Annotated in this window: 55 protein-coding genes (2 of these 55 cut by a window edge); 31 read left to right on the forward strand and 24 right to left on the reverse strand. The window is 70.1% G+C overall.

Features of this window, described 5'->3' with window-relative positions; all coding sequences use genetic code 11:
* Positions 1-490: the 3' portion of an ABC transporter permease gene (locus tag ACIHFB_RS24065; protein ID WP_365273164.1), read on the forward strand. 272 nt of this gene lie to the left of the window's left edge; the window shows 490 of its 762 coding nt (coding positions 273-762); its start codon lies off the left edge, out of view; the stop codon is at positions 488-490.
* Between the two features lie 60 nt (positions 491-550).
* On the opposite strand, the gene ACIHFB_RS24070 is transcribed toward ACIHFB_RS24065, so the two are convergent.
* Entirely contained in the window at positions 551-1,945 is a 1,395-nt protein-coding gene (locus tag ACIHFB_RS24070; RefSeq protein WP_365273167.1) for a glutamate decarboxylase, read from the reverse strand.
* 19 nt (positions 1,946-1,964) lie between these two features.
* On the reverse strand, positions 1,965-3,248 hold the full coding sequence (locus ACIHFB_RS24075) for an ion channel protein (protein ID WP_365273170.1): 1,284 nt from the start codon (positions 3,246-3,248) through the stop codon (positions 1,965-1,967).
* A gap of 121 nt (positions 3,249-3,369) precedes the next feature.
* On the opposite strand from ACIHFB_RS24075, the gene ACIHFB_RS24080 reads away from it, so the two are divergent.
* Positions 3,370-4,131, forward strand: a complete 762-nt coding sequence (locus ACIHFB_RS24080; RefSeq protein ID WP_400127853.1) for a MerR family transcriptional regulator — start codon at positions 3,370-3,372, stop codon at positions 4,129-4,131.
* 21 nt (positions 4,132-4,152) lie between these two features.
* On the opposite strand, the gene ACIHFB_RS24085 is transcribed toward ACIHFB_RS24080, so the two are convergent.
* Positions 4,153-4,518: a YbjQ family protein gene (locus ACIHFB_RS24085; RefSeq protein WP_365273176.1), complete on the reverse strand. Its 366-nt coding sequence runs from the start codon at positions 4,516-4,518 to the stop codon at positions 4,153-4,155.
* A 136-nt stretch (positions 4,519-4,654) separates the two neighbouring features.
* Here ACIHFB_RS24085 and ACIHFB_RS24090 point away from each other — a divergent pair, with 136 nt between their 5' ends.
* On the forward strand, positions 4,655-5,512 hold the full coding sequence (locus ACIHFB_RS24090; protein ID WP_400127854.1) for a DedA family protein: 858 nt from the start codon (positions 4,655-4,657) through the stop codon (positions 5,510-5,512).
* 108 nt (positions 5,513-5,620) lie between these two features.
* Here the strand turns inward: ACIHFB_RS24090 and ACIHFB_RS24095 are convergent, their stop codons facing one another.
* Both ACIHFB_RS24095 and ACIHFB_RS24100 read right to left on the reverse strand, forming a co-directional pair.
* A complete protein-coding gene (locus ACIHFB_RS24095; protein WP_365273181.1) occupies positions 5,621-7,291 on the reverse strand; it encodes a threonine/serine exporter family protein in 1,671 nt (556 codons plus the stop codon).
* 103 nt (positions 7,292-7,394) lie between these two features.
* On the reverse strand, positions 7,395-7,886 hold the full coding sequence (locus ACIHFB_RS24100) for an inorganic diphosphatase (protein WP_210593324.1): 492 nt from the start codon (positions 7,884-7,886) through the stop codon (positions 7,395-7,397).
* A gap of 79 nt (positions 7,887-7,965) precedes the next feature.
* Here ACIHFB_RS24100 and dacB point away from each other — a divergent pair, with 79 nt between their 5' ends.
* The 6 genes from dacB (at position 7,966) to folE (ending at position 15,593) form a co-directional block, all read left to right on the forward strand.
* Complete coding sequence (gene dacB, locus ACIHFB_RS24105) at positions 7,966-9,585, forward strand: D-alanyl-D-alanine carboxypeptidase/D-alanyl-D-alanine-endopeptidase (protein WP_400127855.1); 1,620 nt, start codon at positions 7,966-7,968, stop codon at positions 9,583-9,585.
* Between the two features lie 89 nt (positions 9,586-9,674).
* Positions 9,675-10,799, forward strand: a complete 1,125-nt coding sequence (locus tag ACIHFB_RS24110; RefSeq protein ID WP_365273188.1) for a zinc-dependent metalloprotease — start codon at positions 9,675-9,677, stop codon at positions 10,797-10,799.
* A 212-nt stretch (positions 10,800-11,011) separates the two neighbouring features.
* Entirely contained in the window at positions 11,012-12,037 is a 1,026-nt protein-coding gene (gene tilS / locus ACIHFB_RS24115) for a tRNA lysidine(34) synthetase TilS (protein ID WP_365273191.1), read from the forward strand.
* 51 nt (positions 12,038-12,088) lie between these two features.
* Entirely contained in the window at positions 12,089-12,649 is a 561-nt protein-coding gene (gene hpt, locus ACIHFB_RS24120; RefSeq protein ID WP_365273444.1) for a hypoxanthine phosphoribosyltransferase, read from the forward strand.
* Positions 12,650-12,833: 184 nt separating this feature from the next.
* Positions 12,834-14,867, forward strand: a complete 2,034-nt coding sequence (ftsH, locus tag ACIHFB_RS24125; RefSeq protein ID WP_365273194.1) for an ATP-dependent zinc metalloprotease FtsH — start codon at positions 12,834-12,836, stop codon at positions 14,865-14,867.
* Positions 14,868-14,987: 120 nt separating this feature from the next.
* Positions 14,988-15,593: a GTP cyclohydrolase I FolE gene (folE, locus tag ACIHFB_RS24130; protein WP_365273197.1), complete on the forward strand. Its 606-nt coding sequence runs from the start codon at positions 14,988-14,990 to the stop codon at positions 15,591-15,593.
* Positions 15,594-15,605: 12 nt separating this feature from the next.
* On the opposite strand, the gene ACIHFB_RS24135 is transcribed toward folE, so the two are convergent.
* The 6 genes from ACIHFB_RS24135 to ACIHFB_RS24160 all read right to left on the reverse strand — a co-directional run bounded on the left by ACIHFB_RS24135 (position 15,606) and on the right by ACIHFB_RS24160 (position 20,784).
* Positions 15,606-16,094, reverse strand: coding sequence for a DUF3180 domain-containing protein (locus ACIHFB_RS24135; RefSeq protein ID WP_400127856.1), 489 nt, complete (start codon positions 16,092-16,094; stop codon positions 15,606-15,608).
* An 88-nt stretch (positions 16,095-16,182) separates the two neighbouring features.
* Positions 16,183-16,794, reverse strand: coding sequence for a 2-amino-4-hydroxy-6-hydroxymethyldihydropteridine diphosphokinase (gene folK, locus ACIHFB_RS24140; protein ID WP_365273203.1), 612 nt, complete (start codon positions 16,792-16,794; stop codon positions 16,183-16,185).
* A complete protein-coding gene (folB, locus tag ACIHFB_RS24145) occupies positions 16,791-17,150 on the reverse strand; it encodes a dihydroneopterin aldolase (RefSeq protein WP_365273206.1) in 360 nt (119 codons plus the stop codon). The genes folK and folB overlap by 4 nt, the downstream gene beginning before the upstream one ends.
* A gap of 258 nt (positions 17,151-17,408) precedes the next feature.
* Positions 17,409-17,912, reverse strand: coding sequence for a nuclear transport factor 2 family protein (locus ACIHFB_RS24150; protein ID WP_365273209.1), 504 nt, complete (start codon positions 17,910-17,912; stop codon positions 17,409-17,411).
* Positions 17,909-18,811 (reverse strand): dihydropteroate synthase, encoded by a 903-nt coding sequence (gene folP, locus ACIHFB_RS24155; protein WP_365273212.1) that lies wholly within the window; start codon positions 18,809-18,811, stop codon positions 17,909-17,911. The genes ACIHFB_RS24150 and folP overlap by 4 nt, the downstream gene beginning before the upstream one ends.
* A gap of 161 nt (positions 18,812-18,972) precedes the next feature.
* Complete coding sequence (locus ACIHFB_RS24160; protein ID WP_365273447.1) at positions 18,973-20,784, reverse strand: phosphatidylglycerol lysyltransferase domain-containing protein; 1,812 nt, start codon at positions 20,782-20,784, stop codon at positions 18,973-18,975.
* Between the two features lie 224 nt (positions 20,785-21,008).
* Between ACIHFB_RS24160 and ACIHFB_RS24165 the strand changes: the two genes are divergently transcribed.
* A complete protein-coding gene (locus tag ACIHFB_RS24165; protein WP_365273215.1) occupies positions 21,009-22,133 on the forward strand; it encodes an alpha/beta hydrolase-fold protein in 1,125 nt (374 codons plus the stop codon).
* A 98-nt stretch (positions 22,134-22,231) separates the two neighbouring features.
* Positions 22,232-23,566, forward strand: a complete 1,335-nt coding sequence (locus ACIHFB_RS24170) for a hypothetical protein (RefSeq protein WP_365273218.1) — start codon at positions 22,232-22,234, stop codon at positions 23,564-23,566.
* 1 nt (position 23,567) lies between these two features.
* Here the strand turns inward: ACIHFB_RS24170 and ACIHFB_RS24175 are convergent, their stop codons facing one another.
* Complete coding sequence (locus tag ACIHFB_RS24175; protein WP_400127857.1) at positions 23,568-24,902, reverse strand: PH domain-containing protein; 1,335 nt, start codon at positions 24,900-24,902, stop codon at positions 23,568-23,570.
* Positions 24,899-25,402 (reverse strand): PH domain-containing protein, encoded by a 504-nt coding sequence (locus ACIHFB_RS24180; protein WP_365273224.1) that lies wholly within the window; start codon positions 25,400-25,402, stop codon positions 24,899-24,901. Before ACIHFB_RS24180 ends, ACIHFB_RS24175 begins: the two co-directional genes overlap by 4 nt.
* 31 nt (positions 25,403-25,433) lie before the next feature.
* Between ACIHFB_RS24180 and ACIHFB_RS24185 the strand changes: the two genes are divergently transcribed.
* A complete protein-coding gene (locus ACIHFB_RS24185) occupies positions 25,434-26,585 on the forward strand; it encodes an NADH-quinone oxidoreductase subunit D (protein WP_365273227.1) in 1,152 nt (383 codons plus the stop codon).
* 46 nt (positions 26,586-26,631) lie between these two features.
* Here ACIHFB_RS24185 and ACIHFB_RS24190 read toward each other — a convergent pair whose 3' ends face one another.
* Positions 26,632-27,657 carry an SAM-dependent methyltransferase gene (locus ACIHFB_RS24190; RefSeq protein ID WP_365273230.1) on the reverse strand — a complete coding sequence of 342 codons (1,026 nt, stop codon included), beginning with the start codon at positions 27,655-27,657 and terminating at the stop codon, positions 26,632-26,634.
* A gap of 118 nt (positions 27,658-27,775) precedes the next feature.
* On the opposite strand from ACIHFB_RS24190, the gene ACIHFB_RS24195 reads away from it, so the two are divergent.
* From ACIHFB_RS24195 to ACIHFB_RS24205, 3 genes are all read left to right on the forward strand, one after another.
* Positions 27,776-28,981, forward strand: a complete 1,206-nt coding sequence (locus ACIHFB_RS24195) for a sensor histidine kinase (protein WP_365273233.1) — start codon at positions 27,776-27,778, stop codon at positions 28,979-28,981.
* Between the two features lie 96 nt (positions 28,982-29,077).
* Positions 29,078-29,749, forward strand: a complete 672-nt coding sequence (locus ACIHFB_RS24200; protein WP_365273450.1) for a response regulator transcription factor — start codon at positions 29,078-29,080, stop codon at positions 29,747-29,749.
* A gap of 54 nt (positions 29,750-29,803) precedes the next feature.
* Complete coding sequence (locus ACIHFB_RS24205; protein WP_365273235.1) at positions 29,804-30,436, forward strand: AAA family ATPase; 633 nt, start codon at positions 29,804-29,806, stop codon at positions 30,434-30,436.
* A 36-nt stretch (positions 30,437-30,472) separates the two neighbouring features.
* Here the strand turns inward: ACIHFB_RS24205 and ACIHFB_RS24210 are convergent, their stop codons facing one another.
* A complete protein-coding gene (locus ACIHFB_RS24210) occupies positions 30,473-31,564 on the reverse strand; it encodes a DUF5937 family protein (RefSeq protein WP_365273238.1) in 1,092 nt (363 codons plus the stop codon).
* 184 nt (positions 31,565-31,748) lie between these two features.
* On the opposite strand from ACIHFB_RS24210, the gene ACIHFB_RS24215 reads away from it, so the two are divergent.
* Positions 31,749-31,964 (forward strand): hypothetical protein, encoded by a 216-nt coding sequence (locus ACIHFB_RS24215; protein WP_365273241.1) that lies wholly within the window; start codon positions 31,749-31,751, stop codon positions 31,962-31,964.
* Here the strand turns inward: ACIHFB_RS24215 and ACIHFB_RS24220 are convergent.
* The gene (locus tag ACIHFB_RS24220) at positions 31,954-33,150 is read right to left on the reverse strand and encodes a beta-eliminating lyase-related protein (protein ID WP_365273243.1); all 1,197 of its coding nucleotides are present in this window, start codon (positions 33,148-33,150) and stop codon (positions 31,954-31,956) included. The genes ACIHFB_RS24215 and ACIHFB_RS24220 overlap by 11 nt on opposite strands.
* 179 nt (positions 33,151-33,329) lie before the next feature.
* On the opposite strand from ACIHFB_RS24220, the gene ACIHFB_RS24225 reads away from it, so the two are divergent.
* The 10 genes from ACIHFB_RS24225 (at position 33,330) to ACIHFB_RS24270 (ending at position 41,552) form a co-directional block, all read left to right on the forward strand.
* Complete coding sequence (locus tag ACIHFB_RS24225; protein ID WP_365273246.1) at positions 33,330-34,259, forward strand: DUF2520 domain-containing protein; 930 nt, start codon at positions 33,330-33,332, stop codon at positions 34,257-34,259.
* On the forward strand, positions 34,256-35,257 hold the full coding sequence (panC, locus tag ACIHFB_RS24230) for a pantoate--beta-alanine ligase (RefSeq protein ID WP_365273249.1): 1,002 nt from the start codon (positions 34,256-34,258) through the stop codon (positions 35,255-35,257). The genes ACIHFB_RS24225 and panC overlap by 4 nt, the downstream gene beginning before the upstream one ends.
* Positions 35,254-36,984 carry an L-aspartate oxidase gene (locus ACIHFB_RS24235; protein WP_365273252.1) on the forward strand — a complete coding sequence of 577 codons (1,731 nt, stop codon included), beginning with the start codon at positions 35,254-35,256 and terminating at the stop codon, positions 36,982-36,984. Before panC ends, ACIHFB_RS24235 begins: the two co-directional genes overlap by 4 nt.
* A gap of 5 nt (positions 36,985-36,989) precedes the next feature.
* Complete coding sequence (gene nadC / locus ACIHFB_RS24240) at positions 36,990-37,967, forward strand: carboxylating nicotinate-nucleotide diphosphorylase (protein WP_365273453.1); 978 nt, start codon at positions 36,990-36,992, stop codon at positions 37,965-37,967.
* A 2-nt stretch (positions 37,968-37,969) separates the two neighbouring features.
* On the forward strand, positions 37,970-38,767 hold the full coding sequence (locus ACIHFB_RS24245) for a type III pantothenate kinase (protein WP_210593349.1): 798 nt from the start codon (positions 37,970-37,972) through the stop codon (positions 38,765-38,767).
* Positions 38,768-38,954: 187 nt separating this feature from the next.
* Entirely contained in the window at positions 38,955-39,584 is a 630-nt protein-coding gene (locus ACIHFB_RS24250; RefSeq protein WP_365273456.1) for a hypothetical protein, read from the forward strand.
* A gap of 79 nt (positions 39,585-39,663) precedes the next feature.
* Positions 39,664-39,843, forward strand: coding sequence for a hypothetical protein (locus ACIHFB_RS24255; protein ID WP_365273258.1), 180 nt, complete (start codon positions 39,664-39,666; stop codon positions 39,841-39,843).
* A 134-nt stretch (positions 39,844-39,977) separates the two neighbouring features.
* Complete coding sequence (locus ACIHFB_RS24260) at positions 39,978-40,442, forward strand: BlaI/MecI/CopY family transcriptional regulator (protein ID WP_400127858.1); 465 nt, start codon at positions 39,978-39,980, stop codon at positions 40,440-40,442.
* A gap of 9 nt (positions 40,443-40,451) precedes the next feature.
* Positions 40,452-40,991, forward strand: coding sequence for an amino-acid N-acetyltransferase (locus ACIHFB_RS24265; protein ID WP_365273261.1), 540 nt, complete (start codon positions 40,452-40,454; stop codon positions 40,989-40,991).
* A gap of 225 nt (positions 40,992-41,216) precedes the next feature.
* A complete protein-coding gene (locus tag ACIHFB_RS24270) occupies positions 41,217-41,552 on the forward strand; it encodes an Lsr2 family protein (protein ID WP_365273264.1) in 336 nt (111 codons plus the stop codon).
* A gap of 18 nt (positions 41,553-41,570) precedes the next feature.
* On the opposite strand, the gene ACIHFB_RS24275 is transcribed toward ACIHFB_RS24270, so the two are convergent.
* A complete protein-coding gene (locus ACIHFB_RS24275; RefSeq protein ID WP_365273267.1) occupies positions 41,571-42,191 on the reverse strand; it encodes an SCO3374 family protein in 621 nt (206 codons plus the stop codon).
* A 431-nt stretch (positions 42,192-42,622) separates the two neighbouring features.
* Between ACIHFB_RS24275 and ACIHFB_RS24280 the strand changes: the two genes are divergently transcribed.
* Positions 42,623-45,148 carry an ATP-dependent Clp protease ATP-binding subunit gene (locus ACIHFB_RS24280; RefSeq protein ID WP_365273270.1) on the forward strand — a complete coding sequence of 842 codons (2,526 nt, stop codon included), beginning with the start codon at positions 42,623-42,625 and terminating at the stop codon, positions 45,146-45,148.
* Between the two features lie 240 nt (positions 45,149-45,388).
* Here the strand turns inward: ACIHFB_RS24280 and ACIHFB_RS24285 are convergent, their stop codons facing one another.
* Positions 45,389-46,024, reverse strand: a complete 636-nt coding sequence (locus tag ACIHFB_RS24285; RefSeq protein ID WP_400127859.1) for an HAD family acid phosphatase — start codon at positions 46,022-46,024, stop codon at positions 45,389-45,391.
* A gap of 443 nt (positions 46,025-46,467) precedes the next feature.
* On the opposite strand from ACIHFB_RS24285, the gene ACIHFB_RS24290 reads away from it, so the two are divergent.
* Entirely contained in the window at positions 46,468-47,058 is a 591-nt protein-coding gene (locus tag ACIHFB_RS24290; RefSeq protein ID WP_400127860.1) for a M23 family metallopeptidase, read from the forward strand.
* A 7-nt stretch (positions 47,059-47,065) separates the two neighbouring features.
* On the opposite strand, the gene ACIHFB_RS24295 is transcribed toward ACIHFB_RS24290, so the two are convergent.
* Positions 47,066-47,662 (reverse strand): TetR/AcrR family transcriptional regulator, encoded by a 597-nt coding sequence (locus ACIHFB_RS24295; protein ID WP_365273279.1) that lies wholly within the window; start codon positions 47,660-47,662, stop codon positions 47,066-47,068.
* Positions 47,663-47,783: 121 nt separating this feature from the next.
* On the opposite strand from ACIHFB_RS24295, the gene ACIHFB_RS24300 reads away from it, so the two are divergent.
* The 3 genes from ACIHFB_RS24300 (at position 47,784) to ACIHFB_RS24310 (ending at position 50,390) form a co-directional block, all read left to right on the forward strand.
* Positions 47,784-49,352, forward strand: a complete 1,569-nt coding sequence (locus ACIHFB_RS24300) for an MDR family MFS transporter (RefSeq protein WP_400127861.1) — start codon at positions 47,784-47,786, stop codon at positions 49,350-49,352.
* Positions 49,353-49,453: 101 nt separating this feature from the next.
* Positions 49,454-49,885 carry a helix-turn-helix transcriptional regulator gene (locus ACIHFB_RS24305; RefSeq protein WP_400127862.1) on the forward strand — a complete coding sequence of 144 codons (432 nt, stop codon included), beginning with the start codon at positions 49,454-49,456 and terminating at the stop codon, positions 49,883-49,885.
* 58 nt (positions 49,886-49,943) lie between these two features.
* Positions 49,944-50,390, forward strand: coding sequence for a VOC family protein (locus tag ACIHFB_RS24310; RefSeq protein ID WP_400127881.1), 447 nt, complete (start codon positions 49,944-49,946; stop codon positions 50,388-50,390).
* 25 nt (positions 50,391-50,415) lie between these two features.
* Here the strand turns inward: ACIHFB_RS24310 and cseC are convergent, their stop codons facing one another.
* From cseC to ACIHFB_RS24335, 5 genes are all read right to left on the reverse strand, one after another.
* Positions 50,416-51,759, reverse strand: a complete 1,344-nt coding sequence (gene cseC, locus ACIHFB_RS24315; RefSeq protein ID WP_400127863.1) for a two-component system sensor histidine kinase CseC — start codon at positions 51,757-51,759, stop codon at positions 50,416-50,418.
* Between the two features lie 8 nt (positions 51,760-51,767).
* Entirely contained in the window at positions 51,768-52,472 is a 705-nt protein-coding gene (cseB, locus tag ACIHFB_RS24320) for a two-component system response regulator CseB (RefSeq protein ID WP_365273288.1), read from the reverse strand.
* Positions 52,473-52,600: 128 nt separating this feature from the next.
* Positions 52,601-53,278 (reverse strand): hypothetical protein, encoded by a 678-nt coding sequence (locus tag ACIHFB_RS24325; RefSeq protein WP_365273291.1) that lies wholly within the window; start codon positions 53,276-53,278, stop codon positions 52,601-52,603.
* Entirely contained in the window at positions 53,266-53,823 is a 558-nt protein-coding gene (locus tag ACIHFB_RS24330) for a SigE family RNA polymerase sigma factor (protein WP_365273294.1), read from the reverse strand. Before ACIHFB_RS24330 ends, ACIHFB_RS24325 begins: the two co-directional genes overlap by 13 nt.
* Positions 53,824-54,088: 265 nt before the next feature.
* Positions 54,089-54,898: the 3' portion of an A/G-specific adenine glycosylase gene (locus tag ACIHFB_RS24335; protein WP_400127864.1), read on the reverse strand. The gene runs 126 nt beyond the window's last position; the window shows 810 of its 936 coding nt (coding positions 127-936); its start codon lies beyond the right edge, outside the window — the gene reads right to left on this strand; its stop codon occupies positions 54,089-54,091.

Here is a 54,898-nt window from a genome sequence, read left to right on the forward strand (position 1 = left end):
CCGCTCGATGCCGATGACCAACGGGGCGGTCCTGGTGGGCCGTTCGACCGCCGACATGCTCCAGTCGGCGGTCAGCCTGGTCGTGATGATCGGCGTCGGGTACGCGATCGGCTGGCGGGCGAGCGGCTCGGTGGGCGGGTTCCTGGGCGCGCTCGGCCTGTTGCTGCTGTTCCGGTTCGCGATGCTGTGGATCGGCATCCACCTGGCGATGGTCGCGGGGAAGCCGGAGATGGTGCAGGCCGTCCAGATCCTGGTCTGGCCGGTCGGTTTCCTCTCCAACGCCTTCGCCACCCCCGACTCCATGCCCGCCTGGCTGGGCACGGTCGTCGAGTGGAACCCGATGTCCCAGACGGCGACCGCCGTCCGGGACCTGTTCGGAACCCCGGGCGGCGAACCGGGCCACATCTGGGCGGCCGTGGTCTGGCCGGTGATCCTGCTCGCGGTGTTCTTCCCGCTGGCGGTACGGCGGTTCGGGCGGCTCAGCCGCTGAGCGGTCCGCCGGAGGGGCGGTGGGGGCTGGTCGGACAGTCCCCACCGCCCTTCGGCGCGCTCAGTGGTGGAAGCCGGTGGCCGCCTCCTTGTCCCTGGTCTGCGGATGCGCCTGCCGGCGAAGTTCCGGCAGCAGGCTGGAAAGGTCGTCGATGAACAGTTCGGCGAGGTCGGCCGAGAACCCGTTGCGGCAGACGACCCGCACCACGGACAGGTCCTCACGGTTCGGCGGGAAGGTGTACGCCGGCACCAGCCAGCCCCGCTCCCGCAGCCGCCGGGAGACGTCGAAGACGTCGTACGCCGTCACGTCCGGGCCGGTCGTGAAGGCGAAGACGGGCAGCTGGTCGCCGTGGGTCAGCAGCCGGAAGTCACCGAGCGCCGCCACGCGGTCGGCGAGGCTCCGCGCCACGTCCCGGGTGGACTGCTGCACCGCACGGTAGCCCTCGCGGCCCAGCCGCAGGAACGTGTAGTACTGCGCGACCACTTGGGCGCCGGGGCGGGAGAAGTTCAAGGCGAAGGTGGGCATGTCGCCGCCCAGGTAGTTCACGCGGAAGACGAGCTCCTCGGGCAGTTCGGCGGGGGAGCGCCACAGGGCCCAGCCGACGCCCGGGTAGACCAGCCCGTACTTGTGCCCGGAGGTGTTGATCGACGCCACGCGCGGGAGGCGGAAGTCCCACACCAGGTCCTCGTCGAGGAAGGGCGCGACCATCGCACCGGACGCGCCGTCGACATGCACCGGGATGTCGAGGCCGGTGCGTGCCTGGAGGTCGTCCAGGGCCGCGCACAGGTCCGCGATCGGCTCGTACGACCCGTCGAAGGTGGAGCCGAGGATGCCGACGACCCCGATGGTGTTCTCGTCGCACAGCTCGGCGGCCGCCTGTGGATCGAGGTGGAACCGGTCGCCCTCCATGGGGACCAGCCGGGGCTCCACCTCCCAGAAGTTGCAGAACTTGTCCCAGCAGACCTGGACGTTGACGCCCATGACCAGATTCGGGCGGCCGCCGGTGTTCCGTTTGCTCCACCGGCGCTTCAGGGCCATCCCCGCGAGCATGCACGCCTCGCTCGACCCGGTGGTGGAACAGCCCACGGCCGCCGACGGATCCGGCGCGTTCCACAGGTCGGCGAGCATCGCCACACAGCGCCGCTCCAGCTCGGCGGTGCGCGGGTACTCGTCCTTGTCGATCATGTTCTTGTCCCGGCACTCCGCCATCAGGATCCCGGCCTGCGGTTCCATCCAGGTGGTGACGAAGGTGGCGAGGTTGAGGCGGGAGTTGCCGTCCAGCATCAGCTCGTCGTGCACGATCTGGTACGCCGTCGTGGGCGGCAGCGGGCTGTCCGGCAGCCGGTGCTTGGGCGGGGCCTCGGTCATGCCGCCGACCGGATTGGTCTCGCCGTAGAACGGGTTGACGGACATCGGGCGCTCGTCGGGCTTCTGCGGACCTTTGTGAAGCGGCATGAATGTCTCCCAGGGAGGTTCAGCGGACCGGGGTTCCGTCCTTGCGCAGCTGCATCTGCGGTCGGCCCGTCACCAGCAGCCAAGCGGGCAACGAGGCGATGCACAACAGGGCGAGGATCGCGGGCGAGGCCACCAGCACGGCGGCCGTGAACAGGCTCAGCCAGCCCTGCCGGGTGATCGCGAGGAGCACGCCCAGTACGCCGGCGGCGACTCCTAGCGCGGGATGCACCTCGGGCACGAGGGCGTGTGCGCACAGACCGAGGGCGGTGCCGACGAACACGGCGGGGAAGATCCGCCCACCGCGGAAGCCGCAGCAGGTGGCGACGAGCAGCGCGGCCAGCTTCACGACCGCCATGGTCGCGAACTCACCCGCCGACCAGCCGTCCGGATCGGCGGCCAGCTCCCCCATCTCCTCCAGCCCCTTGAAGAGCGTCAGATGCCCGCCCAGGGCCGCCAGCAGGCCCAGTACGAGCCCGCCCACCGGCAGCGCCAGCATGGGGTGCCGGAGCCGGGCGAAGGCGGCATGGACGTACGGGAGGAGGCGGACCGCGCACATGCCGAGCAGGGCGGCCACGGACGCGACCACCAGGGCGGCCAGCAGATCGTCCCAGCCGGGGTCGCCGAAAGGGGGCAGATCCAGGTCGAAGGTCGGCTCGTCCACGAGGGCGGTGGTCAGGGATCCGGCCGCGGCGGCGACGAGCGGCCCGAAGACGCTGTCCCACAGTGCGCCCTTCAGTTGCCGTCCGGCCAGCGCCTCGGAGATCAGCAGTGCCGCCGCCACCGGTGTGCCGAACAGCGCACCGATCGTCGCCGCCTCCGCGAGCATCACCCACAGCGCGCCCGGCGTCCGGGGCAGCAGCCGGTTGCCCAGCCACAGGGCGAGCGCGACGTTCACGGCGATGATCGGGTTCTCGGGCCCGAGGCTCGGCCCGCCGGCCAGCATCAGCATGGTCGCCAGCAGCAGGCCCGGCAGCACGACGGGCGGCAGCGGCACCGCCTCCAGACCGGTGGTCGCCGGGTCCGGACCGGCGTGCCCGGGCATCTTCCACACCACCAGCCCGACCAGCAGGCCGGTCGCGGTGAGCATGACGATCATCCACAGCACGGAGTAGCGGCCCACGCCGAGTGCGTCCGGCAGGTCCTGCCAGAGCGCGTCCTCGAGCTGCCCGGCCAGCGCCTCCACCCCGAGCAGGAGCAGGCTCGCGCCCACGCCGACGACCAGAGCGGGGAGGATCAGGGGCAGCAGTGCGCGTGCCGGGGTCGCCGGGGCGACGGAAGGCTGCTGCACGGTGTCCTGGGCCACGGGCTCACGATAAGGGGACAAATGGGACACGACATCCCGGAGTGCACGCCTTGGGACGGGGACTTGCACCTCACGTGGCGTGAGGGCCCAGCCTGAAGTGCGTACCCAGAAGGGAGCGGAAGTGAGCTACTCGGTGGGCCAGGTGGCCGGATTCGCCGGCGTGACCGTGCGCACGCTGCACCACTACGACGACATCGGCCTGCTCGTCCCGAGCGAGCGCAGCCATGCGGGCCATCGGCGGTACGGCGACGCCGACCTCGACCGGTTGCAGCAGATCCTGTTCTACCGCGAGCTCGGCTTCCCGCTCGACGAGGTCGCCGCCCTGCTCGACGACCCGGACGCGGACCCGCGCGCGCATCTGCGCCGCCAGCACGAGCTGCTGACCGTCCGGATCGAGAAGCTGCAGAAGATGGCGGCGGCCGTGGAACACGCCATGGAGGCACGCAAGATGGGCATCAATCTCACGCCTGAGGAGAAGTTCGAGGTGTTCGGGGACAAGGACCCCGACCAGTACGCCGAGGAGGCGGAGCAGCGCTGGGGCGGCACGGAGGCGTACGCCGAGACCCAGCGCCGCGCAGCGGGTTACACCAAGGAGGACTGGCAGCGCATGCAGGCCGAGGTGGCCGACTGGGGCGCGCGCTACGACGCCCTGATGACCGCCGGCGAGCCGCCGACCGGCGAGCGGGCCACGGCCATGGCCGAGGAACACCGGCAGCACATCTGCACATGGTTCTACGACTGCCCGTACGACGCGCACGTCGGTCTCGCCGAGATGTACATCTCCGACGAGCGCTTCAAGGCGTTCTACGACTCCATGCGCCCGGGCCTCGCCGAACACCTCAGGGACGCGATCACGGCGAACGCGGCCCGACACGCCTCCTAGTGCCCTGACCCGGGCGTTGTCCTACTCCCGGGTCAGGATCACCGCCGTCCCGTAGGCGCACACCTCCGTGCCCACGTCCGCCGCCTCCGACACGTCGAAGCGGAACATCAGCACGCCGTTGGCTCCACGCGCGCGTGCCTGTTCGACCAGCCGCTCCATGGCCTGGTTGCGGGTCTGCACCAGCGTCTTCGTCAGCCCTTTGAGCTCGCCGCCGATCATCGACTTGAGCCCGGCGCCGATCTGACTGCCCAGGTGCCGCGACCGTACGGTCAGCCCGAAGACCTCGCCCAGGACCTCCTGGACGCGATATCCGGGGATGTCGTTCGTCGTGACGACCAGTACATCCGGCTGGGGGCCCTGGCCGCCGCCGTAGTCCTCGATGCCCATGACACACAGCTTCGCCTCAGTCGGTCCACAGTGCATCCTGGAGACACCGGTGGAACCTGAGGCGGACACATTGCGTTGATAGCTTTGTCCGGCCGTACTGGACGCCGTACTTCCCAACCTTCAGGAGCCCGGAACCGTGACGACGCTTGCCCTCGGACCGAGCTGGCTGGATCCGAACACTCTGCTGGACAACTTCGGGATCTGGGGCCTGCTCCTCATCGTCTTCGCGGAGTCGGGCCTGCTCATCGGCTTCTTCCTGCCGGGTGACTCCCTGCTGTTCACGGCCGGTCTGCTGATCACGTCGAACCAGCTGGACTTCCCCCTGTGGGGCGCCATCGCCCTGATCTGCGTCGCCGCGATCCTCGGCGACCAGGCGGGTTACATGTTCGGCAAGAAGGTCGGTCCGTCGCTGTTCAACCGCCCGGACTCCCGGCTCTTCAAGCAGGAGAACGTCACCAAGGCCCACGAGTTCTTCGAGAAGTACGGCCCCAAGTCCCTGGTCCTGGCCCGCTTCGTGCCCATCGTGCGTACGTTCACGCCGATCATCGCCGGCGTCAGCGGCATGCGGTACCGCTCGTTCCTGATCTTCAACGTCGTCGGCGGCATCCTGTGGGGCGCCGGTGTGACCCTGCTCGGCTCCTGGCTCGGCAAGATCGACTTCGTCAAGGAGAACATCGAGGCGATCCTCATCCTGATCGTCCTCGTCTCCGTGGTCCCGATCATCATCGAGTTCCTGCGGGCCCGCTCCAAGAACAAGAAGAACCCGCCCCAGCGGGCCCCCCAGCCCCAGGTCATGGACGACGCCACGACCCAGCTCCGCCGCATCCCGCCGACCGACCAGGACCACGGCCGCCAGCAGTACGGCGACCAGCAGTACGGCGACTACTACAACCAGCCCCAGCCGCAGCAGTCGTACGCCCCGCAGCAGTACCCCCAGGGCCAGGGCTACCAGCAGCAGTACCCGTACAACGACAACGGCTACCCGCAGAGCTGAAGGAGACGCGCAGCGTCCCTTCAGGGGCGCGGGGAACTGCGCGACAAGCCACGACGAGCCCGCAGCCGCCGAAGGAGAGAAGCCCCCGAGCTCTCAGGCGCCCGGCGCTCAGAACCCCCGCGTCCTCTTGGCGGCCCGCCGCCCCGCCCCCGCCCCGCCGGGAATCCGCAGGAACAGCCGGGAGATCTCCGACCCGAGATTGACCCCGATCGCGATGGCCATCGCCAACGACGCGGCCTTGGCCAACGACACCAACCCCGCGTCCATCTCGTTCTGCGCGATCGACAACAGCCCGAAATATGTGGCCGACCCCGGCAACAGGGGCCCGATCGCCGCCGTCGTATAGGGCAGCGCGGAAGCGAACCGGTACCGCGACAGCAGCTGCCCGAACAACCCCACCAGCCCGGCCGCCACGGCCGTGGAAGCCACCGGAGAGAACTCCCCGGCGTAGTGCATCGCGCCGTACACCGACCAGGCGACACCGCCGTTGAGGGTCACGGCGAGCACGGTGGATCGTTCCTGCTGGAGCAGCACGGCGAAGGTCAACGACAGCAGCATCGACGCGCCGATCTGCCACAGCGGCCGTTGCTCCAGCCCGAGCCCCTCGTCCGGATTCAGCTCGGCGCCCAGCTTCACGCCGAAGTACAGAACCACCAGCACGCCGACGACGATGCCCACGAAGAAGTACAGGACCTCCAGCAGGCGTGCGGCCGCGGTGATGTAGAAGCCGGTCAGACCGTCCTGTACGCCCGCCACGAGCGCCCGCCCGGGCAGCAGCGCGAACAGCCCACCGGTGATGACCGCGGACGCCTTCACGTCGACGTGGGCGACCGTCAGCGCCACCCCGATCGCCGCCGGAGGCATCGCCGCGATCGTGAACTGGTAGAACTCCGGCAGCCCGCGCCCCGCGCACAGCCACGCCAGCCGGTCGCCGAGCATGGCGCCCAGCATGGCCGCGACGAACACGATCAGATCACCGCCGACGAGCACGGAGGCGGCCGCCGCGAGCAGCCCGCTGGCCAGGGTCAGCACCCAGGTGGGGTAGGGGTGCCGGTTGCGGCGGATCTCGGCGAGCCGCCGGTACGCCTCCTCCAGGGAGATCGGGATCTCCGGGTCGCTGAGGTCGTCGACGAGGTGGAACACGGCCGCGAGCCGCGTGTAGTCGGTGACGCGTCGGCGTACGGTCCGCGACGCCGTCACCGGGTCGTCGACCAGGGACGGCTGGTAGGAGATCGCCAGCAGGGTGAAGGTGACGTTCGGCTCGCAGCGGTCCAGCCCGTACGACCGGCAGACCGCGAGCATCGCCGTCTCGACGTCCTCCGCGCCCTCACCGCCCGCCAGCAGCAACTCGCCGATACGCAGGGTCAGGTCGAGCACGCGGGGGACGGCGGGCCCCTCGTCCTCCGCCTTGGGCACCGACTCCGGCGCGGGGCGCTCGGCGACCGGCAGCCGCAGCATCGTGCGCATCCGGTCCTGCCAGGGCACGTCCTTCGTCAGACTGACCGCCCGGATGCCGCTCGCCGGTGTGAACGCGGCCGGGGCGTGCCTCGCGCTGTACATCCGCGGCGTGGTGAACGCCGACCCCTCCAGCTCGTCGGCCGGCGGGTGGGAGACATCCAGTCCCTCGGGTACGGCGAACTCGGAGGTGGTCTCCGGCTCGACGACGCCCCCCTTGGGCACGGCCAGTCCCTGAGGGATCGCGAACTCCGACGTGACCTCGGAGTCGTAGACACTCCTTGCCTCGTCCGACCGCGGCTTGCGGTCCTCCGCGTCCGTCACTGCGCAGCGCTCCCTGTACGACCCGAATCGCAAGCCTCAGTATGCGCACAGACACGCGAGGGGGCCGCACGCGCCCGTGCGGCCCCCTCGCGTGTGGCAGGGATCAGTGACCGCCCTGCTCCTCGGCGCGCTTGTAGGACCGCTCGATCTCGGCCTCGGCGTCCGTGCGTCCCACCCAGTTGGCGCCCTCGACGGACTTGCCGGGCTCCAGGTCCTTGTAGACCTCGAAGAAGTGCTGGATCTCCAGGCGGTCGAACTCCGACACGTGGTGGATGTCGCGCAGGTGCTCCACCCGCGGGTCGTGCGCCGGGACGCACAGCAGCTTGTCGTCGCCGCCGGCCTCGTCCGTCATCCGGAACATGCCGATCGCGCGGCACTTGATGAGGCAGCCGGGGAAGGTCGGCTCGTCCAGGATGACCAGCGCGTCCAGCGGGTCGCCGTCCTCGCCGAGGGTGTTCTCGACGAAGCCGTAGTCGGCCGGGTAACTGGTCGAGGTGAAGAGTCGACGGTCCAGGCGGATCCGACCGGTCTCGTGGTCCACCTCGTACTTGTTCCGCGAACCCTTCGGAATCTCGATCGTGACGTCGAACTCCACCGGTGGCTCCTCCATGATCAGCACATAGTTCTGGTGGTTAAGTGTCCCTCACGCAGGTGTGTGATCGCGAAAGGGGCTGGTGGTCGTGCAAGAGCTGAGGCCGTGGCGGGCCGCGAGACCGCATGTGGTGCGGATCGCGAACGCCGTACGACCGCGTCTCGCACGAGCAGCGGACGCCGTACGACCGCGCGTCGAACGGGCCGCGGCAGCTGTGCGGCCGCGGGTCACGCGGCTGGCACGGGCCGCGAAACCGCAGGTCGCGCGGGGTACGGGGGTGAAGACCTGGCAGTACACCGCCGTCGCCGCCGTCGCCGGAGTGGCCCTGGCCGCGTCCGTGGTGACCGCGGTCGGCCCCTGGGACTCCTCCGGTCAGCGTACGGCCGAGCGCGATCGGGCCGCCGCCCAGGACCTCACGGGTGGCGCAGATCACGGTCGTAGTTCCGGTACGACAGCCAGGGCACCCCGGCCCGCCCCGAGTGCCGCATCCGTGCTGACCGGCCTCGGCGGTACCGCCAACACGGTGAAGTCCGCGCCGAACGGCAGAGCCCTCGCCGCCGTCCTGGACCCCCTTCTGAAGGACCCTGCGCTCGGCCGCCGGCACACCGCGTCGGTCGTGGACGTCGCCACCGGCAAGCAGCTCTACGGCTCCGGCGTCGACGCGGCGCTGACCCCCGCCTCCACCACGAAGATCGCCACCGCGGTCGCCGCCCTCTCCGCGATGGGCGCCGACCATCGCCTCACCACCCGCGCCGCCCTCGAACCCGACACCAGGGAACTCGTCCTCGTCGGCGGCGGCGACCCCACTCTCACGGCCCGCGAGGACGCCCAGGGCTGGGCGAGCCTGCGCACCCTGGCCGACAGGACCGCCGCGGCCCTGAAGAAGCGGGACATCGGCGAGGTGACGCTCTCGTACGACACCACGCTGTACGCCGGTCCCGAACTTCACCCCATCGGCGACAATCCCAACCTCGCCCCCGTCAGCGCCCTGATGGCCGACGAGGCCCGCACCGACGACTCGACGAGCGGCGAGGTCGAGCGGGTGAAGGACCCGGCGGCGGACGCGACCCGTAGGTTCGCGGCGTTCCTCAAGGACCACGGCATCAAGACGACCTCGCCCGGCCCCTCCAAGGCCACGGGCCGAGCCGACACCCTGGCGACGGTGCAGTCACCCCCGCTGTCCGCCCTGGTCGAGCGGATGCTGACCAACAGCGACAACGACATCGCCGAGGCCCTGGCCCGCCAGACCGCCGTCGCGACGGGCGGACAGGCGAGCTTCGACGGCGCGGGCAAGGCGATCAAGGACCGGCTGACGAAGCTCGGACTCCCCGTCACGGGCGCCGACTTCAAGGACGGCAGCGGCCTCAACCGCGACGACCGCCTCACGGCGGGCCTCCTCACGGGCCTGCTGGTGAAGTCCTCCGACCCCGCCCACCCCGAACTCCGCGCCGCCCTCACCGGCCTCCCCGTGGCAGGCTTCACCGGCACCCTGACCAGCCGCTACACGGACGGCGCGGCAGGCATCGTACGAGCGAAGACAGGCACTCTGACCGGCGTGAACGCATTGGCGGGAACGGTGGTGGACCAGGACGGACACCTGCTGGCGTTCGCGTTCCTGGCGTCGGACACGACGGATCCCGGGGCGGCACAGGCGGCGCTGGACAGGACGGCCACGGCGCTCGCTTCGTGCGGCTGTCGGTGACGGGTGTGCCGGGCCCCCGGCACACCGACGCCACCCCTGCCCACCCGCGCGGCCTGCCCCAAGTGGGAACGCTCACGTACCGTTGACGCATGACGAGCATCGGTGGTGCTGAGATGGTCGACTGGAATCTCGCGGTCGCGACCGCGACCCGGCTCGTACGGCCGGGCCCCGAGGTGAGCCGCGACGAGGCCAGGGCCGTCGTCACGGAGCTGCGCCGGCATGCCAAGTCCTCGGAGGAACACGTCCGGGGCTTCACCCGTATGGGCACGGACGCTGCCCACGACACCCCCGTACTCGTCGTCGACCGCCCGGGCTGGGTCCGGGCGAACGTCGCCGGGTTCCGGGAGATCCTGAAACCGCTGCTCGACAAGATGCAGGAGCGGCGCAGCAGTACCCCCGGCGGCGCGGTCCTCGGTGCGGTCGGCGGCAAGGTCACCGGCGTCGAGCTGGGCATGCTGCTGTCCTTCCTGGCCTCCCGCGTCCTCGGCCAGTACGAGACCTTCGCCCCGGACACCCGGGAACTGCCCGCCGGCGCGAACGGCGGCGGCAGGCTGCTGCTCGTCGCGCCGAACATCGTGCACGTCGAGCGCGAACTCGACGTACAGCCGCACGACTTCCGGCTCTGGGTGTGCCTGCACGAGGAGACGCACCGCACGCAGTTCACGGCGGTGCCCTGGCTGCGTGACCACCTGGAGGGCGAAATCCAGTCGTTCTTGGGGGAGACCGACGTCGACCCCATGACCGTCCTGGAGCGCATCCGGGAGGCGGCGCAGTCCCTCGCGGGCGGGCGTCCCGAGGGTGAGGAGGACGACGGTGGCCGTTCCCTCGTGGAGATCGTGCAGACCCCGGGACAGCGGGAGATCCTCGGTCGCCTCACCGCCGTGATGTCCCTGCTGGAGGGCCATGCCGACTTCGTGATGGACGGCGTCGGTCCGGCCGTCGTCCCGTCCGTCGCGGAGATCCGCGAGAAGTTCCAGCAGCGGCGCGCCAAGGGCGCCTCCCGACTGGACATGGCGCTGCGCAAGCTGCTGGGTCTGGATGCCAAACTCAGGCAGTACCGGGACGGCGAACGCTTCGTGAGCGCGGTCGTCGAGGAGGTCGGCATGGACGGCTTCAACCGCGTATGGACTTCCCCGAACACCCTGCCGACCAAGGCGGAGATCGCCAAACCGGCGGACTGGATCGCGCGGGTGCACCGCAAGGCCGAGTCGTGAATCCCGGCCTCAGGTGGTGAAAGGAAGCCGGACGTGGTGAAAGGAATCCGGCCGCCGACGGACGAACGCCCCTTCAATCACCCGTCCGAGGGACCGTGAGCCCTGGGTAGGCGTGCAATGCTCGGGGAACGGCCCGGTTCTGTCACCATCTACACACTCTGAGTGACTGAACCCGGGTTCACCCCCCGAAAACTTCATGAAGGGAACCGGACATGGGTCCCCATCCTGCGGTCGCGGCGATACGCCTGGCGGTTCGCCGCGTCCTCCACGACATCCTGAACGAACACAGCCACCCCTCCAGTGAGACCGCGCACGAGCGCCCGACCTCGCCGCTCGTGCTCGTGGCGTGCTCCGGCGGCGCCGACTCCATGGCCCTCGCCTCCGCCCTTGCCTTCGAGGCCCCCAAGCTCGGCATCCGCGCCGGCGGCGTCACCGTCGACCACGGCCTTCAGCCCGGCTCCGATCTGCGCGCCGCAGAAGTCGTCGTGCGCCTGAACGAACTCGGCCTCGACCCGGTCGACTCGGTCGCCGTGCACGTCGGCCGCGACGGTGGGCCCGAAGCCGCCGCCCGCGACGCCCGGTACGCCGCCCTCGACGCCGTTGCCGCCCGCCATGGAGCCGGCACCGTCCTGCTCGGCCACACCCGGGACGACCAGGCCGAAACCGTCCTGCTCGGCCTCGCCCGCGGCTCGGGCATCCGCTCCCTGTCCGGAATGGCTGCGGTCTCGGGGGCCGACGGCCGTTACCGGCGCCCCTTCCTCCACCTCGACCGGCAGACCGCCCGCAAGGCCTGCATGGTCCAGTCCCTGCCCGTCTGGGACGACCCCCACAACGCCGACCCGGCCTACACCCGCTCCCGGTTGCGCCACGAGGGCCTGCCCGCCCTGGAGAAGGCGCTCGGCAAAGGCGTCGTGGAGGCCCTCGCCCGTACGGCCCAGCTCTCCCGTGACGATGCCGACGCCCTCGACTCCTGGGCCAGCCAGGCCGAGGCCGCCGTCCGGGACCCGGCGGGCCGCCTGGAGTGCGCCAAGCTCTACGCCCTGCCGCCCGCCGTACGCCGCCGGATCCTGCGCCGGGCCGCCATCGACGCAGGCGCCCCCGCGGGTTCGCTGTTCGCCCGCCACATCGAGGAAGTCGACCGGCTGATCACCGGCTGGCGCGGCCAGGGCGCCATCAATCTCCCCGGCAAAGTCGTCGCCCAGCGGCAGGGTGGCAGACTGGTGATTCGGCAAGGCTGAATCCTTGCCCCTCTTCCGGGGGGTGGGCGGCCGGTGGGACGACCGAAAGTGATGCGGGTGGACGCGAAAGACATGGGTGCCGACCTCAAGTCGGTACTCATCACCAAGGAAGAGATCGACGCGAAGCTGGTTGAGCTGGCCGCGAAGATCGACGCGGAGTACGCGGGCAAGGACCTGTTGATCGTCGGTGTCCTCAAGGGCGCGGTGATGGTCATGGCGGACCTCGCGCGTGCGCTGTCCACCCCCGTCACGATGGACTGGATGGCCGTGTCCTCGTACGGCGCAGGCACCCAGTCCTCCGGTGTCGTCCGGATCCTCAAGGACCTCGACACCGACATCAAGGGCAAGCACGTCCTCATCGTCGAGGACATCATCGACTCGGGCCTGACCCTGTCCTGGCTGATCTCCAACCTCGGCTCGCGCGAGCCCGACTCGTTGAAGATCTGCACCCTGCTCCGCAAGCCCGACGCCGCCAAGGTCGCCATCGACGTCGAGTGGGTCGGCTTCGACATCCCCAATGAATTCGTCGTGGGCTACGGCCTCGACTACGCCGAGAAGTACCGCAACCTCCCGTTCGTCGGTACGCTCGCGCCTCACGTGTACGGCGGCTGAGCCACTCGGGCCAAGCCCTGTAAGACGATCGGGAACCCCAGCGGGTTTCGCGCCGTTGGAGCATGCAGACGGGGTTGCCAGCGGCCCTGTGCGGCTTCGGCCCACAAAGCTGGGGTACCGTCAGAAGAACTGTCTTATCAAACTCACTATGGCAGGAGGGACGGGGCGACACCGCTCCGTATGGATGGACGTGAAGCGATACTTCCGTGGGCCGGTCATGTGGATCGTGCTGGCCGTCCTTGCCGTGGTCGTGTTGATGCAGGTCGTCGGCTCGTCCGGCGGCTACAAGACGGTGGACACCGGCCAGGTCGTCCAGGCGATCAATGACAACAGGGTCGAGTCGGCCAAGCTGACCACAGGCGACGAGCAGATCATCAAGGTCCAGCTCAAGGACGACCAAAAGGTCGAGGGCAGCTCGAAGATCCAGGCGAGCTACATCGGCGACCAGGGCGTGGCCATCGCCACCACGCTGCAGAACAAGTTCCAGGCGAAGGAAATCCCGGACGGCTACACAGTCTCGCCGTCCAAGCAGAACCCGTTCGTCGGGATCCTGCTCTCCCTGCTCCCCTTCGTCCTCATCGTCGTCGTCTTCCTGTTCCTGATGAATCAGATGCAGGGCGGCGGCTCCCGGGTCATGAACTTCGGGAAGTCCAAGGCGAAGCTCATCACCAAGGACACCCCGAAGACGACGTTCTCGGACGTCGCCGGCTCGGACGAGGCCGTCGAGGAACTCCAGGAGATCAAGGAGTTCCTCCAGGAGCCGGCCAAGTTCCAGGCCGTCGGGGCGAAGATCCCCAAGGGCGTCCTGCTGTACGGCCCTCCCGGCACCGGCAAGACCCTGCTCGCGCGTGCTGTCGCGGGCGAGGCGGGCGTCCCCTTCTACTCGATCTCCGGTTCCGACTTCGTCGAGATGTTCGTCGGTGTCGGTGCCTCCCGAGTCCGTGACCTGTTCGAGCAGGCCAAGGCGAACGCCCCGGCGATCGTCTTCGTCGACGAGATCGACGCGGTCGGCCGCCACCGCGGCGCCGGCCTCGGAGGCGGTCACGACGAGCGCGAGCAGACGCTGAACCAGCTGCTCGTCGAGATGGACGGCTTCGACGTGAAGGGCGGCGTCATCCTGATCGCCGCCACCAACCGGCCCGACATCCTCGACCCGGCTCTGCTGCGCCCCGGCCGTTTCGACCGTCAGATCGCGGTCGACCGCCCGGACATGCAGGGTCGCCTGGAGATCCTCAAGGTTCACCAGAAGGGCAAGCCGGTCGCCCCGGACGTCGACCTCTCGGCGGTCGCCCGGCGTACGCCGGGCTTCACGGGCGCGGACCTGTCGAACGTGCTGAACGAAGCGGCGCTCCTCACAGCGCGCAGCAACCAGAAGCTGATCGACAACAACATGCTCGACGAGGCCATCGACCGTGTCGTGGCGGGCCCGCAGAAGCGGACCCGGATCATGTCGGACAAGGAAAAGAAGATCACCGCGTACCACGAGGGCGGTCACGCCCTGGTCGCGGCGGCCTCCCCGAACTCCGACCCGGTCCACAAGATCACGATCCTGTCCCGGGGACGGGCCCTCGGTTACACGATGGTCCTGCCGGACGAGGACAAGTACTCCACCACCCGCAACGAAATGCTGGACCAGCTCGCCTACATGCTGGGCGGTCGTGCGGCGGAGGAACTGGTCTTCCACGACCCGACGACGGGCGCTGCGAACGACATCGAGAAGGCCACCGCAACGGCCCGCGCGATGGTCACGCAGTACGGCATGACCGAGCGCCTCGGCGCCATCAAGTTCGGCGGCGACAACACCGAGCCGTTCCTCGGACGTGAGATGGCTCACCAGCGCGACTACTCGGAAGAGGTCGCCGCGCTGGTCGACGAAGAGGTCAAGAAGCTCATCGAGACCGCGCACAACGAGGCCTGGGAGATCCTGGTCGAGAACCGCGACGTCCTCGATGCGCTGGTGCTCCAGCTGCTGGAGAAGGAGACGCTGAGCAAGGAGCAGATCGCCGAGGTCTTCGCTCCCATCGTCAAGCGCCCGCCCCGGCCCGCCTGGACCGGCTCCTCGCGGCGCACGCCGTCCACCCGCCCGCCGGTGCTCTCCCCCAAGGAGCTCGCACTGACGAACGGCGCCAACGGCGCGACCCCGGCGATCACCACCGCCAAGGCCACCGCGGCGGAACCCGCCGCGGAGCCGGTTCCCGAGGAGCGGCCCGAGAGCTGACCCTCCCGGTCCCGGTGGTCTCACCAGGCCCGGAATGATTGCCGCGCCCCCCTGGTTTTAACCTGGGGGGCGCGGCATCTTCGTATGCCTGTGCAAGTGACCCTAGGAACGAGGCACCACATGATCGACCCCGTGATGCTGGACGGCGAGGGCTCCATCGGCGAGTTCGACGAGAAGCGTGCCGAGAACGCCGTGCGCGAACTGCTGATCGCGGTCGGCGAGGACCCGGACCGCGAGGGGCTGAGGGAGACGCCTGCGCGGGTGGCGCGGGCGTACAAGGAGATCTTCGCGGGGCTGTGGCAGTCGCCCGAGGATGTGCTGACGACGACGTTCGACCTCGGCCATGACGAGATGGTGCTCGTCAAGGACATCGAGGTGTACTCGACCTGTGAGCACCACCTGGTGCCGTTCCGGGGTGTGGCGCACGTCGGATACATCCCGTCCACCAGCGGCAAGATCACCGGCCTGTCGAAGCTGGCCCGTCTCGTGGATGTCTACGCCCGCCGTCCGCAGGTGCAGGAACGACTCACCACGCAGATCGCGGACTCCCTGATGGAGATCCTGGAACCGCGTGGCGTGATCGTCGTGGTGGAGTGCGAGCACATGTGCATGTCGATGCGGGGCATCCGCAAGCCCGGGGCGAAGACCATAACGTCGGCGGTGCGCGGGCAGCTGCGGGACGCGGCCACGCGCAACGAGGCCATGAGCCTCATCATGGCCCGCTGACGCGGCGGTCGATCAGGCGGCGGACGCCGCTCCCGTGTTGTGGTCGTCGTCGTCCTCCGGGAGCTTGCAGACGCGCTCCAGGAAGATGGCCGCCGCTATGACGGAGATGCCGGCCACGACGGAGAAGCCCGCATAGATGGCCTGGTCGCGACGGGCCGGGATGTCGAGGGACTCCAGCAGGAAGACGCCCGTGCCGCCGTACATCCCGGCGACGAGGGCGGCCACCAGGGCGCTGGCCTGGCCGAAGACGACCGCGCGGGCCGCCATGAGCGGGTCGACGCCCTTGGCCTCGGGGCGGCGCTCGCGCTGGGCCTTGAGACGCGCGCGCAGCGAGAGCGCCGTGGCGAGGAGGATCACGGCGATGACGGCCAGGACGATGGGGGCGGCCAGCGGGACGCTGGGGAGGGTCCCGATCGAGTTCCAGAGGCGGGCCCCCGCCCAGGACAGGATTCCGGCGACGACGAAAACGCCGGCCAGCAGCCTGATGCGCAGCTCTCTCACGGTGTCCCTTCAGCTCCCCGGATCGGTGCCTGTCCTGCGGTCGTGGTGACCCTGCCGGTCCGTCCTGTGGTCGTGTCGACCTTAACGACTATTCAGGCAGCCGGAGTTCCAGGTCCTTGCGGGCCGCGACGCCCTCGCGGGTGACGATGCCGAGGAGCTCGGCCACCGGGCCACGGCCGGGGAGCCGGGCACCCGGCTCCAGGTCGTGCCAGGGGGCCAGGACGAAGGCGCGTTCGTGGGCGCGCGGGTGGGGGAGGGTGAGCGTGGGGTCGTCGGAGACGACATCGGCGTACGCGACGATGTCGACGTCGAGGGTGCGTGCGCCCCAGTGCTCGTCCCGGACGCGGTGGAAGGCTTCCTCGACCGCGTGCGCCCGCTCCAGGAGGGAGGACGGGGGGAGGGTGGTCTTCAGGACCACGACCGCGTTGAAGTACGAGGGCTGGCTGCCGGGCTCCACACCCCATGGCTCCGTCTCGTACACCGGCGAGACCGCCTTGATGCGGACACCGGGGGTGTCCTCCAGGGCGTCGATGGCTCCCTGGAGGGTCTCCAGGCGGTTGCCGAGGTTGGCGCCGAGGGAGATCACCGCGCGTTTCGGATTCTGCAGGGTGGTGTCGGCGGCGTCGACCTTCTCGACGACGGAGGCGGGCACCGGCTGTACGGTCGGGTCGCTCTGACCCTCGGTGAACGATGCGGTCATACTCGGCTCCGGGTGATGGTGACGGTCACGTCGTCGAAGGGCACCGTGATCGGTGCGTCCGGTTTGTGGACGCAGACCTCGATCTCCTGGACCCCTTCGTGCTTCAGACAGGCCTGGGCGATGCGCTCGGCGAGGGTCTCGATGAGGTTGACGGGCTCGCCCTCGACGACGGCCACGACCTCCTCCGCCACGATGCCGTAGTGCACGGTCTTCGCCAGGTCGTCGTCGGCGGCGGCCGGTCGGGTGTCCAGGCCCAGGACGAGGTCCACGATGAACGTCTGGCCCTCTTCGCGCTCCCGGGGGAACACACCGTGGTGCCCGCGGGCCTTGAGGCCGCGCAGCGCGACACGATCCACGCGAATCACTCCTGCAATCGTCGGTAACGGCCGAGGTGCACCGGGTGCGGGCGGCGCACCGGCCTCAAACGAATCTACCTGCGGGCACTGACAGGGCCGGACCACTGGGCCGGGGCCCGGGTCGGGCTTCGCAGCTTTCATCGTGTGTTTCCCCGGGGGAACCCGGCGGCTCACGGGTTGGTAGCCGCCCCTACCCGGGGCTTCGTGATTCCAACCACTTCTTGGAATCCCTTGGTCCCGTAGGGGGCGCCTACCCACTCAGGTGGGGGTGTCGTCGCTTTCGTCCTCGTCGGTTTCGGCCAGAACCGGAGAGGCGTGGTGCGACCACAGCCGCCAGCCGCCGGGGGTGCGCCGGAACACATTGGTGGCGACGACGAGCTGTCCGACCAGCGGGCCGAGTTCCTCGCTCCCTTCGGGGGCGGGGCCGCCGCTGAGGATGTTCTCGGTGCAGGTCACCAGGGCGGTGTCGCCGGTGACGGAGACATGCACATCGGTGAGGAAGAACTGGATGTAGTCGGTGTTCGCCATGATCAGCGCATACGACCGCAGGACCTCGCCGCGGCCGGTCAGTACGGGCCAGCCGGGGTGCACGCAGGAGATCGCGCCGGCGTCCGCCGGGTCGTGGTACTCCTCGTCGACGCCCAGGTCGGAGGGGGTGAGCCAGAGCGAGGTCAGCTCTTCGAAGTCGCCGCGTTCCATCGCTTCGTAGTAGGTGGTGTTGGCGAGTTCGACCTGCTCGACATCGGTGTGGGGGGCGCTCACCGGGCTCCTTCGATGCCGTGTGCTCCTTCTGCGCCGGGGGTGCGCGCTCCCTCCACGGCGCGTGCGACGCGTACCGCGTCCGCCGTTGCGTGCACCTCGTGCACGCGCACTGCCCATGCGCCGGCGTGCGCCGCGAGTGCGGACACGGCGGCCGTTGCGGCGTCGCGCTCGCGTGCGGGCGGCGGTGCGCCCTCCGGTCCGGCCAGGACGCGGCCGAGGAAGCGCTTGCGGGAGGCGGCGACGAGCAGGGGATGGCCGAGGGAGTGCAGGCGGTCGAGGTGCGCGAGCAGGACGAGGTCGTGCTCGGCCTCCTTGGAGAAGCCGAGGCCGGGGTCGACGACGATGCGGTCGGGGGCGATGCCGCCCGCCAGGACGGCGTCCACGCGCGCGTGCAGTTCGTCGAGGACTTCGGTGACGACGTCGGCGTAGACGCCCTTGGCGTTGCCGCCCTCCAGGAAGCCGCGCCAGTGCATGACGACGAAGGGGGCGCCCGCCTCCGCGACGACGGGGACCATCGCGGGGTCGGCGAGACCGCCGCTGACGTCGTTGACGAGAGCGGCGCCGGCCGTGAGGGACTGCTGGGCGACACGGGCGCGCATGGTGTCGACGGAGATCGTGACGCCCTCGGAGGCGAGCTCGCGCACGACGGGGATGACGCGCCTGAGCTCCTCTGCCTCGTCGACCCGGCTGGCACCGGGGCGGGTGGACTCGCCGCCGACGTCGATGAGGTCGGCTCCCTCGGAGACCAGGGCGAGGCCGTGCTTGACGGCGGCCGTCGTGTCGAACCAGCGGCCACCGTCGGAGAAGGAATCGGGGGTGACGTTCACGACTCCCATGACCGCGCAGCGGTCCCACTCAGGAAGGCCCGCGACGCGCCCGCGTCCGCTCTGCTTGCTCATATGTTCAGCGTAGGCCCAGGGCGGGGCCGCCAAAGGCCGGAGGCCCGAGCGAAAGCCCCCGAGGTGGGGGGCGGGGCTTCCGCTCGGGGGGCTGTCCCGGCAGGGCCGCTCGGGCCTGCCCTCAGGTGCGCGGTTTGCCGCGGCGTCCTCTCCGCGTGTGCCTACGCCGCGCGGACGTCCCTTTCCGCGACCGCGTGTGCGCACGGGCGCCGCATGGCCGTGCGGCGGCGCAGGATGCGCGGCAGGGGCAGGGCGAGGTTGACGAAGCCCTCCGCCTGCATGGCGGCGAAGCCGATGCGCGGGAGGTCGGCGGAGGCGCGGTACACGACGAAGCGGGGCTCCCAGCGGGGCCGGAACTTCGCGTTGAACTTGTACAGGGACTCGATCTGGAACCAGCGGGAGAGGAAGACCAACAGGCCGCGCCAGGCGCGCAGTACCGGTCCCGCGCCGATCTTCTCGCCGCGCGCCAGCGCCGAGCGGAACATGGCGAAGTTGAGCGACACGCGCGCGATGTCGAACTTCGGGGCCGCCTGGAGGGCCGCCACGATCAGCAGTTCGTTCATGCCGGGGTCGGCCGAGCGGTCACGGCGCATGAGGTCCAGGGACGCCCCGTCCGTGCCCCAGGGCACGAAGTGCAGGATCGCCTTGAGATCGCCGTACGGACCCGGCTCGGCGTCGGCCTTGTGCGCGGTGGCGATGAGGCAGTCGCCGTCCGTCGGGTCGCCGATGCGGCCGAGCGCCATGGAGAAGCCGCGTTCGGTGTCGGTGCCGCGCCAGTCGTCGGCGGCGCGGCGGATCCGCTCGAGTTCGGCATCGCCGAGGTCACGGACTCGTCGTACCCGGGTCTCGTAGCCGGCGCGCTCGATGCGCTTCACCATCTGGCGCACGTTGCGCATCGCGCGCCCGGCGAGCGAGAAATCCGCGACGTCCACCACCGCCTCGTCGCCCAGTTCGAGGGCGTCGAGCCCGGTCTCGCGGGTCCACACTTCGCCGCCGGTCTCGGAGCAGCCCATGACGGCGGGCGTCCAGGAGTGCGCCTTGGCCTCGTCCATGAAGCGCTCGATGGCGCCCGGCCAGGCCTCCACGTCGCCGATCGGGTCACCGCTGGCCAGCATCACGCCGGACACGACGCGGTACGTCACCGCCGCCTTGCCGCTCGGGGAGAACACCACCGCCTTGTCGCGGCGCAGGGCGAAGTGGCCGAGGGAGTCGCGGCCGCCGTGCTTCTCCAGCAGGGCGCGCAGCCGGGTCTCGTCCTCCTCGGTGAGGTGTGCGGCCGGGTGTTCGGGGCGGAAGGCGAAGTAGATGGTGGTGATGGCGGTGAGCAGGCCGAGGGCGCCCAGGGACATGGCGACCGTCCACGACGTGGTGCCCTGGTAGTCGACCGGGCCTTCGAAGCCGAACAGGCCGTAGAGGACGTGCGCCAGGCGGTCGGCCAGGCTCGGGTCGCCGACCAGGGTCTTCGGGTGGGCGCTGACGATGACCAGCCCGAGGGCGAGCGAACCGGCGCCCATGAGGACGAAGTTGGCGAGCGCGCGCCACCGGCTGCGCGGGTCGGGCAGGGCCCTGAACTGGTCGCGGTGGCGCAGCAGCGGAGCCAGCAGCGCCAGCGAGATGACCACCCCGATCAGGGAGTGGCGGTAGGTGAACTGTGCCAGCGCGCCGAGCGGCAGCAGGGCGACGGCGGCGCGCCAGGCCCGGCGCTTGCAACGCCTGAGGCCGTGGGCGAGCAGCAGCAACAGCACACCGGCGCTCAGCGAGAGCGCGGCCGCGAACGGTCCGAACGAGCCGGGCAGCACTTCGGCGAGTGCGTGCATACGGCTGTGCCGGAACCGTGGGAAGACGCCCGCGGCGATGTCCAGCAGGCCCACGAGGGCACAGGCTCGGGCGACGACGACGGGAACGGCTTCGGGGCGTGGACCGCGCAGCAGGTGCCGTACTCGGTAAGATCGCTGCGGAACCCCGCCCGACATTTCCACATCTGTCCTGACAGACATCGCATCCCATTGGTTACGCGAGAGAGCTTGGATCCGGTGCCGATCGGGGCATCCGGCGACATTGCGCCCTCTAGGACGGTGTCTCGGAGGCAGAGGTTCACTCCTCTCCTCAAAGCTGGTGAAAAGGCCGGGGAAAGCCCTGGACAAGCCCTTGCGAAGACGTAGGGGGCGAGACGGAAAGCGCAGGCGGGAAACGGTTCATGGGTCTCACGAGCAACGAGGTGCTGGTGCTGGCGGTCCTCTCCGCCGTGCTGCTGTTCGCCGGCACGGTGTGGCTGTGGCCACGGCTGGCCCGGCGGACCTGGCGGGCCGTCAGCGGCCGTGTCGCCCTGCTCCTCGCCACCCAGTTGACGCTCTTCGCCTCGGCCGGTCTCGCCGCCAACCAGGCCTTCGGGTTCTACGCCAGTTGGGCGGACCTGCTGGGGCAGGAGACCGACGAGGGAGTGGTCGTCGACCACACACCCGGCGCCTCCGCACGCCCGCTCCGGGTCGTCGACACCGGGCACGTTCCGGGGGCGGGCGGCTCCGGCGCGCGCGCCGGCGGCCGGATCCACGAGGTCGACCTCGTCGGCCGCACGACCCACATCGCCACGCGCGCGTACGTGTACTTGCCGCCGGAGTACTTCCAGCCGCGGTACCGCACGCGCACATTCCCCGCGGCCGTCGTCCTCACCGGTTATCCGGGCACCGCGAAGGCGCTCGTGGACAAGCTCGACTATCCGCACACCGCACGGCGGCTCGCCAAGGAAGGCCGTATGGAGCCGATGATCCTGGTGATGCTGCGGCCGACCGTCGCGCCGCCGCGGGACACCGAGTGCGTCGACATCCCGGGCGGGCCGCAGACGGAGTCGTTTTTCGCCAAAGATCTGCCGGACGCCGTACGCGCGCACTACAGGGCGGGCGGAAAACCGGGGAGTTGGGGCATCATCGGCGACTCGACCGGCGGCTATTGCGCACTGAAGCTCGCTCTGCACCACCCCGGGACGTACGCGGCCGGTGCAGGCCTGTCCGCGTACTACAAGGCACCGATCGACCCCACCACGGGCGACCTCTTCCAAGGGGACAAGGCGCTCCAGAACCGCGCCGACCTGCGGTGGTACCTCAAGCACATGCCCGCGCCCGACACTTCACTGCTCGTCAGCAGCAGCAAGATCGGGGAATCCAACTACAAGGACACGTTGAAGTTCATAGAGCAGGTGAAGGCGACGGACCGGACCCGGATCTCGTCGATCATCCTCGAAAGCGGCGGGCACAACTTCAACACCTGGCGGCGGGAGATTCCGGCGACGTTGGAGTGGATCAGTGGGCGATTGAGCCATCGGTGAACCGCTGAACCCCCTTGGGCCGGGTGAATGCAGCGGGATGGCTGTGTTTTTACGGGGCGGGCCACCAAGATTCGCCTACGCGCGGTAAGTTTCTGGCCATGCCACGTGGACGTCACCGCCATTCCCCGCCCTTGCACAGGCTGCTGCCCCCGTCGGCGATCGCTGGCGTCTCGCTCGTCTGTGCGCTCGGCCCCTGGGTGTTCTCGGAACAGACGGTGCTCCGCGGTCTGGCCGCGGCCGCCGCCGCGACGACGGTCGTCGGCGCGGTCGTGCTCCGTCGTTGGGACATGCAGGCCGGCAAGCAGGTCGCCGACCTCACGCGCGCGCGTGCCAGCGACGAGTGGCGGCACGAGGAGCGCGCGGCCGAACTGGAGACGGATCTCGAGGAGTCGCGCGAGCTGCGCGGCAAGCTGGAGCAGCGGCTGCGCGCGAAGCGTGCGGAGCTGGCCGGGCTGCGCAACGAGCACGCGGCGCTGCTGCGCCGGTACGCCACCGCGGAGACCGAGCGCGCGAGCGCCCTGGAGGGTCGCCGCCTGCTCGAGATAGAGGCCACCACGCCGGCCCGCGCACTGCCGCCCGTGCCGACCCAGGCGACCGCTCCCGCTGAGGAGACCGATGCGGTGGCCGTCTCGGCCTCGGCCTCGGCCGACATCGAGTCGCCGGAAGCCGTCGACGCCGAACAGGGCGAGCCCGAAGAGGCAGCCGGGGCAGCAGAGGCAACCGAAGCCGCAGACGCGGCCGAGACCGGACAGGTCGAGCCGGTGGCTCCCGCGGTCTTCTCCCCGGAGGGGTCCAAGCTGTTCCTGCGCGCCAAGGTGGCACTGGCGAAGTTCGACGCGGACAGCGCTGTCAACGGGGCCGACGGTGCTGCCAAGGGCGTCGACAGTGCCTCCAGCGCCTCCAAGGACTTCACGGAGGACGAGGGCGGTCCCAAGGGTTCCCCCGATGACGACAGTTCCCCGAAGGGCGGCACGTCCGCCAAGGAGCAGCCGGTGAAGGCCGGCGCCGGGGAGGCCGTACAGGAGGACGAAGCACAGGGGAAGCCCGAGGCGGTCGACGGGCATGAGCGCGCGACCGCCACCTCCACTGCCAAGCCGGCCCAGCCCGTGCAGCACCACACCGGGCACTTCGCGGTCCCGACCGCGGTGGCCGTCGTCCCCGCCTCGCCGGTGCGGCGTCCGTCGGTCGAGGGCGGCTTCGACTTCTTCGGTACGAAGGCGGAGGCGGAGTCCGCCGCCCTGGAAGCCGTACAGAACGAGGATCTCGCCGACGTCGTCGGTCAGGAGGCCCTCGCCCTCCACAAGGCGGAGGCCGAGGCGGAGTTCAAGCCGGCGGACGCGGAGTCGCGCGGGATCGGGCAGGTCATCGATCTGACGGCTCACGACGAGACGGAGCAGATCGATGTGCAGGGGCTGCGGAGCGCGGTTTCCTGACCTACGGCTGTGCCATCCACCGGTCGGGCAGCGCGTCCCTGCGCCCCGTTCGCGACCGGTCGGCCTGCCCCCGCAGCAGCTCGGCCGCCTCGTCCGCGTCCCGTAGCCGCGCTGTGACGGTCTTGTTGGCCCCCGTGTCCAGGTGGACGTCCGCAAGCCGCCAGAGGCGCTTCCAGGGCCCCTGAGCCAGCCGTACGCTCTGGACCTTCGCGTGCGGCACCAGAGCAAGCCGTCGGCGCAGGAGCCCGTGCCGGGAGGCGAACACGGTGTCGGTGACCGCGAGGCCGTAGCCGCGCCACCACAGGGGCAGGCACCGGCCGGCACGGCGCGGCGGCCGGGAGAGGGACGGCGGCACCGTCGCACCGGGCAGCACGCGCGCGATGACGGACTCGGCGATCTCGCGCGGGGCGACCGGCAACAGCAGGGAGTTCGAGGAACCGGCGACGTCCAGCTCGACGCGCACCCAGCCCCGGCGCCGCCACAGCAACGGCTCCACGATCCGTACGGTCTGCACCCGCCCCGGCGGCACCGTCTCGTGGACGCGGTCCAGGAGCCCGCGGTCGATGCGCAGCCCGTCCGGGGACTCGGCGACCGTCCAGTCGTACTCCGCGACGAACCGCCCCACACTGCTCGCGCCCGCCGCGCCGAGGAGGGGCAGGCCGACCGCGAGGACCGTCCAGACGCTGTGGGTGGCGAGCCAGATCAGCGGCGGAACGACGAGCGCGGCGGCGACCGTGCCCCAGGTCGCGCCGGTCAGGACGAGGGACAGGGCGAGTACGCCGGGGGGTGTGCGCAGCAGCTCCTGCGCCGGTGCCTCCCCGACCTCGTGCGCCGTCTCGGGTGCGAAACCCGCCGCGCGCGCGAGCAGTTCGGCGCGCAGCGAACGCGCCTCGTCCGCGTCCAGGAAGGCCAGCTCGTCCTTCTTGTCCGTGCCGATCACGTCGAGCTTGAGCTTGGCGACGCCCGCGACCCGCGCGAGCAGCGGCTGGGTGACGTCGACGGCCTGGATGCGTTCGAGCCGGATGTGCGCGGCGCGCCGGAACAACAGGCCGGTACGTATACGCAGTTCGGTGTCGGTCACCGCGAAGTGCGTGAACCACCACGTCAGGAAGCCGTACAGAGCGGCGGCCGGGACGAGCACGGCGAGCGCGATCAGCAGTGTGGTCGTCGTCAGCCGGGTCAGCTGGCGCTGCGCCTGGTCGGGGTCGTGCACCGCCCACCCGATGAGCACGGCGACCGGCGCCCACGCCCGCCTGAGCGGTGTCACGGGGTGCAGCCGCCGCTCGGTCACGGGTTCCTTCTCGCGTACGGCGTCGTCGACGCCCTGCGCCGTCACAGCCCCGCCGATCGGGCCTCGCCCAGCTCGGTGAGCCGGTCGCGCAGGCGTTCCGCCTCGACCGGATCGAGTCCGGGAATCGTCGCGTCGGTCGCGGCGGCCGCGGTGTGCAGCTGCACGCTGGCCAGCCCGAAATGCCGCTCGACGGGCCCGGAGGTGACCTCGACCAGCTGCATCCGCCCGTACGGGACGACGGTCAGCTCGCGCCACAGCACGCCCCTGCTGATCAGCAGGTCGTCGGCGCGCTCGGCGTACCGCCAGGAGCGCCAGTTGCGCTCGATCATCGTCCAGCCCCATATCAGCAGGGCCAGTGGCAGCAGTGCGAACGCGGCCCACACGGGACCGGCCAGCAGTCCGAGCAGCAGACCCGTGCCCAGCGTCAGCAGCCCCAGCCACACCACCAGCAACAACCGACGCATCCGCAGCAGCCCGGGCGGCAGCCCGATCCACGCCTGCTCGACCCCCGCCGCCTCCGGGTCGTCCCGGCTCCCCGTCTCCATACGGCAAGCGTACGTAGGGGAGACTGTGTCCATGACTCCTACGACGGAGACCACGGTCGGTATCGGCGGTGCCGCGGAGAGCACCGACATGGTGCTCAACATCGGGCCCCAGCACCCGTCCACGCACGGGGTGCTGCGGCTGCGGCTCGCCCTCGACGGCGAGCGCATCACGAGCGCGGAGCCCGTGATCGGCTATATGCACCGCGGTGCGGAGAAGCTGTTCGAGGCGCGCGACTACCGCCAGATCATCATGCTCGCCAACCGCCACGACTGGCTGTCGGCCTTCTCGAACGAGCTGGGTGTGGTCCTCGCCGTGGAGCGCATGCTCGGCATGGAGGTCCCCCCGCGCGCGGTGTGGACGCGCACGCTGCTCGCGGAGCTGAACCGGGTGCTCAACCACCTGATGTTCCTCGGCTCGTATCCGCTGGAACTCGGCGGGATCACGCCGATCTTCTACGCCTTCACCGAGCGCGAGGAACTCCAGCACGTCATGGAGGAGGTCTCCGGCGGACGCATGCACTACATGTTCAACCGCGTCGGCGGCCTCAAGGAGGACCTGCCCGCGGGCTGGACGTCACGCGCGCGTGCCTCCGTCGCGGCCCTGCGCTCGCGCATGGACCGCTTCGACGACCTGGTGCTCGGCAACGAGATCTTCCGCGGGCGCACGCGCGGGGTGGGCGTCCTCGCGCCGGAGGCCGTGCACGCGTACGGCGTGAGCGGGCCGATCGCGCGTGCCTCCGGCGTCGACTTCGACCTGCGGCGCGACGAGCCGTATCTCGCGTACGGCGAACTCCAGGACACCCTCGGGGTCGTCACCCGGCACGAGGGCGACTGCCTCGCCCGCTTCGAGTGCCTCCTGGCGCAGACCCACAACTCCCTCGACCTCGCCGACGCCTGCCTCGACCGGCTCGTCGAGCTGCCGCCCGGCCCGATCAACCAGCGGCTCCCCAAGGTCCTCAAGGCGCCCGAGGGCCACACCTACGCCTGGACCGAGAACCCGCTCGGCATCAACGGCTACTACCTCGTCAGCAAGGGCGAGAAGACGCCGTACCGGCTGAAGCTGCGGTCGGCCTCGTACAACAACATCCAGGCGCTGGTGGAGCTGCTGCCCGGGACGCTGGTCGCGGACATGGTGGCGATTTTGGGGTCGCTGTTCTTCGTGGTCGGGGACATCGACAAGTAGGCGTTCCGCCGGGAGTGGTGCGGGGTGTCGTCGGTCCCGCTGCGGCTCAGTCGAGCGGGTTCGGAATTCCTACCGGCTGCACCAGCCATCCGAAGTCGCCGAGGCCGCCGACCGCGGTGAGCTCGGCGCTCTCTCCCGCGTTCGCGAGGGCGCGCACGTAGGCCGCGGGGTGTGTGGTCGCCAGGGCCAGCGGGGGGCGTGCGCCTGCTATGCCCAGGGCGCGCAGAGCGTCGCGCTGGCACAGCAGGCGCACGCCGGAGCGATCGTCCGGGAGTGTGCGGCGGAGCGCGTCGAGAGGTGCGCACGCATCCAGCGCGACGTGGGACGTGATGTCGCACGATCCGTCCGGCACGGGCGGCGTCTCGCGCCCCTCACGGAAGCCGGTGAGCGTCCCGAACGGCGGGCGAGCGTCCGCCGTGTGCGCGTAGTCGACGGCGACCGCGAGCCCCCGGTCGAGCGTCGCGACCGCCGCCGCCCAGGCCTCGTCCCGGGGCAGCCCGACCTCCGCGCGCACCCCTGCCTCGGCCGACAGCGGCCACCATCGGTCCAGCCACTCCGCCTCCGCCCCGGAGACGGCTTCACCGAGCAGCTCGGTCCCGTCCTCCCGGACGAGTACCAGCCGCGGCACACCCGAGGAGTCGACCTCGGCGACCTCCACGGGCACGTTGTCCAGCCACTCGTTGGCGAACAGCAGCCCGGTGGCGCCCTGCGGGGGCGCGCTCAGCCACTCGATGCGGTGATCGAGACCGGCGGGCCGGCCGGCGACCTCGACGGCGTACGCGCGCGTGCGGGCGGCCACGCCGGCGGGCAGCGCGGCCAGCACGCCGGTGACCAGCTCCCCGCGCCCCGCCCCCATGTCGACGAAGTCGAGCCGCTCGGGCCCCTCCAAAGCGTCGTCGACCGCGCACAGCAGCCTGGCCACGGCTTCGGCGAAGAGCGGCGACGCGTGCACGGACGTACGGAAGTGACCGCCCGGACCCTCGGGCCTGCGGTAGAAGCCCTCCGGCCCGTACAGAGCCGCCTCGGTCGCCGCCCGCCAACCGCGCCAGTGCCCTGATGTCTCGTCCGTCACGCCGTCAGGTTAAGCGCACAGAGGAACGGAGCCTCCACCTTGCGGAGTATGCGCGCCCGGTGCGGATCGGCCCTCCGGTTGACCCCTGCACGCATCATGCTTCCCTACTCTGGGTTACGTGCAGCGCCTCTACGACTTCCTCCGCAGGCACCCGACATGGGTCGACGGCTTCTGGGCCCTCGTCCTGTTCGGGATTTCAGTCGCGGGCGTCGTGAGTGTGGACCCGTCGTCGGACCATCAGGGAACCCACGCCGAGGGGATCGTGGTCTCGGCGATCCTGAGTGTGGTCGTCGCGCTGCGCCGCCGTATGCCGGAGAGGATGCTCCTGCTGGCCCTGGTCGCGGGGGTGGCGCAGCTGATCCTGGACATCGAGACGGTCGTCGCCGACTTCGCCATGCTGGCGATCGTGTACACGGTCGCCGCGACCGGCGTTCGCTGGGCCTCCCGCCTCGCGCTGGCGGGCGGACTGTGTGCGGCGGCCCTGGCGCAGGTGCGCTGGCCGGAGTACCAGACGAGCGCCGCGGGGAACGTGGCCCTGGCGGTCCTCCAGACGGTGCCGTTCGCGCTCGCCTGGGTGCTCGGCGACTCGGTGCGCACCCGGCGCGCCTACTTCGCGCAGCTGGAGGAGCGCGCCACCCGGCTCGAGAAGGAGCGCGAGGCGCAGTCCAAGGTCGCGGTGGCCGCCGAACGCGCCCGGATCGCACGCGAGCTGCACGACGTCGTCGCCCACAATGTGTCGGTGATGGTGGTCCAGGCCGACGGCGCCGCCTACGTCCTCGACTCCGCGCCCGACCAGGCGAAGAAGGCCCTGGAGACGATCTCCTCCACCGGCCGCCAGGCCCTTGCCGAGATGCGCCGTCTGCTGGGCGTGCTGCGCACCGGCGAGCACCAGGAGAGCGGCGAGTACGTCCCGCAGCCCGACGTCGAGCAGATCGAGGAGCTCGTCGAGCAGTGCCGCACCTCGGGCCTGCCCGTCGACTTCAAGGTCGAGGGCACCCCGCGGCCGCTGCCCAGCGGCGTCGAGCTCACCGCGTACCGCATCGTGCAGGAGGCGCTCACCAACACCCGCAAGCACGGGGGACCGAACACGGGCGCCAGCGTGCGCCTGGTCTACTTCGACGACGGCCTCGGCCTGCTCGTCGAGGACGACGGCAAGGGCGCCCCGCACGAGCTGTACGAGGAGGGTGGCGCCGACGGCCAGGGCCATGGGCTGATCGGGATGCGCGAGCGGGTCGGTATGGTCGGCGGCACCCTGGACGCGGGCCCGCGCCCGGGCGGCGGCTTCCGGATCAGTGTGCTGCTCCCGCTCAAACCAGCGCACTGACGCCCACGCACGCCCCCTGTTGACACCTGTCACACCTCCTGCCACGCACTCAGCCGAGACGACAGACACGACATGACGAGAACGGAAGAGGCCCCGATGACGATCCGCGTGATGCTCGTGGACGACCAGGTGCTGCTGCGCACCGGATTCCGGATGGTGCTCGCCGCCCAGCCGGACATGGAGGTCGTCGCGGAGGCGGGCGACGGCGTCGAGGCGCTTCAGGTGGTGCGCTCGACCGCCGTCGACGTGGTGCTGATGGACGTACGCATGCCCAAGCTCGACGGCGTCGAGGCCACGCGCCGCATCTGCGCCGAGCCGGACCCGCCGAAGGTGCTGATCCTGACCACCTTCGACCTCGACGAGTACGCCTTCTCGGGGCTGAAGGCGGGCGCGTCCGGCTTCATGCTCAAGGACGTGCCGCCGGGGGAGCTGCTGACCGCCATCCGCTCCGTGCACAGCGGGGACGCCGTCGTCGCCCCCTCGACGACCCGGCGTCTCCTCGACCGGTTCGCGCCGATGCTGCCCAGCGCCGGCAAGGAGCCGCAGCACAAGGAGCTGGAGCGGCTCACCGAACGTGAGCGCGAGGTGATGGTGCTGGTCGCGCAGGGGCTGTCCAACGGGGAGATCGCGGCCCGGCTGGTGCTGTCCGAGGCGACCGTCAAGACGCACGTGGGCCGCATCCTCACCAAGCTGGGGCTGCGGGACCGGGTCCAGGTGGTGGTCCTGGCCTACGAGACGGGGCTGGTGCGGGCCGGCGGACAGGGCTGACGGCTGACGGCCGACGGCCGGCTGCGGGCGCGCGGGTCTCGGTAGGGTCGGCGCATGCTCCTGTGGATCAATGGCCCTTTCGGAGGCGGCAAGACACAGACCGCATACGAGATCCAGCGGCGGCTGCCCGGCAGCGTGGTCTGCGATCCCGAGCACGTCGGGTTCGGTCTGAACCGCACGCTGCCGCCCCAACTGCGCGGGGACTTCCAGGACTTGGTGGCCTGGCGGCAGGGTGTCGTCGAGGTGCTGGATCTCGCCCTCACCAAGCACGACGGCGTGGTGATCGCGCCCATGACGGTCACCGACACCCGCAACTTCGCGGAGACCGTCGGCCGGCTGCGTGAACTCGGCCACGACGTACGCCACTTCACGCTCCTCGCGCAGCGCGAGACCGTCCTGAAGCGCTTGCGCGAGCGCAACTTCGGACACCTCCTCAGGTATGTCGGCGGCAAGGACGTCCCCCTGCGCAGGGAGAGTTGGGCGGTACGACAGCTCGACCACTGCCTGGAGCGGCTGCGTGAGCCGGAGTTCGCCGAGCAGCTGTGGACGGACCACACGACGGTGCCGAAAACCGCCGACCGAATCGCCGTGCTCGCCGGACTGACGCTCAGGCCGAACACCGAGGGGGCGGTGCGTACGCGGCTGAGGCAGGCGCGGATCGGGATCAAGCACATTCGGTTCGACTGAGCCCTTGGGGCCGATCGACTGAGCCGTTGGGCCGGCTCAGCGCAGGATGCCCTCCAGGAAGTCGCTGCCCAGTCGGGCCACCACGGATATGTCCAGCTGGTACTGGATGTACCGGCCGCGACGGCGCGTAGTGATCAGGCCGGCCTTCTTCAGGACGCTCAGATGGCGGGATATCTCCGGGGCCGTCATCCCGTGGATCTGCGCCAGCTCGCTCGTGGTGTAGGCGGTGCGGGCCAGATGGCGGCAGATGCGCATCCGGACGGGGTGGGACAGCGCCGTCATCCGCAGGGCGAGCTGCTCGACGGACGACGAAGCCGAGAGTTCGGGGGAACCGACCGGGTAGTGCAGCACCGGTTGCCAGTCGGAGCGGTACAGCACGGACAAGTGGGGCCAGCCGAGGCTGGTCGGGATGAGGAGGAGGTTGCCGTCCTCCGTGGCCGTGCGGGCCTCGCTCAGTTTGTCGACCTTGATCGCCCCGGCGGCCTCGTCGAGCGTGATCGCCGGGGACACCGCGGCCAGCGCCTCGGCCAGGCCCTTGTGACGCAGCAAGTCCTTCTTGTGGCGGGCGTCCGCCGTGAGCTGGTGGCGCAGCCGGGCCCAGGTCTCCGCGAAGAACGCCTCGTCGCAGTCCTCGAGGAACTGCCGCAGCCAGGCCCGGATCCTGGGCGGGTCGGCCAGCAGCAGCTCGCTGAACCGCTGCTGCTGCGGTCCTCGGGCGGCGGCCAGCTCCAGAGCACGGCGGCGGAGCCCGGTGTCGGCGAGCACGCCGTACGTCATCGCGCAGGTGAACTCCATGGCCGCGTCCACGAACTGTTCGTCCGTCAGCTTGTCCAGCAGGTCCAGTTCCTCCGCGAGCGTCGCGCCGGGGAGCGCGGTCTCGCCCGGGATTCCGGCGTACGGCAGGAACACGTCCGAGAACGTCGTCCGCCACAGGAAGTCGGCCTCGCACATCCGGTCCGCCAGATGCGGGTCGAGCCGGGCGGTCACGCTGGTCACCCACCCCTGGAGGCCGGGATGGTGCCCCGGCTCGGACAGCGCGTGCAGCGCCATGCCGAGCTCGGCCAGGGGCGAGGGGACGACGGCGACCCTCTCCGGCCGCAGCCCTGCGATGTCGATGTTCACGCTCATGCCCTCATGGTGCACCCCGCCACTGACAACGCGGCCTCCGATTGACGGCGGCCGTCAATCGACGCGACCTCACGGCCGCGGCGGCGCAACCTGGGACTCCGGGGCAGCCGCGGAGCCCGATGCGTACCTCGATTCCTACGTCGATTCCCACGTTGATTTCTACGTCCCGAGAAGGCGATCCGCCATGAGCGTCACCCAGCAGTACCTCCTCGACACCTACCGTGCCCGCCAACTCGGCGAGCCCGCCCCGGCCGCGCCCGGCGCGCACGACTGGCAGGTCGTGCGCGAGCTGCGCGACCACCGGCAGTTCCGTGCGGTGGTCGCGGGCCGTCCGGCCCACGGGCGGCTACGGCAGGCCCTGGACCGGTGGCTGCGGCCGCGCTCGCGCTCTACGTGCTGACCTCCGCGTTCAGCCGGGCGACGAAGTCGGCGACCGCCGACTTCACGTCCTCGGCCGTCCACTCCAGGCCCGCGGCCCGTACGTCGATCTCCGTGACGGCGAGCCCAGGGCCTGGGGCGCCCCAGGGCCGGGCGAACAGCAGGGTCCTGGTCTCCTCGGCGTGCCGGACCGCGGCCTCGGAGACGGCATCGGCGTCGTACGGCAGCCAGACCTGGAACTCGTTGGTGTGCGGCTCCTCGGGGTGGATGCGCACCCAGGGCACCCCGGCGGCCGCGAACCCCTCGCGCAGCGCGGCGGCCACCACGCGCGCGTGCCGCACGTAGTCGGGGAGCCGGGGCAGCTCACGCTCCAAGCCGGAGAGGGCCGACAGCACGGTCGGGAACTGCTGGAAGACCGTCCCGCCGTACCGGTGCCGCCAGGCCTTGGTCTCCTCCACCAGCGTCCGGGGGCCGGCGAGGGCGGCCCCGCCGAAGCCGCCAAGGGATTTGTAGAACGACACGTAGACGCTGTCCGCCAGGCCCGCGATCTCGTCCAGGGGGCGGCCGAAGTGGACGGTGGTCTCCCACAGGCGCGCGCCGTCGAAGTGCACCACTGCGTCGCGCTCCCGCGCCGCCTCCACCACCTCGGTGAGCTCCTCCCAGGAAGGCAGCACGAAACCGGCGTCCCTGAGGGGCAGTTCGAGCATCAGCGTCCCGAAGGGCTCCTCGAAGTCGCGCACCTCGGCGGCGGTCGGCAGCCGGGGCTCGCTCGTCACCCGGACCGGGCGCAGGCCGCTGACCTCGCTGAACGCATTGCGCTCATGCACCTCGGGGTGGGCGAAGGCGTGCAGGGCGACGGCGGGGCTGCCGGTGCGGCCCGCCCAGCAGCGCAGGGCGACCTGCTGCGCCATCGTGCCCGTCGGGAAGAACGCGGCGGCCTCCGTGCCGAGCAGACCGGCGACCTTCTCCTCCAGGGCCTCGACGACGCCGTTGCCGTACATGTCCGCCGGCTGATCCAGGTCGTACACCTCGTCGGCGGTCTCCAGCACCGCCAGCCGCTCCCGCACGGTGCTGAGGACGCTGGTGCGCGCGAGCACTCTCTCCGCGCCGCGGTAGGCGCTGACGCGCCGCTCCCGGTTTCGCCTGCGCCGCTCGTCGTCCGACTCCGGTTCGCCCGGCCGCGTGCCCTGTTCCGACGTATCGCTCATGCGACGGATCATGCCGGTCGGCGATTGGCCCGGACACCCGCTTTTCCACAGTCCACCGCACTCGACGTGTGACCGCCCACAGCCTGTGGACAACCGGACGCCCCTGCAACCGATCGCGTTAACATGACGAGAAATCGTCCGGTACCCAGAGCGGACTGGAACGGGAAGGCCTCCGTCGAGTGAGTACAGTCCAACAGCCAGACCCCAAGGACCGCCCCGCGCGGCTCACCGTCGGCGTCGTCGGCGCCGGTCGCGTGGGTCCCGCGCTGGCTGCGTCCCTCCAGCTCGCCGGGCACCGCCCGGTCGCCGTCTCCGGGGTCTCCGACGCCTCCAGAAGGCGGGCCGCGCAGCTGCTCCCCGACGTGCCGCTCGTGCCGCCCGCCGAGGTCCTGGAGCGCGCCGACCTGGTCCTGCTCACCGTCCCGGACGACGCCCTGCCCGCGCTCGTGGAGGGCCTCGCCGAGACCGGGGCCGTCCGACCGGGGCAGCTGCTCGTGCACACCTCAGGACGGTACGGCGCGAACGTCCTGAACCCCGCCCTGCGCGTCGGCGCGCTGCCGCTGGCCCTGCACCCCGCGATGACCTTCACCGGCACTCCCGTGGACGTCCAGCGCCTCGCGGGATGCTCCTTCGGCGTGACCGCGCCCGACCAGCTGCGGCTGGCCGCCGAGGCCCTCGTGATCGAGATGGGCGGCGAGCCCGAGTGGATCGCCGAGGAGAACCGCCCGCTCTACCACGCGGCCCTCGCGCTCGGCGCCAACCACCTGGTCACGCTCGTCGCCCAGTCCATGGAGCTGCTGCGCACGGCCGGCGTCGACGCCCCCGACCGGATGCTCGGCCCGCTGCTCGGAGCCGCCCTCGACAACGCCCTGCGCTCCGGTGACGCGGCCCTCACCGGCCCCGTCGCGCGCGGGGACGCCGGCACGGTCGCCGCGCACGTCGCCGAGCTGCGCAGGCACGCACCCCAGACCGTCGCGGGCTATCTGGCGATGGCCCGCGCGACCGCCGACCGGGCACTCGCCCACGGTCTGCTGAAGCCGGAGCTCGCCGAGGACCTCCTGGGCGTCCTCGCCGATGGGACCGACGGGACCGAAGGGGACGCCCGATGACCACCGCCCTGCTGCGCACCTCCGGTGAGCTGCACGCACGCACGCGTACGGGCCGCCGCGCCGTGGTGATGACCATGGGCGCCCTGCACGAGGGCCACGCCACCCTGATCCGCACCGCCCGCGAGATCGCCGGCCCGGACGGCGAAGTCGTCGTCACCGTCTTCGTCAACCCGCTTCAGTTCGGCAAGGGCGAGGACCTCGACCGCTACCCGCGCACCCTCGACGCCGACGTCAAGATCGCCGAACAGTCGGGCGCGGACGCCGTGTTCGCCCCGTCCGTGGACGAGGTCTACCCGGGCGGCGAACCCCAGGTCCGCATCAGCGCGGGCCCCATGGGCGAACGCCTCGAAGGCGCCTCCCGCCCCGGCCACTTCGACGGCATGCTCACCGTCGTCGCCAAGCTGCTGCACCTCACCCGCCCCGACATCGCCCTCTACGGCCAGAAGGACGCCCAGCAACTCGCCCTGATCCGGCGCATGGTGCGGGACCTGAACTTCGGCGTCGAGATCGTCGGCGTACCGACCGTGCGCGAGGACGACGGCCTGGCCCTGTCCAGCCGCAATCGCTATCTGTCGCCCCAGGAGCGGCGCACGGCCCTCGCGCTGTCCCAGGCGCTGTTCGCGGGCCTCGACCGGCACGCGGCGCAGGAGGCGCTGCGCGCACGGGCGCGCGAGGTGCCCGCCACGCGCGCGCGTGCCGAGGCGCTCAGCGCCATAGGGGAGTCCCGCGCGGCGGCCGACGCCCACGCCGTCGCCAAGGCCGTACCGGGTGCCCCGTCGGCCGTCCGCGCGGCCGCTCGCCTGGTCCTCGACGAGGCGGCACGTCTGAACCCGCCGCTCGAACTGGACTATCTGGCCCTCGTCGACCCGTCCGACTTCAGCGAGATCGAGGACGACTTCACCGGTGAGGCCGTCCTCGCCGTCGCCGCCCGGGTCGGTTCGACCCGGCTGATCGACAACATCCCCCTCACGTTCGGAACCTTCGGAGCCGCCTCGTGACCAGCACCGGCATACGACTGCACACGCCCGCCCCAGGGTGGTCCATCGCGGCGGACGTGGTGGTCGTCGGGTCCGGCGTCGCCGGCCTGACCGCGGCCCTGCGCTGCGAGGCGGCCGGCCTCACGACGGTCGTCGTCACCAAGGCCCGCCTCGACGACGGCTCCACCCGCTGGGCGCAGGGCGGCATCGCCGCGGCCCTGGGCGAGGGCGACACCCCCGAGCAGCACCTGGACGACACGCTCGTCGCGGGCGCGGGCATGTGCGACGAGGAGGCCGTACGGATCCTCGTCACCGAGGGCCCGGACGCCGTACGGCGGCTCATCGAGACGGGCGCCCACTTCGACGAGTCCGCCGAGGGAGAGCTGGCACTGACCCGCGAGGGCGGCCACCACCGGCGCCGCATCGCGCATGCCGGGGGCGACGCGACCGGCGCGGAGATCTCCCGCGCGCTCGTCGAGGCGGTACGCGCGCGTGGGCTGCGCACCATCGAGAACGCGCTCGTCCTTGACCTGCTGACGGACCCGGACGGCCGTACCGCGGGTGTGACCCTGCACGTCATGGGCGAGGGCCAGCACGACGGTGTGGGTGCCGTGCACGCCCCCGCCGTCGTCCTCGCGACCGGCGGCATGGGCCAGGTGTTCTCCGCGACCACCAACCCGTCGGTGTCGACCGGCGACGGCGTGGCGCTCGCCCTGCGCGCCGGTGCGGAGGTCTCCGACCTCGAATTCGTGCAGTTCCACCCCACCGTGCTGTTCCTCGGCCCGGACGCGGAGGGCCAGCAGCCCCTCGTCTCCGAAGCCGTACGCGGCGAGGGCGCCCACCTGGTCGACGCCGACGGCGTGCGCTTCATGACCGGACAGCACGAACTGGCCGAGCTGGCGCCCCGGGACATCGTCGCCAAGGGCATCATGCGCCGCATGCAGGAGCAGGACGCCGAGCACATGTTCCTCGACGCCCGCCACTTCGGCGCCGACATGTGGGAGCACCGTTTCCCCACGATCCTCGCCGCCTGCCGCGCCCACGGCATCGATCCCGTCCACGATCCCGTCCCGGTCGCCCCGGCCGCCCACTACGCCTCCGGCGGCGTCCGCACGGACTCCCAGGGGCGTACGACCGTCCCCGGCCTGTACGCGTGCGGCGAGGTCGCCTGCACCGGCGTCCACGGCGCGAACCGGCTCGCGTCCAACTCCCTCCTGGAGGGCCTGGTCTACGCCGAGCGCATCGCCGAGGACATCGCGGCGAGCCACGCCGGGAACGGCCTCCACGCGCGTGTGGAGCACCCGGTCCCGTACCCCGAGGTACCCGCGCACCCCCTGCTGGAGCCCGAGGCGCGGTTCGCGATCCAGCGGATCATGACCGAGGGCGCAGGCGTGCTGCGTTCCGGCGAGTCCCTCGCCAAGGCCGCCGAACAGCTTCAGCAGCTGCACACCGACGCCCGCGACGCCCTCCACGAGAACGGCAAGACGGCCGAGCCCGGCGTCGACACCTGGGAGGCCACCAACCTCCTGTGCGTGGCCCGCGTCCTGGTCGCCGCGGCCCTGCAGCGCGAGGAGACCCGCGGCTGCCACTGGCGCGAGGACCACGCCGAACGCGACGACACCGCATGGCGGCGCCACATCGTCGTACGGCTGAATCCGGACCGCACACTCGCCGTACACACCACCGATACCGCAGACTTCCCCCCGACCCGGCAGCACCATCCGGCGCAGCGTCCCCAGGAGCAGTGACAGCAGTGGATACCCCCGACCTTCCCCTCGCACAGGACGACGGCTGCGGCGACGGCTGCGCCTGCGGTGCGGACACCGGCGACGAGTACCTGGAGTGCGGGCTCGATCCCGCACTCGCCGAGCTCCTGGCCGAGGCCGGACTCGACCCCGTGGAGGTCGAGGACATCGCCAACGTGGCCATCCAGGAGGACCTCGACCACGGAGTGGACGTGACGACGGTCGCGACCATCCCCGAGGACGCCGTCGCCACCGCCGACTTCACCGCGCGCGAGGCGGGCGTCGTGGCGGGCCTCAGGGTCGCCGAAGCGGTGCTCTCCGTGGTCTGCGAGGACGAGTTCGCCGTCGAGCGGCACGTGGAGGACGGCGAACGGGTGGAGGCGGGGCAGAAGCTCCTGTCCGTCACCACGCGCACGCGTGACCTGCTGACGGCCGAGCGCAGCGCGCTCAACCTCCTGTGCCGCCTCTCCGGTATCGCGACCGCCACGCGCGCGTGGGCGGACGTTCTGGAGGGCACGAAGACGAAGGTCCGCGACACCCGCAAGACGACTCCGGGCCTGCGCTCGCTGGAGAAGTTCGCCGTCCGCTGCGGCGGCGGGCTGAACCACCGTATGTCGCTGTCCGACGCGGCCCTGGTCAAGGACAACCACGTGGTCGCCGCGGGCGGTGTCGGGCAGGCCTTCAAGGCCGTACGGGAGGCCTTCCCGGACGTACCGATCGAGGTCGAGGTCGACACCCTGCACCAGCTGCGCGAGGTCGTGGACGCGGGCGCCGATCTGATCCTGCTGGACAACTTCACGCCGGGCGACTGCGAGGAGGCGGTGGCCGTCGTGCACGGCCGCGCCGCCCTGGAGGCGTCGGGACGCCTCACCCTGGAGAACGCGAAGGCGTACGCGGACACCGGCGTGGACTACCTGGCCGTCGGCGCCCTCACCCACTCCTCGCCGATCCTGGACATCGGCCTCGACCTCCGTGAGGCGGAGTAGCCATGCTCCTCACGATCGACGTCGGCAACACGCACACCGTCCTCGGCCTGTTCGACGGCGAGGACATCGTCGAGCACTGGCGGATCTCGACGGACGCGCGCCGTACGGCCGACGAGCTGGCGGTACTGCTGCAAGGCCTCATGGGCATGCATCCGCTCCTCGGCGAGGAGCTGGGCGACGGCATCGACGGGATCGCGATCTGCGCGACCGTGCCGAGCGTGCTGCACGAGCTGCGTGAGGTGACCCGGCGGTACTACGGCGACGTGCCCGCGGTGCTGGTCGAGCCCGGCGTCAAGACGGGTGTGCCGATCCTGACCGACAACCCCAAGGAGGTCGGCGCGGACCGGATCATCAACGCGGTGGCGGCGGTCGAGCTGTACGGCGGGCCCGCGATCGTCGTGGACTTCGGTACGGCGACGACGTTCGACGCGGTCAGCTCCCGCGGGGAGTACATCGGCGGCGTCATCGCGCCCGGCATCGAGATCTCCGTGGAGGCGCTCGGTGTCAGGGGCGCACAGCTGCGGAAGATCGAGGTGGCACGGCCGCGGAGCGTGATCGGCAAGAACACGGTCGAGGCGATGCAGTCGGGGATCATCTACGGGTTCGCGGGGCAGGTCGACGGCGTCGTGAACCGGATGGCCCGGGAGCTGGCCGAGGATCCGGACGAGGTGACGGTGATCGCGACGGGCGGGCTGGCGCCGATGGTCCTGGGCGAGTCCTCGGTGATCGACGAGCACGAGCCCTGGCTGACGTTGATCGGGCTGCGGTTGGTCTACGAGCGAAACGTCTCCCGCATGTAGCCCCACCGCGATCGGCCTGAACGGCCTCGTCCTCAATCGCCGGACGGGCTGAGATGTGCGGATGCGCTGTGAGCTGGGGCGCGTCCGGGTGGGTGGCTCTTGCGCCACACCCGGGGGATATGGCGAGGTTTGTCTGATTAGCGCGTATCGTCACCTCATGCCCACGCCATACGGATTCCGCGGCGGCATGGCGTTCGGTGCGGAGGAGCTGCGTGTGCTCCGTCGCGCTCTCGCCCTCGCCCTTCAGCCCAGCCCGGTCTCGGCCGAGGATGTCCAGGACTGCCGTCGACTCACCGAGTCCCTCGACGAGGCGATGCGTGAGGGTGCCCGGTTGCGGGCCTTCCTGGTGGCCGACGTCGCCAGGTACCGCGCCGCACTGCCCGGCACCGCAGCCGGCTATCTCACGCTGCTCGAGGAGGCGCTGCGGGCGGGGTACAGACCGGACCCCGACGACCTCGCCGCGCTCCGGGCCCTGCGCGGCAACCCTGTCGCGGCCGCCCTCCTCGACCGCTGCCGGACGCTCGCCGAGCAGGACGTGCGTGTGCGTGTCGTGCGCGCTGCGGCCCGATCCGCCGTACCGGTCGCCGCCGCCTCCCACAGGCGCCTCACGGCCCTTCCCGGCGGCCTCGTGGGGGACGCGGGGGACGAGCCCGTGCGCAGGCCCGAGAAGAAGCCCGCGGAGAAGCCGGCTCCCAAGCCCGCCCCCACCCCGGCCGCCCCGAAGCCGGCCCGCCCCATCCCGACCCCGGGCGAGGTCTTCCCGCGCCGCAAACCCGCCTCGCCGCCGAACTCGTCGCGGCAGCTCGTCGCAGGTTGAGCGGCGGGCTTCGGCGTCGACGGCCGAGAAGCCCCAACCCCGCCCCGTGCCCGCCCCGCCCCGTGGCTACCCTGGTCCCATGGACTACGTCTCCGCGTTGCTGCCCCCGGCCGTCATGGCCGTGTTCTTCATCGGTGTGATCCGGGTGATCGTGAAGACCCAGGGCGGGGCCAACAAGACCAAGGAGGACGCCGCCGTCGACGCCGCCATCGCGCGCGTGGAGGGCGCCCGCCGGACCCCCTCCGGCACCGACGCCTGATCGCGCACTTTCGAGCCGTACGCCCTTTTCGTTCCTGTTTGTTGGGCAATGTGCCCGTCTGGCACGCCAATGCGGAGATCTCCCACTATTGTCGAGTTGTGCCTCGCCCATTGGGAGAACTCGAAGACGCGGTCATGACGCGGGTGTGGAAGTGGAACCGCCCGGTGACCGTTCGAGAAGTCCTCGAAGATCTTCAGCAGGAACGGTCCATCGCCTACACCACGGTGATGACCGTTTTGGACAATCTCCATCAGAAGGGCTGGGTGCGCCGCGAGGCGGAAGGCCGGGCCTATCGATATGAGGCGGTCTCCACCCGAGCCGCCTACGCCGCCGCGCTGATGAACGAGGCCTGGTCCCAGAGCGACAACCCGGCGGCCGCTCTCGTCGCCTTCTTCGGCATGATGAGCGACGAACAGCGACACTCGCTCCGGGACGCCGTACGGATCGTCCAAGGCCCGGAAGAAACAGCCCAACCCGCGCAAGCGGCCGGCACTCCCGATACCGCCCAAGCGGATACCCCCGTACCCGATACCGGTAGCCCCGCGGCCGATACCCGAGCGGAGAACCCCGGCTCGGCGCCGGAGGCCCCCGGGCGATAGCGTCCGCTCATGTCAGTACACCGCCCCGAAGTCGCCGCAAAAGCCATCACCGTCCGGCGGGCCCGCACCAGCGATGTCCCGGACGTGCGCCGTCTCCTCGACGCGTACGCCCGCGACCGCATCCTGCTCGACAAAGCCACGGTGACGCTTTACGAGGACATCCAGGAGTTCTGGGTCGCGGAACGGGACGCCGGCTCAAGTTCCGAGGTGGTCGGCTGCGGCGCTCTGCATGTGATGTGGGAAGACCTCGCCGAAGTGCGCACTCTCGCTGTGAAGCCCGGTCTGAAGGGCGCGGGTGTCGGGCATCAGTTGCTGGAGAAGTTGCTGCACACCGCACGCTGGCTAGGTGTTCGCCGCGTATTCTGCCTGACCTTCGAAGTGGACTTCTTCGTCAAGCACGGCTTCGTCGAGATCGGCGAGACACCTGTTGACACCGACGTCTACGCGGAGCTGCTGCGTTCCTATGACGAGGGCGTGGCGGAGTTCCTCGGTCTCGAACGAGTGAAACCGAACACCTTGGGCAACAGCCGGATGCTTCTGCATCTGTGATCGCCGAGAAGTTTTCAAGCAGCGAGCACTGCCCAGGTTCCCTATGTCCGAAACGCGCATGTTTCCGGACCGAGGGTGACCAGTGGGTCTCTCCCAGGGGTTTGTGTTTTTCCAGCAAAAGCGGTTTGCTTTCCGACGTACTGCAGTACTGCATATAACAGGGGACGGCGAAACGGCGGACGCCGCAGACCCCAGGCCCTCAAGTTATCGATGAAAGGAAATCCGGTGGCACAGAAGGTTCAGGTCCTTCTTGTCGACGACCTCGACGGCGGCGAGGCGGACGAGACCGTGACGTTCGCGCTGGACGGCAAGACATACGAGATCGATCTCACGACCGCCAATGCGGACAAGCTGCGCGGCCTTCTCGAGCCTTACGTGAAGGGTGGTCGTCGTACCGGAGGCCGTGCTTCGGGTGGACGCGGAAAGGCGCGTGCCGCTTCCGGCGGCAGCCAGGACACCGCGCAGATCCGCGCCTGGGCGAAGGAGAACGGTTTCGAGGTCAACGACCGCGGCCGTGTTCCCGCGACCATTCGCGAGGCATACGAGAAGGCCAACGCCTGATCGCGAGGCCTGACACGCCTAAGGCAAGGCCAATGGCTGAGCGCATGCGCGCCGCAGCCGCAATCGGTGACACCGCGTTGCCACCGTGTCCAGAAGGCGCACCAGATCGGGGGCGTCACCACCGCCCCCCAGGGCCGACAGCGTCGGCAGCGAGGCCTCGACCTCGCATCCCGGCTCGGGGGGCCGCAGCCACACGGCGGCCCCCCGGAGAGCGCCGGAGCGGACCGAAGGCGGCCGGGCTCCCGTGGAGCCGTGCCGCGGAGGCAGGGGCGCGTCCATGAGGCCGCCCTCGCCGATCGCCCTCAGATCGAGCGCCAGGGCGCCCCACTCCAGCCAGTCCAGCAGCCCGGGCAGCTCCTCCGCGCTGCCCGCGGCCACCGGCAGCCGCATCCGGTCGCCCTGTACGGCCACCGGAGAGCCCGGCGCCAGGTGGCGCAGCGCGGACAGGCCCGCCTCGGCCGGCATCTCCAGGACGTCGAAGCGCAGGCCCAGGGGAAGCCGTACGGGATTCCCGGGCACCGTCGCCCATCCCAGTTCGTTCTCGTACCACCGGCGGACCTGATCGCTCGGATCGAGCGACCGTCGGGGGGAAGGGACCGAGGAGATTGCGGGCGAAGCCGAACAGCCGGTGGCAACCATGCCAAGTGCAACTGCCGAAAAACACTTCAAGTTACGCTGAGTATCCTTGCGGGCGCGCAGAGTGCCGGAAAAGGGGGCGTGCGGGGGGTGTGGGGTGGTGCAAGGTTGTTCGCCCGTAGCGGAGGGAACCGGTGCACGCGGCATGGACTGTCAGTCCGAGCGGGTAAGACATCCCTAGTGGGAGGGGGCGACACGCAGGACGGGTCGTCTCACGTTCGCCATCGGCGTACTGATGGTGAGGGTAACTGCCTGGCCTGCGGGAACATCATCTCGCACCATCGGGTTGGAGCAGATGTCGGCGTTCGGGGTCAGGAGGCCATCGACGGTGTCGGCAGTTGGAATGAGCGGTCCCCGCTTGCGGGACTAAGCTGCGGAAGGACAGGGAGGGGAAGTTCCCCCCACTGCCTGACCGCTCTGAGGAGCGATTAACGATGTTCGAGAGGTTCACCGACCGCGCGCGGCGGGTTGTCGTCCTGGCTCAGGAAGAAGCCCGGATGCTCAACCACAACTACATCGGCACCGAGCACATCCTCCTGGGCCTGATCCACGAGGGTGAGGGTGTCGCCGCCAAGGCCCTTGAGAGCCTCGGGATTTCGCTCGAGGCGGTCCGCCAGCAGGTGGAGGAGATCATCGGGCAGGGGCAGCAGGCCCCGTCCGGGCACATCCCCTTCACCCCCCGTGCCAAGAAGGTCCTGGAGCTGTCGCTCCGCGAGGCCCTTCAGCTGGGCCACAACTACATCGGCACGGAGCACATCCTGCTCGGCCTGATCCGTGAGGGCGAGGGTGTCGCCGCCCAGGTCCTGGTCAAGCTGGGCGCAGATCTCAACCGGGTGCGGCAGCAGGTCATCCAGCTGCTCTCCGGTTACCAGGGCAAGGAGACCGCCACCGCCGGCGGGCCTGCCGAGGGCACCCCCTCGACGTCCCTGGTCCTCGACCAGTTCGGCCGGAACCTCACCCAGGCCGCTCGTGAGTCCAAGCTCGACCCGGTCATCGGGCGCGAGAAGGAGATCGAGCGGGTCATGCAGGTGCTGTCCCGCCGTACGAAGAACAACCCGGTCCTGATCGGTGAGCCCGGCGTCGGCAAGACCGCCGTCGTCGAGGGGCTCGCCCAGGCCATCGTCAAGGGCGAGGTGCCCGAGACGCTGAAGGACAAGCACCTCTACACGCTTGACCTCGGCGCGCTGGTCGCCGGCTCCCGCTACCGCGGTGACTTCGAGGAGCGCCTGAAGAAGGTGCTCAAGGAGATCCGCACCCGCGGCGACATCATCCTGTTCATCGACGAGCTGCACACGCTGGTCGGTGCGGGTGCCGCCGAGGGCGCCATCGACGCGGCTTCGATCCTGAAGCCGATGCTGGCCCGCGGTGAGCTCCAGACCATCGGTGCCACCACGCTGGACGAGTACCGCAAGCACCTGGAGAAGGACGCCGCTCTCGAGCGCCGCTTCCAGCCCATCCAGGTCGCGGAGCCGTCGCTGCCGCACACGATCGAGATCCTCAAGGGTCTGCGTGACCGGTACGAGGCCCACCACCGTGTCTCGATCACCGACGAGGCGCTGGTCCAGGCCGCCACCCTGGCCGACCGGTACATCTCGGACCGCTTCCTGCCGGACAAGGCGATCGACCTGATCGACGAGGCCGGTTCCCGGATGCGTATCCGCCGGATGACCGCGCCGCCGGACCTGCGCGAGTTCGACGAGAAGATCGCGGGCGTGCGCCGCGACAAGGAGTCCGCGATCGACTCGCAGGACTTCGAGAAGGCCGCCTCCCTCCGCGACAAGGAGAAGCAGCTCCTGGCCGCCAAGGCCAAGCGGGAGAAGGAGTGGAAGGCCGGCGACATGGACGTCGTCGCCGAGGTCGACGGCGAGCTGATCGCCGAGGTCCTCGCGACGGCCACCGGCATCCCGGTCTTCAAGCTGACCGAGGAGGAGTCCTCGCGTCTGCTGCGCATGGAGGACGAGCTCCACAAGCGGGTCATCGGCCAGGTCGACGCCGTCAAGGCGCTGTCGAAGGCGATCCGTCGTACGCGTGCCGGTCTGAAGGACCCCAAGCGTCCCGGTGGTTCGTTCATCTTCGCGGGCCCGTCCGGTGTCGGTAAGACGGAACTCTCCAAGGCTCTGGCCGAGTTCCTCTTCGGCGACGAGGACGCGCTGATCTCCCTCGACATGTCGGAGTTCAGCGAGAAGCACACGGTGTCGCGTCTCTTCGGTTCCCCGCCCGGATACGTGGGCTACGAAGAGGGCGGCCAGCTGACCGAGAAGGTCCGCCGCAAGCCGTTCTCGGTGGTCCTGTTCGACGAGGTCGAAAAGGCTCACCCGGACATCTTCAACAGCCTTCTCCAGATCCTGGAGGACGGTCGTCTGACCGACTCCCAGGGCCGGGTCGTGGACTTCAAGAACACGGTCATCATCATGACGACCAACCTCGGCACCCGGGACATCTCCAAGGGCTTCAACCTGGGCTTCGCGGCCTCGGGTGACAAGAAGACCAACTACGAGCGCATGAAGAACAAGGTCTCGGACGAGCTCAAGCAGCACTTCCGCCCCGAGTTCCTCAACCGCGTCGACGACGTGGTCGTCTTCCCGCAGCTGACCCAGGACGACATCCTCAAGATCGTCGACCTGATGATCGGCAAGGTCGACGAGCGCCTCAAGGACCGGGACATGGGCATCGAGCTCTCCCAGTCCGCCAAGGAGCTGCTGTCCACCAAGGGCTACGACCAGGTGCTGGGTGCGCGTCCGCTGCGTCGCACCATCCAGCGCGAGATCGAGGACACCCTCTCCGAGAAGATCCTCTTCGGCGAGCTGCGCCCCGGTCACATCGTGGTCGTGGACACCGAGGGCGAGGGTGAGAGCAAGACCTTCACCTTCCGCGGCGAGGAGAAGTCGGCCCTGCCCGACGTCCCGCCGATCGAGCAGGCGGCCGGCGGAGCCGGGCCGAATCTGAGCAAGGAGGCCTGACCCTTCGAGGTTGAGCCGAGAGAAGGGCCGGTGCCTCAGGGCACCGGCCCTTCTCTCGTGCGCCAGGACCTGGCGATGAGTTCGCTCTGCGCGCGGGCCTGCTCTCGACGAGGGACGTCGTCCATGTCCAGGCTTGCCGAGGACGAGCAGTCCGGTGGCCGGTGCCTCGGTCGCGGCGAAGTGCTCGTCGGACGGGAACGGAGGCTCACCGGGTGTGTCCCGCTCCGTGACCAGGGGAGGTCAGGACAGCTGGCCGTCGTAGTCCGGCAGCTTGAACGTCTTCTCGGCGTGGCCGCCCGACAGGTCGGTGGCGCTGTTGCCGATGTTGGCGATGATCGTGTAGCCCTTGGACTCGATGTCGACGCGCTGGGCGGTCTTGTAGGCGGCGACGTCCTTGAAGAGGTCGATGAAGCTGCGGACGTAGAGACCGGAGACGTCGTAGCCCTCGTGCTTGAGGTTGTACTCGGTGGGGGTGTAGATGATGCCCGGGCGGGCGGTCACGAAGAAGAGGTCGACGCTGTGCTCCTGGGCGTACTCGGCGACGTCGAGGACCGGCTGGTTGGCCGGCTGCGGGTAGCTGAAGCCGAAGTCCGTCTCCAGGGTGGTGTTGTCGATGTCGAAGACGATCGCCTGCTTCTCGCCCGGCTTGGTATTGGCGATGCGCTGCTGCACGTACGGCATCGCCTGGTCCATCAGCGTCCGGCAGTCCTGCTGCCAGGTCTCGTAGTCGACGTCCTCCGCGGCTGCGGTGGTGGCGACCGTGGAGGTGCTCGCGGTGGTCGCGGCCTGGGCGCCGGCGGGGACGGCCATCGCGGTGACGGCGATGGTGGCGACGGCGGTCATGCCGATGCGGCGCGTCCAGGTACCTCTGGTCATGGGTGGGGGTCCTCTCACGTCACACGTGCGCTGCCGGTTGTCGGGGGCATGCTCGTCGGTGGGGGTGGCGCGAGGGGAACGAAGTGGTTACTTGAGGGTAACTCCGGGCGAGATGCGGGTCACACCGCCGGTGGTCGCCCGGTGACAAGCCGCACAGGCGATTTGTCCGTTACTAGCGGAGATAGTGGAAAGTCATCCTCGGGCAAAAAGGGCGTTTAGTGCGGAACTGCAGGGCGGATTTTGCCTTCATGGGTGGATTTGCTGCTGATGGGGCCTCTGTTCTCCTCTGTCAAGAACCGGGGAAGTTTTCTGCTTAAGTACTAGATTTCGTCGTAGATCGGGGGTTTGGGGGTCTCTGGGTGGTGGGGGTACCAAGGGGTGGTCCATCCGGCGACTGCCTGTGCGCCGGGTGGCTTTCTGTCCCCGTCCCCCGTGAGGTTCTGATGTTCAAGCGCGTCTCCGTTCGCTCTTCCCGTACGTCCCTGCTCCGCACCCGTGGGGCCGTCATGGCTGCCGCCGTGGGGGCCTCGGTCGTGCTGGGGGCAGGAGTCGCGACCGCCGCGCAGGGCGCTGTCGCCAAGACGGCCGCGCCCACCGTGGCCGCGAAGAAGGCCGCTTCCTGGGTCGACCCGGTGAAGAAGTACACGCTCTCCGCGAGCTTCGCCCAGGCTGGCGGCATGTGGCAGTCCACCCACTCCGGGCAGGACTTCGCCGTGCCGAGCGGCACCAAGGTCGTGGCTGCGCACGGCGGCACCGTCGTCAAGGCCGGCTCGAACGGCGCCGGTGACGGCCCCGCGTACGGCAATGCCGTCGTCATCAAGCACGGCAACGGCAGCTTCTCCCAGTACGCCCACCTGTCGAAGATCAACGTGAAGGTCGGCCAGGTCGTCAAGACCGGCCAGCGGATAGCCCTGTCCGGCAACACCGGAAACTCCAGCGGCCCGCACCTGCACTTCGAGATCCGTACGACCGCGAACTACGGCTCCGCCATCGACCCGGTCGCCTTCCTGCGCACCAAGGGCGTGACCGTCTAAGACGGTGCTACGACTTCCGGGTGCCGGTGTGCGCCTGGGTCACCAGATCGATCGCGACCTCGAGGACGGCCTTGCGCTTGTCCTCGGGGTCGCCTTCGAGTTCCCGCAGGACGAACATCCCGGCATGCATCGTGAACAGCGCGCTGATGCAGCGGACCTGGTCGACCAGGTCGGCGTCCGGGTCTATCACGATGTCGCGCATGCCCATCATGCGGCTCTTGAACATCTCGCCGATGCTCAGTTCCCGCACGGTCGCCTGGTTCTCCTGCATGAACTGGAACAGCGGCGCCGCCTCGGACAGCGCCTGGCTGTAGCGCCGTACGATGTCCTGCTTCGTCTGAAGCGTGTGCGGCTGCTGCTTGCCCCACTCGATCAGGTCCTCGATCGGCTTCGTCAGGTCCTCGAAGAGGCTGACGATGATCTCTTCCTTGGTCTTGAAGTGGTAGTAGAGCGCTGCCTTGGTGACATCGAGGCGCTCGGCGATCTCTCGTAGCGAGGTCTTCTCGTAGCCCTGCTCGGCGAAGAGTTCGAGGGCCACGTCCTGGATGCGCTGGCGGGTGTCCCCGCGGCGCCGCTGCTTGGTGCCGTCCATGGTGCCGCCCATCTTCGTACTCTTCGGCTTTCCAGAAAACTTACTTGACGCCCGGCTAGTTGCGCATCTACCTTCCCAGTGTAGACAACTAGCCGGGCGGCAAGTAAGTAGCTGAGCTGGGGGAGTGGGAAAGATGGCAGGGGCAGGGACGGAAACGGCAAAACAGCCAAAGAGCGTACGGGTCGTGCTGCTCGCGCTGATGATCACCATGATGCTCGCGATGCTCGACAACATGATCGTGGGCACGGCGATGCCGACGATCGTCGGAGAGCTGGGCGGGCTGGAGCACCTCGCATGGGTCGTGACCGCGTACACGCTGGCGACCGCCGCCTCCACCCCGCTGTGGGGCAAGCTCGGCGACATGTACGGGCGCAAGGGCGTCTTCATGAGCTCGATCGTGCTCTTCCTGATCGGGTCGGCGCTGAGCGGCATGGCCCAGGACATGGGTCAGCTGATCGGCTTCCGGGCCGTGCAGGGCCTTGGCGCGGGCGGGCTCATGGTCGGCGTCATGGCGATCATCGGTGACCTCATTCCGCCCCGGGAGCGGGGCAAGTACCAGGGCATGATGGCGGGCGTCATGGCGCTCGCGATGATCGGCGGACCGCTGGTCGGCGGCACCATCACGGACAACTGGGGCTGGCGCTGGTCCTTCTACATCAACCTGCCCCTGGGCATCGTCGCGCTGCTCGCCATCAGCGCCGTACTGCACCTGCCGAAGAAGCGGGCGCAGGCGCGCATCGACTATCTGGGCGCCGGACTGCTGACCGTCGGCATCACGGCGATCGTGCTGGTCACCACCTGGGGCGGTACGGAGTACGCCTGGACGTCCGCGATGATCATGGAACTGATCGGCATCGGTGTCGCCGCGCTCATCGGTTTCGTGTTCTGGCAGACCAAGGCCGCCGAACCGGTCGTGCCGCTGCACATCTTCCGCAGCCGCAACTTCACGCTGATGTCTGTCATCGGCTTCTTCGTCGGTTTCGTGATGTTCGGCGCCACGCTGTTCCTGCCGCTGTACCAGCAGTCCGTGCAGGGCGCGTCCGCGACCAACTCCGGGCTGCTGCTCCTGCCGATGCTCGGCGCGATGCTGGTGACGTCGATGATCGCGGGGCGGGTGACCACCAACACCGGCCGGTACAAGGTCTTCCCGGTCGTCGGCAGCGTGCTGATGGTCGGCGGCCTGTATCTGCTGTCGGTGATGGACACGGACACCAGCCGATTCACGTCAGGTGTCTACATGGCCGTGGTCGGTCTCGGCATGGGCTGCCTGATGCAGATCACCATGCTGGTCGCGCAGAACAGCGTGGAGATGAAGGACATGGGCGTTGCGTCCTCGTCCACCACCCTCTTCCGTACGCTCGGCTCCTCCTTCGGTGTCGCGATCATGGGTGCGCTGTTCAACAACCGGGTGCAGGACGTCATGGCCAAGCGGGCCGGCGCGCTGGGCTCGAAGGTGACCGAACAGTCCGCCCAGCTGGACGCGGCGAGCCTGGCGAAGCTGCCGGACGCGGCGCGGGAGGCGTACCAGCACGCGGTGTCCGCGGGCACCCACTCGGCGTTCCTGCTGGGAGCCGTGGTCGCCGTGGTCGCGCTGGTCGCGTCCGTGTTCGTCAAGGAGGTGCCGCTCAAGGGCGCCGGACCGCAGGCCGACGCCGACGGCGACGGTACGGCGGCGAAGGTCCCGCTGGCCGAGACGGTCTGAGGTCAGGCCTGGCCGAGACGGTCTGAACGGGCGGGGAGCGAACGGCCTCCGGGGTGTGGACCCCGGGGGCCGTTGTCAGTGCCGCGTGCCACCATCGGGCCATGGACAAGATGCGGCCGCTGCGCCTGGCCAAGGACGCCATGGACCGCGACTGGGCCGAGCCCTCCCTCGACCTGGACGCGGTGGCGGCCCATGCCGGGTACTCCCGCTATCACTTCATCCGGTCCTTCAAGGCGGCGTACGGCGAGACGCCCGGCCAATATCTGACGCACCGGCGCATCGAGCGCGCCGAGGACCTGCTGCGCACCGCGAACCTGACGGTCACCGAGATCTGCCACCTCGTCGGCTTCAGCAGCCTGGGCACGTTCTCGACCCGGTTCAAGACCTTGACCGGCCTGACCGCCAGCGAGTACCGGGCGAAGCACGTGGGGCGCGGGACCGCCCTCATACCGGGGTGCTACGTCATGCACTGGGCAGGAGGCCACAGATCGGCTCCCGCAGGATCACAGCGCAATTCTGAAGAAGCGGACTGACGGAGCCGCCGCCTACGGTGACATGGCATCCACGAACGGCAGCCGACAGGAGCACGCCATGATCAAGGGCCTCGCCATCTCCACCGTCTGGGTCCTCGACCAGGACCGGGCCAGGAAGTTCTACACCGAGAAGCTGGGCCTCGAAGTCCGGACGGACATGGTGATGGGGGAGGGCGGCATGCGCTGGCTCACCGTCGGTTCCCCGAACCAGCCCGACTTCCAGCTCACGCTGATGCTGCCGGACGGGCCGGGGATGGACCCCGAGTCCGCCGAGATGATCAGGACGCTGGTGGCCAAGGGGGTGCTGGGTGCGGGGGTGCTGACCACCGACGACATCCACGGTGACTACCGAAAGCTCAAGGACCGCGGCGTGGAGTTCCTGCAAGAGCCGCAGGAGCGCCCGTACGGCACGGAAGCGCTGTTCCGCGACGACTCCGGGAACTGGTTCTCCTTCACCCAGCCCCACAAGGACGGACTCGACATGGACAAGGACTGGTCCTGCTGAGCCGGCATCACCTCTGCCGCAAGGATCACGGCATCATCGGATAGCTGCCCGTACTCGTCGGCGCATGCTCCGGCAGCCACAGCACGGCCACCGCACCCTCCGCCGGTACATGCCCCGGCGCGCCCGGCGGGCGGACATTGCGGAAGGTCAGTCGGGCACCCATCACCCGGGCCTGACCGGCGGCGATGGTGAGACCGAGGCCGTGGCCGCGGCCGGCGCGGTCGCTGCTGCCGGTGCGGAAGCGGCTCGGCCCCTCGGCGAGGAGCTTCTCCGGGAAGCCGGGGCCATGGTCGCGGACCCGGATGACCCGCCCCTCGACGCTGACCTCGATGGGCGGCTTGCCGTGCCGGGCGGCGTTGGCGAGCAGGTTGAACAGCACGCGCTCCAGGCGCCGGGGGTCGGTGGTGACCTCCGACTCGTGGATCACGCGCACCTCGATCTCGGGGTCCTTCGCCGCCACCCGTCGGGAGACGAACTCGCCCAGCATGATGTCCTGGAGCTCGGCCCGCTCCGAGGCACCGTCCAGCCGGGCCACCTCCAGGACGTCCTCCACCAGCGTGCGCATGGCCTTCGCCCGGTCGAGGACCAGCTCGGTCGGCCGGCCCGGCGGCAGCAGTTCGGCCGCCGTCAGCAGCCCGGTCACCGGGGTGCGCAGCTCGTGCGCGATATCGGCGGTGACCCGGCGCTCGGCATCGAGCCGCTTCTGCAACGCGTCCGTCATGGCGTCCACCGCACGGGCCAGGTCGTCGGTCTCGTCCCGTACGACACCGCCGATCGCCTCCCGCACCCGTACGTCCGTCTCGCCCTTGGCGACCTGGTTCGCCGCGGCCGCCGCCTTGCGCAGCCGGCGCGACAGCTGCCCGCCGATGAGCACACCGAGCGCGCTGCCGCCGAGGACGACCGCGATGGAGCCGATGATGAGGGCCTGGTCGAGGTCCTTGAGGATGTCGGTGCTGCGGTCGGTGAACCCGGTGTGCAGGGACAGGACATGCCCGTCCGTGACGGGGACGGCGGCCCAGATGTCCGGCACCCCGCCCTTGTCGTCGGTCACATAGGTGGCCCGACGGCCCTCCTGGACCTTCGCCCGCAGCTCGGGCGGCAGGTTCGGGTCGTCGATCTCGACGTTCGGGAAGTTCAGTCGGCTGGACAGCTCGTAGTTGCGCTGGGCGATCAGGATCCGCTCGTCGGCCAGGTCGCGCGCGTTGTCCAGCATCGAGACCCGGGCCGCGTTGTGCACGACCAGGCTCAGCGTGATCGCCACCAGCGCGCCGACGAACGCGATCGCCACGCTCAGCTTCCATCGCACGCCCGTACGAATGCCTACGCGCGCCCACCGCACCGGGATCAGGCGCCCCACGATCCCCCGCATACCCCTGCTCAGGCCTTCAACTTGTAGCCGAAGCCACGGACCGTCTCGATACGGTCCTGGCCGATCTTCGTACGAAGCCGCTGCACATGGACGTCGACCACGCGCGTGTCACCGCCCCAGCCGTAGTCCCACACGCGCTCCAGGAGCTTGTCCCGCGACAGCACCGTGCCCGGCGCCGACGAGAACTCCAGGAGCAGCCGCATTTCCGTGGGCGTCAGCGCCACCGGCTGCCCGCCCTTGCGCACCTCCATGCCCTCGGTGTCGATCTCCAGCTCGCCGAAGGACAGCACCCCGCCGGCCGACGTGGACGCGGGCTCCTCCGACTGCCCGCCGCCGCCCGCGTGTCCGAAGCGGCGCAGCACCGCCCGGATCCGCGCGACCAGCACGGCGCCGTCGAACGGCTTGGTCACATAGTCGTCCGCGCCCGCCTCCAGGCCCAGGACGACGTCGATCGAGTCCGCGCGCGCCGACAGCATGATCACCGGCACCGTCGACTCGTCCCGGATACGGCGGCACAGGCTGACGCCGTCCAGGCCCGGGACCATGACGTCGAGGAGCGCGATGTCGGGGCGGTCCGTCCGGAAGGCCTCCAGGCCGGAGAGCCCGTCGGGCATCGCGGTGACCACGAAGCCGTCCCGCTCCAGGGCGAGCTGGGTGGCCTCGCGGATGACGTCGTCGTCCTCGACGAACAGAACGTGGGTCTGGTCTGCCATCCCGGTGCTCTCTGTCCTCGTGCGGTTTCTTCGTGCGTCGGTCGGGTGGTGCGCCCAGTAGGCGGACGCAGGAATCGTGCGGGCGGTTCACTGGAGGATCGTTCCCGGCCACCCGATCGGTTCACGCGTCAGCCGGACTCGGGTGCCACGGTCGGATCCTCGCCCACGACACTGCTGTAGTCGTTGCGCGTGCGGTACTTCTCGGTGAAGCGGCCCGACGCCGACCAGTGATAGGTGATCACATATTCGCCGGACGGACTCGACACCGGGTCGCCCTTCTCGTACACCTGCTTGGTCACCACCAGGTCGCCGCGGTCGATCTCGGCGTAGACCGGCGGTTCCTCGACCTTGAACACGTTCTCGTACCGCCCGTCCTCCTCGCGGTACACATAGGAGCCGACACCGACCGCGTCACCGCAGGTCAGCACGTTGACGACGACATCGCTGGAGGATCCTCCGGTCAGGTCGCCGTACGACACGTCGACCGGGTACTCGTCGCCGACGCAGGGCTTCAGCTCGTGCTTGACCTCGGCCGCGATGCTCGGGTCGTCCTGCACCAGCTTGACGCCGTCCACGCGCGCCGGGGTGGCGGACGGAGAAGCCGGTGGCGACATGCTCGCGGGCGCGACGGAGTCGGAGTGCGCCGGGCCCTCGTCACGGGCGCCGGTGCCGCCGGTGCCGCAGCCGGACATGAAAAGGGCGAGGGCGGCGAGCACGGCCACCGCCGTGAACGCCGCCTGCAAAGTGCCTCGACCCGGTGTGGGCCCTGGGGCCACGTCGGGATCCGCGTCGGTCAAGCCGCGCACCGCTCCTGCTCCTCACGCTCCAGCGCGCGTGCGTCCAGATCCCGCCGTTCCAGCTCCTCGCGGAGCCGGGCGAGCGCCCGGTGCAGCGTGCTCTTGACCGTTCCGGCCGACATACCGAGGGCGGCGGCCGTCTCCTCCGTGGACATCTGCTCCCAGTGTCGCAGCACCACGACACTGCGCTGCTTGGGAGCCAGCACCTTCATGACATCCATCAGCAGGGCGCGGTCCGCGTGCTGCTCGGTGGCGTCGTCGACGCAGGCGTCCGGGAGCTGCTCGGTCGGCACTTCCTCCAGCTTGCGCGCCCGCCACCACTCGGTCCGGGTGTTGATCATCACGCGGCGCAGATAGGCGTCCGCGAGCCGCTTGTCGGCTATGCCGTCCCAGCGGCCGTACGTCCGTACCAGCGCGGTCTGGAGCAGGTCCTGTGCGTCGACAGGGTCCGGGACCAGCCGGCGGGCGCTGCGCAGCAGCGCGTCCTGCCTGGTGCGGACGTACTCCTCGAATTCGAGCACCTCGCCCACTGCGCCCACCTCGCACTGCTCCATGATCAACCGCCTCCCGATCCCCGTACTTGGCCCGCGCCCCCGTCGGGCACTGAAATGAAGCTACGGAGGGGTTGTCACGGGGCTGTCCGAAGCAGCCTGCGGCCAGCGCTCGGCTGTCCGTCGGTTGTGTAACAGAGGTAGGACGGAAGTAAAGGTGCAGCTGGGATGGTGTGGGTATGGGGTGATTTGGGGTCGGGTGGGGCTGGGGTTTCCCTGTGATGTGTTGTGACGCGCCTGTGCGCCGGCCGACGGACCTGTGCGTACGTCAGCTCAGTGGCAGCCGGTACAGACCGTCCGCCAGCGGCTCCACCAACCCGTCCGCGACAAGTCCGTCGAGGGCGCGGGCGCGTTGCACAGGCTCGTGCCACACGCGGTCGAGCGCGGCCTGCGGAACGGGTGCGTGGGCCTCGCGCAGTACGGCGAGGAGCTTGCCGCGTACCTGGCGGTCGGTGCCGGCGTATGTCTGCCCGCGGCGCGGCGGCCCCTCGTGCTCGGGCTTGCCCGCGAGCTGCCAGGCGCACTGGGCGGAGATGGGGCAGCGGTGGCAGGTCTCGTTCTTGGCGGTGCACACGAGCGCACCGAGTTCCATGGAGGCGGCGGCCCAGCGGGCGGCGGTGCGCTCGTCCTCGGGCAGCAGCGCACGGGCGAGCTTGCGTTCGGCGGCGGTGGTGGCGTTCGGCGGGTACTGGACGCCGGTGACCGCGCGGGCGAAGACCCGGCGGACGTTGGTGTCGAGGACGGCATGCCGCTGGCCGTACGCGAAGGAGGCGACGGCGGCGGCCGTGTACTCGCCGATGCCGGGCAGGGCCAGGAGCTGGGTGTGGTCGGTCGGTACGTCGCCGCCGTGCCGTTCCGTTATGGCGACGGCGGCGCCGTGCAGGCGCAGGGCGCGGCGCGGGTAGCCGAGCCGGCCCCAGGCGCGGACGGCCTCGCCCGGCGCCTCCTTCGCGAGGTCGGCGGGGCGCGGCCAGCGGGCCAGCCACTGCTCGTAGATGGGCAGGACGCGGTTCACCGGCGTCTGCTGGAGCATGAACTCGCTGACCATCACCCCCCACGGCCCGGCCTGAGGGCGTCG

The organism is Streptomyces sp. NPDC051963, assembly GCF_044593495.1.
Lineage (GTDB): Bacteria > Actinomycetota > Actinomycetes > Streptomycetales > Streptomycetaceae > Streptomyces.

What these genes read in the sequence shown, in the direction of transcription:
- ACIHFB_RS24070 (WP_365273167.1), bottom strand. Translation starts at nt 1,945, where the DNA reads ATGCCGCTTCACAAAGGTCCGCAGAAGCCCGACGAGCGCCCGATGTCC.
- ACIHFB_RS24085 (WP_365273176.1), bottom strand. Translation starts at nt 4,518, where the DNA reads ATGGGCATCGAGGACTACGGCGGCGGCCAGGGCCCCCAGCCGGATGTA.
- ACIHFB_RS24110 (WP_365273188.1), top strand. Translation starts at nt 9,675, where the DNA reads ATGACGAGCATCGGTGGTGCTGAGATGGTCGACTGGAATCTCGCGGTC.
- tilS (WP_365273191.1), top strand. Translation starts at nt 11,012, where the DNA reads ATGGGTCCCCATCCTGCGGTCGCGGCGATACGCCTGGCGGTTCGCCGC.
- hpt (WP_365273444.1), top strand. Translation starts at nt 12,089, where the DNA reads ATGCGGGTGGACGCGAAAGACATGGGTGCCGACCTCAAGTCGGTACTC.
- ftsH (WP_365273194.1), top strand. Translation starts at nt 12,834, where the DNA reads ATGGACGTGAAGCGATACTTCCGTGGGCCGGTCATGTGGATCGTGCTG.
- folE (WP_365273197.1), top strand. Translation starts at nt 14,988, where the DNA reads ATGATCGACCCCGTGATGCTGGACGGCGAGGGCTCCATCGGCGAGTTC.
- folK (WP_365273203.1), bottom strand. Translation starts at nt 16,794, where the DNA reads ATGACCGCATCGTTCACCGAGGGTCAGAGCGACCCGACCGTACAGCCG.
- folP (WP_365273212.1), bottom strand. Translation starts at nt 18,811, where the DNA reads ATGAGCAAGCAGAGCGGACGCGGGCGCGTCGCGGGCCTTCCTGAGTGG.
- ACIHFB_RS24160 (WP_365273447.1), bottom strand. Translation starts at nt 20,784, where the DNA reads ATGTCGGGCGGGGTTCCGCAGCGATCTTACCGAGTACGGCACCTGCTG.
- ACIHFB_RS24165 (WP_365273215.1), top strand. Translation starts at nt 21,009, where the DNA reads ATGGGTCTCACGAGCAACGAGGTGCTGGTGCTGGCGGTCCTCTCCGCC.
- ACIHFB_RS24170 (WP_365273218.1), top strand. Translation starts at nt 22,232, where the DNA reads ATGCCACGTGGACGTCACCGCCATTCCCCGCCCTTGCACAGGCTGCTG.
- ACIHFB_RS24180 (WP_365273224.1), bottom strand. Translation starts at nt 25,402, where the DNA reads ATGGAGACGGGGAGCCGGGACGACCCGGAGGCGGCGGGGGTCGAGCAG.
- ACIHFB_RS24185 (WP_365273227.1), top strand. Translation starts at nt 25,434, where the DNA reads ATGACTCCTACGACGGAGACCACGGTCGGTATCGGCGGTGCCGCGGAG.
- ACIHFB_RS24200 (WP_365273450.1), top strand. Translation starts at nt 29,078, where the DNA reads ATGACGATCCGCGTGATGCTCGTGGACGACCAGGTGCTGCTGCGCACC.
- ACIHFB_RS24205 (WP_365273235.1), top strand. Translation starts at nt 29,804, where the DNA reads ATGCTCCTGTGGATCAATGGCCCTTTCGGAGGCGGCAAGACACAGACC.
- ACIHFB_RS24210 (WP_365273238.1), bottom strand. Translation starts at nt 31,564, where the DNA reads ATGAGCGTGAACATCGACATCGCAGGGCTGCGGCCGGAGAGGGTCGCC.
- ACIHFB_RS24215 (WP_365273241.1), top strand. Translation starts at nt 31,749, where the DNA reads ATGAGCGTCACCCAGCAGTACCTCCTCGACACCTACCGTGCCCGCCAA.
- ACIHFB_RS24220 (WP_365273243.1), bottom strand. Translation starts at nt 33,150, where the DNA reads ATGAGCGATACGTCGGAACAGGGCACGCGGCCGGGCGAACCGGAGTCG.
- panC (WP_365273249.1), top strand. Translation starts at nt 34,256, where the DNA reads ATGACCACCGCCCTGCTGCGCACCTCCGGTGAGCTGCACGCACGCACG.
- ACIHFB_RS24245 (WP_210593349.1), top strand. Translation starts at nt 37,970, where the DNA reads ATGCTCCTCACGATCGACGTCGGCAACACGCACACCGTCCTCGGCCTG.
- ACIHFB_RS24250 (WP_365273456.1), top strand. Translation starts at nt 38,955, where the DNA reads ATGGCGTTCGGTGCGGAGGAGCTGCGTGTGCTCCGTCGCGCTCTCGCC.
- ACIHFB_RS24255 (WP_365273258.1), top strand. Translation starts at nt 39,664, where the DNA reads ATGGACTACGTCTCCGCGTTGCTGCCCCCGGCCGTCATGGCCGTGTTC.
- ACIHFB_RS24260 (WP_400127858.1), top strand. Translation starts at nt 39,978, where the DNA reads ATGACGCGGGTGTGGAAGTGGAACCGCCCGGTGACCGTTCGAGAAGTC.
- ACIHFB_RS24265 (WP_365273261.1), top strand. Translation starts at nt 40,452, where the DNA reads ATGTCAGTACACCGCCCCGAAGTCGCCGCAAAAGCCATCACCGTCCGG.
- ACIHFB_RS24275 (WP_365273267.1), bottom strand. Translation starts at nt 42,191, where the DNA reads ATGGTTGCCACCGGCTGTTCGGCTTCGCCCGCAATCTCCTCGGTCCCT.
- ACIHFB_RS24280 (WP_365273270.1), top strand. Translation starts at nt 42,623, where the DNA reads ATGTTCGAGAGGTTCACCGACCGCGCGCGGCGGGTTGTCGTCCTGGCT.
- ACIHFB_RS24285 (WP_400127859.1), bottom strand. Translation starts at nt 46,024, where the DNA reads ATGACCAGAGGTACCTGGACGCGCCGCATCGGCATGACCGCCGTCGCC.
- ACIHFB_RS24290 (WP_400127860.1), top strand. Translation starts at nt 46,468, where the DNA reads ATGTTCAAGCGCGTCTCCGTTCGCTCTTCCCGTACGTCCCTGCTCCGC.
- ACIHFB_RS24295 (WP_365273279.1), bottom strand. Translation starts at nt 47,662, where the DNA reads ATGGGCGGCACCATGGACGGCACCAAGCAGCGGCGCCGCGGGGACACC.
- ACIHFB_RS24300 (WP_400127861.1), top strand. Translation starts at nt 47,784, where the DNA reads ATGGCAGGGGCAGGGACGGAAACGGCAAAACAGCCAAAGAGCGTACGG.
- ACIHFB_RS24305 (WP_400127862.1), top strand. Translation starts at nt 49,454, where the DNA reads ATGGACAAGATGCGGCCGCTGCGCCTGGCCAAGGACGCCATGGACCGC.
- ACIHFB_RS24310 (WP_400127881.1), top strand. Translation starts at nt 49,944, where the DNA reads ATGATCAAGGGCCTCGCCATCTCCACCGTCTGGGTCCTCGACCAGGAC.
- cseC (WP_400127863.1), bottom strand. Translation starts at nt 51,759, where the DNA reads ATGCGGGGGATCGTGGGGCGCCTGATCCCGGTGCGGTGGGCGCGCGTA.
- cseB (WP_365273288.1), bottom strand. Translation starts at nt 52,472, where the DNA reads ATGGCAGACCAGACCCACGTTCTGTTCGTCGAGGACGACGACGTCATC.
- ACIHFB_RS24330 (WP_365273294.1), bottom strand. Translation starts at nt 53,823, where the DNA reads ATGGAGCAGTGCGAGGTGGGCGCAGTGGGCGAGGTGCTCGAATTCGAG.